Here is a 56,884-nt window from a genome sequence, read left to right as displayed (position 1 = left end):
CACGCCGTTGTCGAGGACGACGTGCACCAGGTCCGGGGCGTGCTCGGCGATCATCGGCAGCGCGCCGGGGTTCATCGCGAACGAACCGTCGCCGTCGAGGACGACCACGTGGCGGCCCGGCCGGGCCAGCGCCACGCCCAGGCCGACGGGGGCGGCCATGCCCATGGACCCGACCAGGTAGAAGTTCTCGGGCCGGTCGGCGGTGTTGTAGAGGTCGCGGGTGATGAACCCGCAGGTGGACACGTACAGGGACGTGGGGAACTTCTCGGTGACCGCGCGGATCGCGTCCTGGATGCCGAACATGCTCAGATGCCTTCCTTGACGATGAGGACGGGAGTGGTGCGTCCGTCCTCGGCGGCCGCGAGGCAGCGCTCGACGGAGCCGTGGGGGTCGCTCGGGTCGAAGACGGTGTGGCGCAGGCCGAACACGTCGAGGAGGTTGAGCAGTTCGCGGCCGATGATGTCGTGCTCGACCGCGTCGTTCCCGTCGTGGCCGCGCCAGCTGACGATCAGCGGCACGTGCAGGTCGTAGATGAGGTTGAGCGAGGTCAGCACGTTCAGGGAGTAGCCCAGGCCCGAGTTCTGCATGAGGACGACGGGCTTCGCGCCGGCCGCCGACAGGCCCGAGGCGACGCCGAGCGCGGAGTCCTCGCGGGGCGCGGGCAGGTAGGAGACGGTCCCGGCGGGGCCCTCCCCGCTCTCCAGCACCCGGAAGACGCCCTTGAGGAGCGAGCAGGGGACACCGGTGAAGTGGGTGAACCCGCGGTCCACGAAGGCCTGGACGAGCGCCTCGGCGGCGCTCTGCGCGTGCTGCGCGTTCTCGCGCCCCGTGGCGGCCGGCGGCCGTGCGGTCAGGGTCTGGGCGTCTGTCATGGGGAGGGAACTCTCTTCCGGAGTACGTACGGGTGTCACACGGCCGGCGTGTGCGGGGTGGGGCGGGGCGGGCCCGCGGGGTGCGGGCCCGCCCCACCGGTGTCCTACGGCCAGGCGGTCAGCTCGGGCAGCGCCGCGGCCGGGTCGCCGTCCGCGACCGGCAGGACCGGGTGCGGACGGCCGGAGATCCAGGCGGCCAGCGCGCGCAGCGAGCCGCGGACCACCACCGGGGTCGCGCCCTCGGCCGCGGTGGACCACTCCTGGCCGGTGTCCTCGGCGTGCAGGGCGACGCCCTGCGGCAGCCGGCCCTTCAGGAAGGAGACCACGTGCGAGGAGAGCGCGGTGCTCCACTCCGCGGAGCCGTAGCCGACGGTGAGGTCGACGGTGTGCAGCTCGGTCTCCCTCCACCACGCGAGCTGGGTCGCGAACAGCGGCGAGTTCCGGTACGAGCAGGGCAGCTCCCAGCCGTCGGGGCCGAGCGCGTCCCAGGCCTCCTCCAGGGCGGTCAGGCCCTCCTCCAGCTGCTCCCGCAGCCACGCGACCGGCTCGCCGTGCAGCTCCTCGATGCGCCGGTCGCGGGTGGGCCGCCCGCCGTCGTACACCTCGACGGACTTGCCCTCGGCGGCGTACCGGGCCTGGCGGGCGAACGCCCGCGACAGGTCGGCGAGGTGGATCAGGACGTGGCCGCGCGTCCAGCCCGGGAGGTGGACGGCCTCACGGGCGCCCTCCTCCGTGATCTCCGCGGCGGCGGCCCGGAGCCTGTCGTGCGCGGCGCGGATCTCCTTGAGCCGCTCGGGGACGTCGACGCCGCCGTACTCGGGTGCGGTGTAGTCGATGGAGGTGCTCATGACGGGTTCCTTTCGAGTTCCTTCGTCTTCCCCCCGGCCGGGGACTCCTGCGGCATGAACGCGTGGATCCAGCAGAGGATGTCCCGGATGACGTGGTGGTCCTTGTTCGGTCGGAGGGCGCCGATCTGGTGGTACATCACACCCTCGCTGGGCGGGCCCAGGAAGGTGATCCGGGACTCGACCCTGCCATCGGCGCGGACCGGGTGGAACTCGGGGGTGAGGTCCAGGCCGCCGGGGACGAAGTCGGCTTCGCCGATACCGGGGTTGGCCCACTTGCGGACGATGCCGCGGCGCAGCAGGTTCGGGTAGACCGGCATGACGTCGCGCTCGGCGTCGAAGCCGTGGACCCGCGCGTCGACGAGGGCGTCCGCGTACCGCTCGGCACCGGTGGCCGGGCCGCTGACGCGGAACAGGCCGCGCTCCTCGTCGCACTCCACCCGGGCGCCGGGACCGACCGAGATGTCGACCCGGCCGCTCTTGATCAGCGCGGTGACCTTCTCCATCGCCTCCACCGAGGCGCCCTGGCACAGCCGGTTGTGGTGCGGCGTGTACACGTTGAGGAAGGTGCGGTGCGAGGAGGCGAGCAGCCCGCCGAAGTCGACCGCCTCGATCACGACGCCCCGCATGTCGCGCCAGGCGGCGTCGGCCGCCGCCTTCGCCGGGTTGCTCAGATTGCCCTGGGCGGCCCAGCGGATGTCCCGGTCCAGGAAGTCGAGGAACGTCTCGACGTACTCCTCGGGGCTCGCGTAACCGCCCTCGGGCACCGGCACCGGGTTGATGGTCCGCTCCCAGGAGAACCGGTGGTCGGCCGCCCGCGTGGCGTGCCGCCACGGGGACTCGGCCGCCGCGACCGCGGCCGCGAAGGCGTGCGGGTCGCCGGCCTCCGCGAGCAGCGCCCCGGCCCGTTCGGCGCCGTACACGACGGTGAGGAAGGAGCGCACCGCCCGGTCGACCGGCGGCAGGACGCCGGCGGACCCGCCGTCGCCGTACACCGCGAGGGCGGTACGGCCGGCCAGGACGTCGTCGACCCGGTCCGCGAGGTCCCGCGCCAGGTCCTCGACGGGCGCGACGAGGAACGCGCCGGCCTCGTGGTGGTCGGCGAAGGCGTCCGCGTCGGCCAGGAACTTCTCGTACGCCGGCTGCGCGGCCCGGATCGCCGCCCGGCGGAACTCCGTCCCGTACAGCACCCCGTACTGGATGAGCGCCATTTCGAGGAGGATCAGCGGGAAGACGTGCCGCTCGAAGTCGAGCTGGCGCTTGGGGGCGCCGCCGATGACGTTCGGCACGCCGACGGTCGCCCGCAGCCCGGCCACGGCCGCCGTGGTGAGGAAGGGGCCCTTGTACTCCAGGGCCGCGATGTCGCGTTCCTTCTCGTTGTACGGCCGGGCGAAGGTGAACAGGCCGGAGCGGCTGAACGCGACGATGGAGTCGGGTTCGGCGCCGCACGGGCGGTAGACGAGCTCGCCGTCGGCGTCCCGCTCGAAGCTGCCGCCGCGGCCCTCGGTGAGGTAGAGCAGCACGTCGATGCCGGTGAGCCCCATGCCCAGACAGGCGACGGTGGTGCCCGGGCCGGTGTGCGCCGGGTCCAGGGACCGCTCCAGCGGGTACGCGGAGGGGATGAGGTGCGCCCCCGGGTGCGCGTCGGCGAACCGGGCCAGGTGGGCCTGGCGCGGGTCCAGTTCCGGCCGGTTGGACGAGTGGCCGGTGAGCATGAGGACGTAGTCGGCCTCGTAGGCGGGGGCGCCGTCGGCGGTGAGGACGGCGAACCGGTCGCCGCGCTCCTCCAGGTCGACGACCTCGGCCTGCCGCAGGGTCACCTCGACGCCCTCGGCGGCGCGCAGGATCTCGACGTACCCGCGGAACTGGTCGCGCAGGGCCTCGCCGTGCACGAACCGCTTGGGCCAGTCCTCGGCGACCATGTCGTAGACCGGGTCGCCGGTCTCCTCGAACTTCCTGCGGCACCAGTCGAGCAGCGTGGGCCGCTCGGACGCGGACAGCAGCGGGCCGGCGTCGACGACGCTCTCGTCCGCGGCGAAGGCCACCTGGCCGACGACGCGGTTGAGGTAGCTGGTCCTCGTCTGGTCAGGGCTGTGGACCTGGCCGGGCCCGAACTCGCCCGAGAGGTCGTAGATCACGATCTCCAGGGCGACCGCGTCCCGCCGGTCGCGCACCAGCGCGGCGAGGCGTTCCAGGACGTACGTGCAGGTCGGGCCGCCGCCCACGATCGCCAGGTGAATCGGCGCAGCGTTCACGGAATGGTCGGTTGTCACCGGCTCACCGCTCCATTTCTCTTCTCGGCCCGGGGCCCCGGCTCGGCGTTCCGGCGGTGGGCCCGGGTAGGGGGTTTCGGCTGGGGGTCAGGAAGGCGAGGGCGCGCACCGGGCCACGACCTCGTCGAAGGCGCGGAAGAAGCCCGCGATGTCGGTGGCGGTCAACTGGCCCATGTTGGCGAGGCGGAACACGCCCGCGGACTTCTCCTGGGTCGCGTAGATCACGTAGCCGTGCTCCTTGAGACCGTCGTGCAGTTCGTCGTACGTCATGCCGTTGGCCAGGTGCGCGTTGGTGATCGAGCCGGCCCTCTGGTCCGCGGGCAGGAGCAGGTCGATGCCGCGCTCCTCCAGACCGGCGCGGATCTCGGCGGCACGGGCCGCGTAGCGCGCGGTCCGCGCCGGGACGCCCTCGGCGAGGGTGAGGTCGAGGGCCGCGTCGAGGGCGCGCAGCACCTGGACGGCCGGCGTGAACTGCGGGCTGCCCTTGAGGACCTGGGCGCGGTAGTTCGCCGACAGGTCGAAGTAGAAGGTGCGGGCGGGCACGTCCGCGAGGGCGTCGAGGCGCTCCCGGGGAGCGCAGACGAAGCTGATGCCCGGCATGCCCTCCAGGCACTTGTTGGCGGTGCCGACGCACCAGTCGACGTGGTCCCGGACGACGTCCAGGTCCTCGGCGCCGAGGCTGCTGATCGCGTCGACGATCAGGGACCGCCCGTGGCGGTCGACCAGCGCGCCCAGCTCGCGCAGCGGGTTGAGCATGCCGGTGCTGGTCTCGTGGTGGACGACCGCGACGTGGGTGACGCCCGGGTCGGCGGCGAGCGCGCGGTCGACCGCGTCGAGGTCGAGCGGGACGGCCCAGCCGAACTCCAGCCGGACGCTGTCGATGCCGTGGACGTCCGCGATGCGGAGCAGCCGCTCGCCGTAGTGGCCGTTGTCCAGGACCAGCAGGCGGCCCCCGGCGGGGACGACCGAACTGACGACGGCCTCCAGGGCCGCCGTGCCGGAGCCGGTGAGCAGGACCGCGGCGTGGCTGTCCCGGTCGGCCCCGCAGACCTCGGTGATCTTGCCCGCGACGGTGCCCAGGAGCGCCTGGGTCTCGGGCTCCCGGTGGCACTCGTCGGGGCCCGCCAGGGCGGCCCGGACCCGGTCGTGCACATTGACGGGCCCCGGGTTCAGCAGGACGACGCGGTCGGGCCGTCCGGGCGTGCCGGTCATGTGGGGTCCTCCTGGGACGGTTCGGTGGGCCGGTCGGCGGCCCGGTCGGTCGGCCGGGCGGCGGGGGCGGGGGTGCGGCGCCGGATCAGGGTGCGGGGGACGTCGCCCGGCCAGGCGCCGAGGGGGGCGAAGAGGTGCCGCAGGCCCCCCGGGCCGCGGTCGCCGCGGGTGATGACGCACTCGGCGCCGCGGCGGGCGTGCGCGGCGAGCGCCTCGACCTTGCCCTCCATGGCTCCGGTGGCGTCCCACGCGTCGTCCCAGAACAGCCGCCGCGCGGCGGTCAGGTCGTCGGGGTCGAGGTACGGCAGGACCGGGCTGTCCGGGTCCCGCGCGAGGTGGATGCCGGCCACGTCGGTGAGGGCGACGACCCGGACGGGGCCGGCGGCCACGGCGGCGTCGAGCACCACCCCGGGGACGTCGTCGCTGCTGAGGATGCGCAGGGTGCCGGCCGCGGTGACCACGCAGTCGCTGGACAGCACCGGCAGCGCGCCCTCCGCGAGGAGCCGGGACACCACCCCGGTCTCGGTGACGGTGGTGCCGTCGGGCAGTTCGTTGAGCATCGAGGTGGTCTGGAGCGGCACGGCCCGCACCCCGTGGGCGCGGAGCGCGGTGGTCCACGCCCAGCGCATGCGGAAGGCCGGTTCGGTCAGGGCGACGGCCGCGTACGGGTCGTCCTTCGCGGCCTTGATCCGCAGGCCGACCGGGTGGCAGAGGGCACCGCCGCCGGTGACCAGGACGACCCGGCCGGGGCGTGCGGCGACCAGTTCGGCGACCAGGCGCGCGTACGCGTCGATGGCCGCGTGGTCGGTCTCCCCGCTGTGCCGCTTGTCGGAGAGCAGGCTGCCGCCGATCTTGAGGACGAGCAGTCCCGGCTCCTGCTCCGTGGCGCCCGGCGCTGTCGCGGAAGCCGGGGACACGGCGGTGGCGCTCACTGGAGCGGGACGTTGGAGAGGGTCCCGGCGGTGTGCCGGCGGGCGTTGAACAGGCGCTCCAGGAAGGGCTGTTCCCAGCGGGCGCTCTGGCCGTCGAGGGACCCGTACAGTTCGAGGTAGTCCGTGTCCTCGGGCCGCAGCGCGGCCAGGACGTGGGCCGGGACGGCTTCCGGGTAGAGCACGGCGGTGAAGTGCAGCGCGTAGTAGACGATGGCCTCGGCGCCGACCGACGCGACCCGCTTGAGGAACCGCTGCCAGGCGTCCTCCCCGCAGGCCCCCGCGACCAGGGCGAGGTCGAGGAACTTGCTCAGCTGGAGGTCCTGGCGGTCCTCGATGAAGTGGAGGCTGGTGGCCTCCTTGTGCAGGTGCGAGCAGAGGTCCAGGAGCCGGTCGTCGGGAGCGGGCTCCCAGGCGGGGGCGCTGCACAGCACGGCGGGCACGGCGCGGTCGAGCAGCTCGGCGGCGCCCGCGCTGATCCCGGACTTCTTCTGGAAGATGTCGTGGCAGATGTCGACGTTGAAGTCGGTGATGTCCGGGCGGCCGCCGGGCTTGCGGTACGGCAGCTGGTTGCTCAGGTTCATCTTCCAGAACGCCTGCGTCTCGCGGCTGTACGGCTCGATCCGCTCGCCGTCCTCGGCGACCTTGCCCTGGACGTAGCCGAGGCGCAGCAGGACCTCGTGGGCGGCGCGGGCGTCCTCGCGGGCCAGCAGCACGTCGAGGTCGGCGATGCGGCGCAGCGCCGGGTCGCGGTACTCGCCCTCGCCGAGGGAGAAGCCCTTGCGGACCGCGAACCGCAGCCCCGAGGCGGTCAGTTCGGCGAAGACCCGGCCGAACTCGTCGGACAGGCCCTGGTTGCGGGCCCGGTTGGCGAGGTAGGCGCCGGTGAACACCCAGGGGTAGGGGAAGCCCGGCTGTTCGCCGGACTTGCGGTCCAGCCGGTGGCGGTCGACGTGCCGGCCGATCAGCGGCAGCAGCTTGTGCCACGCGGCGGCCTCCAGGAAGGCGCCCCAGTCGAGGTCCGGGCGGCTCGCCAGCTCGCGGACGGCGGCGACGTCGTCGGCACCGAGCCGGAGCCGGGCCATCCGCAGCAGCAGCCGGGAGTGGACGGGCAGGTCCTCGGCGGTCAGGTCACGGGAAGGGTTCTGGTCTGCCATGTCACACCTCTGCGGGGGACGTGCCGTCCTGCGCGAGCCGGCGCAGCGCACGGTGGTCGGTCTTGCCGTTGGGGGTCAGGGGGAGCGCGTCCAGCTCGGTGAGCCGGCGCGGCACCATCGCCTCGGGGAGGGAGCCGGCCAGGTGGGCGCGGAGTTCCCCGGGCGTCACGGGCCCGCGGGCCGTGTAGTGGGCGGCGAGCACGGGGTTCCCGTCGACGACGGGGACGGTGACGGCGGCGCGGTCCACGGCCGGGTGGCGCAGCAGGACGGCCTCGATCTCGTCGAGTTCCATGCGGACGCCGGCGACCTTGACCTGGCGGTCGACCCGGCCGAGGTAGAGCACCACGCCCTCCTCGAAGCGGGCCAGGTCGCCGGTGCGGTAGAGCCGGCCGGTGGGCGACCCGGGGTCCAGCGGGTCGGCGAAGAACGCGCGGGCGTTGTTGTCCGGGTCGTTGACGTAGCCGAGTCCGACGACGACACCGCCGACGAAGAGCTCCCCGGCCTCGCCGGGCTCGGCGGACCGCCACACGCCCTCGTCCTCCTCGTGCACGAGCAGGTAGAGCCGGGCGTTGTCGATGGGCCGGCCGACGGGCAGCCGGGGCAGGCCGGTGTCGGCGGCGGTCACCTCGTGGTGGGTGACGTCGTCGGAGCACTCGGTGGGGCCGTAGGCGTTCAGCAGGCGCACGTGGGGGAGGGCCGCGAGCGTGCGGGCGGCGAGTTCGGGGCGGAGCTCCTCACCGGTGGAGATCAGCCAGCGCAGGTCCGGCAGCACCGGGCCGCGCCGCTCGGCCTCGCCGACGAGCCAGCCGACCACGGTGGGCACGAGCTCGACGACGGTGACGCCGGTGCGCTCCAGGACGGTGCGGACCCGGCGCGGGAAGTCGAGGTCGGGCTGCCGTACGACGACGACGGCGCCGCCGACGAGGAGGGGGGCGAGCATCTGCCAGACGGAGATGTCGAAGACCAGGGGCGCGGTGAACGCGAGCCGGTCCCCGGCGGTGAGGTCCAGGTCGGCGACCTTGGCCCACAGGTGGTTGACCATGCCGCGGTGCTCGACGGCCGCGCCCTTGGGCCGGCCGGTGGTGCCGGACGTGAAGATGCAGTACCGGGGCTCCAGCGACTGGTCGCGGCCGTCGGGGGCGTACGGGGCTCCGGTGGCGTCCGCTTCGGCGGTGGCGTCCGGGCCGGGGGCCGCGACGACGGTGACGCCGAGCCCGGCGGCCGCCGCGACCGAGGTCTCCCCGGCGGCCCCGCCGCCGCCCGGACCGCCGGAGTAGTCGAGCAGGAACCCGGCCGCGGCGCGTTCGAGGACCTCGGTGACCCGCTGGGCCGGCCAGTCGGTGGCGACGGGCAGGTAGACGGCCCCGAGCCCTTCGAGGGCGAGGAACGCGGCGATCGTGTCCGCGGAGCGTTCGCCGACGGCGGCCACGACGCTTCCCGCGCCGCAGCCGGCCGCGACGAGGGCGGCGCGGAAGCGGGCGGCGCGGGCCAGCAGTCCGGGGTAGGTGAGGGTGGTGTCGCCGTCGACGACGGCGGGCGCGTCCGGGGTGGCGGCGGCGAAGCGCGCGACGTGGTGGAGCACGCCGGGCGCGGTGTCGAACTCCGCGGACCGGCCGAGGGAGAGCGCGCCCGCGCGGGCCGCGGCGCCCTCTGCGAGCGGCAGCGGGGTGAGGACCGGCGCGGCGGGGGCCGGGGCCGGGGCGGTTCGGAGGGTCATGACGCCCCCGCGCTCTGGTGGCGGTCCAGCTCGTGGAAGAAGCCGCCGATGGGGACGGCCTCTCCGGCCGCGACGGCCGTGCGGTGGACGTGGGCGCCGACGGCCAGGTCGAGGATGCCGAGCCCGAAGGGGGAGAACACCACGGGCCGGTCGGCGGGGACGGTGACCTTGCCGGTGAGCACGTCGTACAGCGTGCCGTCCAGGAAGTCCCGCCCGCCCGTGCGCTGTTCGGCCAGGTGCACCGAGGTGTCGGCCTTCAGCACGTGCTCGACGTCGTCGACGATGTTGACGCTGTCCAGGATCACGTCGGTGCCCAGGTCGCGCAGCGAGACGTGCAGGACCAGCGGGTTGTGGGAGAACCAGTCCGGGTCGTTCACGTGCGGGGTGGCCGCGGTGGTGGCGAAGACGATCAGGTCGCAGGCGCGGACGAGGTCCTCGGCGGAGGAGTGGACGCGGACCGGCCGGCCGGTGGGCTCCAGGACCTGCCGGGCGAACGAGGCGGCGTAGTCGTCGCTCAGGTCGAAGACGTGGTACTCGTCGACGTCCCAGTCGAGTTCGGCCAGGTAGTCCTGGACGAACCGGGCGATGAGACCGGTGCCGAAGAAGCCGACGCGGCGGGGCGTGGAGCCGCGCTGGGCGGCGATCCGCCGGGCCGCGGCGGCGGCCGACGCGGCGGTGCGCACGGCGCTGATGATGGACCCCTCCAGGCAGGCGTAGGGGTAGCCGGTGGCCGGGTCGTTGAGCAGCAGGACGGCGGAGGCGCGCGGGATGCCCCGCTCCAGGTTGGTGGGGAAGCTGGAGATCCACTTGATCCCGTCCACACCGGCCGTCAGGGCCGTGCCGTCCGCGTCGCCCGTGCGGTCGGCGTCGCCCGTGCCGTCCGCGCCGCCCGTGCCGCCGACCGAGGCCGGCAGGGCGATGATCCGGGCGGTGGGCCGGTCGGGGAAGCGCAGGAAGTACGAGGGCGGGTTGACGGTCCCGCCTTCGCCGTGGCGGCGGTAGGCGGCCTCCACCAGGTCGATGATCTCCGCCCTGCGCCCTTCGAGGCCGCGGTGCACCGCCGCGCCGGGGACGACGGAGAACTGCGGGGGGCCGCCCTGCTGCTCAGCCATTGCTCTCTTCCTGTTCCTTGTCGAGGTCGCCGTAGGTGCTCCGCACCCAGGCGTCGTCGTAGACCGTTTCGATGTAGCGGTCGCCCATGTCGGCGGAGATGGCCACCGAGGTGAGGGCGGGCGAGCCGGTGGCGTGCTGCTCCAGCCAGCGGGCGGCACCGCTGACGACGGTCCCGGTGGAGCCGCCCATGAGGAATCCGTGGCGGGCGAGGCGACGGCACATCCGCACGGTGTCGCGCTCGTGCACCCGGACGATCTCGTCCGGCCGGGCCTCGGCCACCAGCGGCATCGGCTCGCTGGCGCCGAGCCCCGGCAGGTGCCGGGGGCCGGGGGCCATGCCGAAGTTGACGGACCCCACGGTGTCCACCGCGATGATCCGCACGCCGGGGCGGTTGTCCCGGAACCAGCGGGCACAGCCGGTGAGGGTGCCCCCGGTGCCGGTGCCGATGAACAGCACGTCGAGGCCGGGGAACTGCTTGGCGATCAGGGGCGCGGTGTTCTCGTAGTGGGCCAGCCAGTTGGCGGGGTTCTCGTACTGGTTGAGCCACACGTAACCGGAGTTGCGGGCGCACAGCTCGCGGACGAGCGCCTTGCGGGCGGACAGGTAACTGCCGTCCGCGTCGGGCCGGTCGGCGACCACGACCTCGCTGCCGAGGGCCCGCATGAGCTTGACGGTCGAGGGGTTGCACTTGGGATCGGTGACACAGACGAACCGCAGGGAGCGGGCGGCCGCCACCACGCTGAGCGCCACTCCGAGGTTTCCGGAGGACGACTCGACGATGGTGGCGTGCTCGTCGATCAGGCCGAGCCGTTCGGCCGACGCGATCATGGAGGTGGCGGCCCTGAGCTTGACGGAGCCGGCGAAGTTGAAGCCTTCGCACTTGAGGTGCAGCGGGAGGCGAAGGGTCTGTCCGAGGTCGACGTAGACGTCGCTGTCGAACAGTTCGTCCGCTGTGGAGATGATGGCCAAGAGTCGTTTCCGCTTCTTCTGTCCCGCCCCCTACGGTCCGTCCCGGCGATCAGACGTCGAGCTTCTGCCAGGCCTCCAGGCGCTGCAGGGCGAAGACGTCCTGGACGGAGGCGATGGAGTCCTCGACCGCCGTGGAGTCGCCGTTCTCGTAGACGGAGCGGTAGGTCTCGCGCAGCGCGCTGACGGTGGCGCGCAGCCCCTGGTTGGCGTAGATGACGACGGAGACGCCGGCCTGCTTGATCTCGTCGATGTGCCAGTCCGGATAGGTCGTCGGCACGATGACCACCGGGCAGCGGAAGTCCCAGCCCTCCAGGAACCCGACGACCTGGTCGCGGGTCTTCACCTTGGAGTGGACGAGGACGGCGTCCGCGCCGGCGTCGGCGTAGGCGCGGCAGCGTTCGAGGGCCGCGTCGACGTCGAGCCCGCTGATGAGGGCCTCGGTGCGGGCGATGACGAACATCTCCTTGGTGGCCTGGGCCGCCTTGGCGATGCGGATCTTGTCGGCGAACTCCTTGGTGCCGAGCAGGGTCTGGCCGCCCGCGACGAAGCTGTTCATCTTCGGGAACAGCTTGTCCTCGATGCAGATCGCGGTGATGCCGGCCGCCTCGAACTCGTGGACCATGTGGGCCACGTTGAGGTTGCCGCCGTAGCCGGTGTCGCAGTCGGCGACGACCGGGATCCGCAGCGCCTTCTGGATGTTGGCGGCCGCTTCGAGGTACTCGGTCATGCTCAGGATGCTCGCGTCGGGCAGGGCGCGCGACGCCGACACCTCAAGGCTGGACGACCAGACGGCCTGGAACCCGGCCTCTTCTGCGAGCAGCCCGCCGAGGGCGTGGTTGGCGCCCGCCACACGAACAATTTCGTTGTCGGCCAGCACAGAGCGAAATGAAGGATAGATGGACCGCTGCACGCCTGAGACTCCTGAATCGTTCGATGTGGTGGATCGAATCGCTCTACGCCGTTGTAGGCAATGCCGGAGCGATGTCTAGGCAACGCCTTGACTCGTCTCTGCCTGTGTTCTCTCTGGTCGCCGGGGTGTTGGCCGGGCGACACGAGTTGAAGTTAGGGCGGTGACGGCGAGGATGTCAACAATCTTGTCAATGACTTGCCTACATGGTGCAATGCTTGCCGGACCCGCCGCGGGTCATCGGGAATCCAGAGAGGAACAGCAGAGAATGAGCACCACGCTCGCGCCCACTCACCCCCGCACCCTGGAGGTTCCGGCAGAGACGTTCCACGCCTTCTCGGAGCCCGCGCAGCGCGAGGTGGCCGCGTACGTCGCCGAGCTCGACCGGCGCTTCCCCACGGGCCGGGTCGACGCCGTCGAGGTCGACCTCGCCGCCGTCCCGCTCTTCGCGGCGGAGGTCGACGCGACCCGCCACGTCATCGACGACACGGCGCACTTCATCGTGTACGACCGCGTCGCCGGCGTGGACAGCCTCCGCGGGCAGGCGCTGTACGCCTGGGTCCTCGGCACCGCCCTCGGCCGGCCCATGGTCCAGAACACCGACGGCTGGCGGTTGATCGAGGTCTACGACCGCGGCGTCCGCAAGACCATCGAGGACGGCGCCCGCTACCACCAGACCAAGCAGGGCTCGTACATGCACAACGACGCCGTCAACGACGTCGACCCCATCGACTACCTGCTGCTCTCCTGCGGCCAGTCCGCCTACATCGGCGGCGAGTCCATCCTCGTCGACGCCAAGCCCGTCCACGAGGTCCTGGAGCGCCACCCGGACGTCCTCGCCGTCCTCACGCAGGACTTCTGGTTCGAGAAGCGCGGCATGTCGCTGTCGGGCGAGACCGGCTTCTTCCGCTCGCCGATCATCCGCTACACCGCCGACGGCGAACCGCTGGTCCGCTACTTCCGCACCTATATCGAGGTCGCCCACGACAAGGTCGGCGAGCCCATCACCGACGAACAGCGCGCCGCGCTCGACTTCTTCGACGCCGTCCTCGACCAGTCCTCGGTGCAGTACCGCGTCCGGCTGGAGCGCGGGCAGACCCTGGTCTCCGCCGACGACCGCTTCCTGCACACCCGTACGGCGTTCTACGACCGCTTCCGGCCCCGCGAGATCGACATGAGCGAGGACCGGACGGACGGAGTCAACCGCTACATGTTCCGGATGTGGTCCACCAAGGCCTGACGGCCCCCCGCGCCGCACCCGAACGCCGAACGCTCCGACACGCCAAGGAGACCATCGATGCACCCGCGTGATTCCCTCAGGGCGGTGGGCCACGACCTGGCCGCCGAACTGGAGCGGAACCGCCCCCGCGGCCACCTCGCCGCGTCCGGCCAGGTACAGACCTGGCACCGCACCAGCGGCCGGCTCGCCGAGGGCCGCGTCAGCGACATCAGCGTGCAGTGGGGCCGGGCCACGGCGGCGCGGTACGTCACGCGCGACACCTTCCTGCACCGCTCCGTCCCGGGCCTCGACCCGACCGTCGCACGGCTCGCCGCCGGCGGCGGCGGCGGGGCCGGTGCGCACGGAGACGGACAGGCCGGGCACCGCCCCGCCTGGACCGAACCCGGCGCGGCGCTCACCGCCCTGCGCGAACTCGAACAGGCCGCCCGCGACTTCGACCCCGCGGTCGCCCAGGTCGTCATCGACTTCGAACTCGCCGAACAGGACCACTGCCTGGTCGACGCGCAGGGCCTCGTGCACGACGAGACCCGGCTGCTCAGCTACCTCACCGTCCGCGTCATAGCCCGCAGGGGCGGCCGGGTCGCCACCGGGTTCTACACCCCCGGCGTCAGCGGCCCGCTCTCCGGCATCGACATGCGCGCCGCCGGGGCCGAGGTCGCCCGCCGCGCCGTCACGGGCCTGGCGGCCCGGCCCGCCCCCGTCGGCCGGCTGCCCGTGGTCGTCGCGGGCGGCCGCGGCATGGTCCTGCTCCACGAGGCCTGTTGCCATCCGCTGGAGGGCGACGAGGTGCTGCGCGGCTCCGTCTACGCCGGGCAGCTCGGCCGGACGATCGCCTCCCCGCTGGTGACCCTGACGGACGATCCCACCGTCCCGGGCGCCGTCGGCTCGTACGGCTACGACGACGAGGGGGTGCGCGCCACCCCCACCACCCTGATCGAGAACGGCGTCCTCACCGGCTGGCTCACCGACCAGGAGTCCGCGGCCCGGCTCGGTCTGGAGAGCAGCGGCAACGGCCGCTGCACCACGGCCCTCCAGCCGCCCCAGCCGCGCATGACCAACACCCGCCTCGCCGCCGGCACCTCCACCGTCGACGAGATCATCGCCTCCACCGAGTACGGCATCTACGCCGAACACGTCGGCGGCGGCGAAGTCATCGAGTCCACCGGCGAGTTCACCTTCCGAGTGACCAACGGCCACCTGATCGTGGACGGGCGGGTCACCGACCCCATCGAGGAGACGACCATCACGGGAACGGGAACACAGGTGCTGAGGGACATCGACGCCGTCGCCGACGACAGCACGGTGGGCGCGGCCAAGTGCGGCAAGTTCGGCCAGTGGGTGACGGTCGGCGTCGTCGGCCCGACCCTCCGGGTCGGTTCCCTGCTCGTGGGGGGTACGGGCCGATGACCACCACCTCCCGCGCGCCCGAGGACTTCACCGGCGCCGACACCGGGTCCGGCGCGAGCGACGCCCTCCTCGCCGAGGCGGCGCGGCACGGCGCCGACGCCGAGGTCTGGACCGCCTGGCACGAGACCGAGGAACTCGTCTGCCGGGCCGGGGCGGTCGAGCGCCGCAGCGAGGTCTCCTCCGGGGCCACCGCGCTGACCGTGTGGGCCGACGGCACCGAGGGCTACGCCGTCCGCAACGCCCCGGGGGCCGCCGACCCCGAGCTCGTCACCACCGCCCTCGCCGTCGGACGCGTCCTCGCCACCGGAACCCCGCCCCCGGCCGCCCCGGCCCCCGCGCCCGACGCGGACCGCGCCCCCCACACCCCCGCCGCGGCCCCCCTGCCCCGGATCGGGGACGACGCCACCGCGCGGCTGCGCGCGCTCGCCGAGGGGACCGGGGACCTGGAGATCGAGCTGCGCGCCCGCGCCGACCGCACCCGGGTCCGGCTCCACCGCGCGGGCTCCGCCCCCGCCTCGTACGACACCGGCGTCGCGCAGCTCTTCGCCCGGATCACCGCCCGCGGCGAGGGCACCGGCTACATCGGCCACCAGCTCTTCGGCCGCACCGTGGAGGAGGTCCTCGACGGCGCCGAGCGCACCGACCTCCCCGAACTCGTCGCCCTCGCCCGGATCCTGGCCTCCCGCCCGGCCGCCGCCCCGGACCACGACGACCTGCTCGTCGACGGCCGGGTGGTCTCCCGGCTGCTCACGCTCGTCGCCCCCGCGTTCCTCCTCGACTCCGTCCTCGAAGGCCGCTCACCCCTGAAGGACCGCGTGGGCGCCCGCGTCGCCTCCCCCGGCGTCACCCTCCTCGACGACCCCACGGCCGCCGGCTCCCCGCTCCCCACCCCCTGGGACGGCGAGGGGACCCCCACCGGCCCCACCGTGCTCGTCGAGGACGGCGTCCTGCGCGGCTTCCTCTCCTCCCGCCGCACGGCCGCCGAGGCGGGCGCGCCCGCCACCGGCTCCGCGCACCGGGGCCCCCACGGGGAGATGCCGACCGTCCACCCCGGCCACCTGCTGCTGAGCCACACCGACGACCTCGGCACCGAGGTGCGCCCCGACCGCACCGTGCTCCACGTGGTGCAGGCCAACGGCGCCCACACCTCCAACCCCATCACCGGGGACTTCTCCATCGGCGCCAACGCCGTCCTCGTCGGCCCCGACGGCACCCGCCGCAACGCCGGCAACATCACCCTCGCCGGCAACGTCTTCGACCTGCTCCGCTCCGTCGACGGGCACGACGGCCGCGTCCGGGTCAACCGGAGCAACAACTCCTTCGTCGCCGCCCCCGGCCTCTGGACCCGCTGCCTCACCGTCGGCCACCAGGACGGCGCATGAGCCTCCTGAAGAACCCCGAGTTCCGGCTGTTCTGGGGCGCGCAGACGGTCAGCATGGTCGGCACCAACATGACCCGGATCGCCATCCCGCTGCTCGCCGCGAGCACCCTGTCCGCGACCCCGTTCCAGATGGGGCTGCTCCAGGCCGCGCAGACGGTGGCGTTCCTCCTCGTGGGCCTGCCCGCGGGCGTCCTCGTCGACCGGTCCCGGCGCCGCCCGATCCTCATCACCTGCGACCTGCTGCGGGCCCTGCTGATGGCGGCGATCGTCGTCGGCTTCCTCCTCGACGCGATCACCTTCCCCGTCCTGCTCGGGGTGACCCTCCTCGTCGGCCTGGCCACCGCGTTCTTCGAGATCGCCTACCAGTCGTACATCCCCGTCGTCGTCGGCCGGGACCACCTGGTCGAGGGCAACGCCCGGCTGGAGAGCACCAACGCGGTCTCCCGGCTGGCCGGGCCCACCCTCGGCGGCGGCCTCGTCCAGCTCGCCGGCGCCGTCGCCACCGTCTCCGTACAGGCCGCCACCCACGTCGTCTCCGCGCTCCTGCTCTCCCGCATCCGCACCCCGGAGGCGGTGCCGGAGCGCCCGGAGCGGCGCCGGATGGGCGCCGAGATCCGCGAGGGGCTCCGGTACGTCCTGCGCGAGCCGGTCTTCCGGGCCATCACCGGCTCCGCCGCCACCTACAACTTCTTCTACGCGGTGACCCTGCCCCTGGTGATGCTGCTGCTCGTCGACGAGATGGGGCTCTCCGGCACCACCGTCGGCGTCCTCATGGCGGTCAGCGGCGTCGGCGGGGTGCTCGGCGCCGCCTTCGCCGGCCGCCTCGCCCGCCGGTTCGGACAGGTGCGCGCGATGTGGACCTCGTACCTGCTGACCGTGCCCACCGCCCTGCTCATCCCGTTCGCCGAGAGCGGCTGGCAGAGCCTGCTGTTCGCGGTGCCCTGGTTCGCCATGAGCTTCGGCATCGTCGTCTACAACGTCGGTCAGGTCAGCATCCGGCAGCAACTGTGCCCGCCGGAACTGCTCGGCCGGATGAACGCCAGCGTCCGCTTCGTGGTCTGGGGGATCCTGCCGCTCGGCTCGCTGACCGGCGGAGCCCTCGGCGAGTGGATCGGGGTCCGCGGCGCCCTCCTCGTCGGCGGCGCCGGCATGAGCGCGGGCGTCCTGTGGCTGGTGCTCTCCCGGCTGCGGACCCTGCGCGACCTCCCCGCACCCGAGGAGTCCCCGGCGGCGGACGGCGCTCCGCTGCGCACCTGAGACGTGACCCGCCCTCCCAGAGCAACCGAAATGGAGTAACCGTGTCCCCCCGCTATGCAGTGTTCATCGACTCCCCCTGGACCGGCGCCGGCCAGGACTGCGCCCGCTTCCTGCTGGAGCAGGGCATCACGCCGATCATCCTCGCCGCCGACCCGGCGCACCTGCACCCCTCGCTGCTCCACGACTACGCCGAACTCGGCGTGGAGATCCGCGCCTGCGACGTCGACTCCGCCGACGCGATCGTGGCCTTCTGCGAGGAGCTCGCCACCCGGGGCGAACTCGTGGGCGTCACCTCCGTCTACGAGTACTACTGCGACATGGGCGCCCGGGTCGCCGCCCGGCTCGGCCTGGCGGGTCCCGACCCGGATGCCGTCGCCGTCTGCCGCTCCAAGTCCGCGATGCGCGAGGCGATGGCGGGCGTGCCCGGCCTCAACCCGCTGTTCCGGGTGGCCGCGTCGCCGGAGGACGCGGCGGCCGCCGCCGAGGAGATCGGCTACCCCGTCGTCGTCAAGCCGCTCGACCTCACCGGCAGCCTGTTCGTCCGCCGCTGCGAGAACGCGGAGGACGTCACCGCCATCACCGCGGAGGTCATGCGGCTCGGCGAGTACCTCGGCCACGCGGTCACCCCGAAGGTGATCGTCGAGGAGTGCGTCCCGGGCGCCGAGTACTCCGCGGAGATCATGCACGGCAAGGTCCTCGGCCTCACCGAGAAGATCGGCAGCGAGCCGCCCCTCTTCCTGGAGATGGGCCACGTCTTCCCGGCCGCCCTGCCCGGGGAGCAGGAGCGGCTGCTCGTCGAGAAGGCCGAACTCGCCGTCAAGGCCGTCGGCATCACCTGGGGCCCGTCCCACGTCGAGCTCAAGCTCACCGCCGACGGCAAGGACGCCCGGGTCATCGAGGTCAACGGCCGCATCGCCGGGGACCGCATCCCGGAGGCCGTCCGCATCGCCAGCGGCGTCGACATGTGCCGGCTCCACATGACCGCGCTCCTCGGCGGCACCCCGGACCTCACGCTCACCACCGACCGCACCGCCGCGATCCACTTCCTGATGCTCCGCTCCAGCGGCCACCTCGACGCCGTCGACGGAGTGGACGAGGCCCTCGCCCTCGACGGCGTCCACGAGGTGCACCTGCGCCCCGGCGTCCAGGCCGGCATCGACTACCGGGCCAACGGCTCCAACCGCGACCGGGCCGCCTGGATCATCGCCGAGGGCGCCGACCGCGAGCAGGCCCTGGCCCGCGCCCACGCGGCCGGCGACACCCTCCGCTTCACCTGGTCGCCGCTGGACGAGACGGCCCCGGAGGCATAGCCCGTGTCCCACCCCGCCCCCGGCCCGTGCCGCATCGTCCCCGTACGCTTCCAGGCCGCGGTGGACCCCGCGGCGGGCGACACGACCGGCGAGACGGCCCCCGGCACCTTCGAGGCGCCGTTGACCTGGAGCCAGCGGTACTACCTCACCGAGGTCGACGCGGCCCGGGAGCACGGGCGGGGGCTCAACGTCCCCCGGCTGTACCGGCTGCGTCCGGGGACGACCGAGGCGGGCACCGCCGACGCGCTGCGCGAACTGCTCGAACGGTACGAGGTGCTGCGCAGCCGGGTCGTACGGGACGGGGCGGGCGGGGCGCGTCAACGGGTGCACCGGCACGGCGTCCTGCGCCTCGCCGTCCACGAGGCGCCCGCGGGCACCGCGGGGGAGCGTGCGCGCGCCGTCCTCGACGCGCTCGCCGCCCCGCCCCTGGACGTGACGGAGTGCTGGCCGGTGCGCGCGGCGCTCGTCACCGAGGGGGACCGCGCGCGGTACCTCGCCCTGGCCTTCAGCCACGTCGCCGTCGACGCGTACGCGCTCGTCCCGGTCTCCGCGCACCTGGTCGAACGGATCGCCGAGGCCGACCCGGTGGCCCGCTCCGCGCCCGCCCGGGGCGGCCCCGCGCGCGGGCCCCGCGAGCAGGCGGCCGCCGAGTCGTCCCCGGCGGGCGAGCGAGCCGCCCGGCGCGCCCTGAGCCTGGCCGAACACGCCTACCGGCACATGCCCCCCGCCCCGGAACCCGTGACGGGCCCGTGGCAGGGTTCCCCGGCCGGTACGCCGACGGGGGAGCGGTACCGGTTCCTCCGGCACCGCTCCCCCGCCCTGGACCTCGCCGTCGGCGCCGTCGCCGCCGGCACCGGGGAGTCCCCGGCCGCCGTCCTCGCGGCCGCACTGGTGGCCCTCGACGCCGCCAGGACCGGTCCCGTGCCCGCCGGCGACGGCACGGGCGCCGTCCGGTACGGGGCGGTCCAGCTGATCGCGGCGAACCGGCTGCGGCCCGAGACCGCCGCGGCCGTCCTGCCGCTGTCCCAGCCGGTCCCCTGCTGCGTGGACACGGCCGGCGCCGGCTTCCGCGAACTGGTGCGCCGCACCGCCGCGGCCTCGCTGCGCGCCTTCCGGGCCGGCGGCGCCCCGCCCGACCGGCTGTCCGCGCTGCTCCGGACCGTGGCGGAGGAGCGGGGCGTGCGGATCGACGCCACCCCGACCCTCAACTACCGGCCGCGCTCCACCGCCCTGCCCGTCCGCCCGACCACCGCGGCGGAACTCGCGGCCGCCGCGGACCGGGCCGAGACGGAGTGGACCGACGCCGATCCGTGGCGAGCGAGCCACTACCTCAGTGCCGACGTGGACGCCGACGGCATCCGGCTGCTCCTGCAGGTCGACACCGCCGTCCACCCCCCGGAGTGGGCCGAGCGGTGGACGGCCGCCCTCGAACGGCTGCTGCGCGCGGCCGCCCTCGACGCGGACTGCCCGGCGCTGCCGGACCCGGGCGCCCTTCCGGCGGGCTGAACACCCCTCGTACGAGACAGATCTGGGAGCACCAACCATGGCAGACGATACGCAGCGCACGATCCTCCTCGTCGGCGCCGGTGTGATGGCCGAGGGGTACCTGCACGCGGCCCAGGACCTGGGGCTGCGGGTGGGCGTCGTGGAGACCCCCGCCCGGCACGCCAAGCTCGTGGACCGCTTCCCGTGCCTCGTGGACTTCGAACCCGTCGACGAGGCCGCCGCGGGCCGGGACGAGAGCTGGCTGGCGCCCGCGACCACCCTGGCGGCCCGGCTGGGCCCGGACGCCGTCTGGGGCTTCGCCGAGCCGCACGTGCTGGCCACGGCGATGGTCCAGCACCGGCTGGGACTGCCCGGGCCCGGCCTGGACGCGGCGACCGTCTCCCGCAACAAGGCCCTGCAGCGCGCCGAGTTCGGCCGCACCGGACTGCCCCAGCCCGCCCACCGCCACACCCGGCGGCTGTCGGAGGCCACCGACTGGGCCCTGGCGCGGCTGCCCGTCGTGGTCAAGCCGGTCTCCTCGCAGGGCAGCCAGGGCGTGGAGCGGATCGGCACCCCCGACGCCTGGGCGGACGCGGTCGCGCGCCGGGACGCCGAGGGACCGCTCCTGGTCGAGCAGTACGTCGAGGGCCAGGAGTACAGCGTGGAGGCCCTGGTCCACCGCGGCCGGGTCCTGTTCACCAATCTGACCCGTAAGGAGACCACCGGCCCGCCGCACTTCGTGGAGCTGCTCCACGAGGCGGGCCACGGAGCGGACCGGCCCGCGCTGCGGAAGGCGGCGGACGAGCTGTGCCGCGGCGTGGTCGCCGCGCTCGGCATGGTGACCGGCATCGCCCACCTGGAGTTCCGGGCGGTCTCCGACGACCAGCCGGTGATCATGGAGGTGGCCGTCCGCACCCCGGGCGACCACATCATGGAACTCGTCGGCCGGGCCCACGGGTTCGACGCCTTCGCGGCCTGCCTGCGCCTCGCCCTGGACGAGGAGCCGGCGGTGCCGGACGGCCACGGCCCGGTGCGCTCCGCGGGCAGCCTCTTCCTGTCGTCGCCCGGTACGGGGACGCTCGCCGCCCTCGACCTGTCCGCCTGGGCGGCCCGGTCGCCGGAGGTGGCCCGGCACGACGCCAGGCTGGCGCCGGGCGCGCGGGTGCGTCCCGCCGAGGACTCGGGGGACCGGCTGGCCTGGGCGGTCCTGGACTGCGCCACCCCGGACCGGATGCGGGCGCTGGCCCGGGAGCTGGCCGCCGGGGCCGTCGTGGAGCTCACCGGGGACGCGGAGCCCGCCCCCGGCGCCTGAGGCGGCGGTCCGGAGAGCCGGAGAGCCGGAGAGCCGGAGGCCCGGCGGTCCGGCGGTCCGGCATTCCAGCGGTCCGGCGACCCGGTCATTCGGGCCCGAAGGGCCCACCATCGAACGTCATGTGAAGGAGCAACATGTCCGAACAGCGCGTGCTGGTCGTCGGCGGGCGGATCGAGAACGTCCGCAAGGCCAAGGAGCAGGGCCTCGGCGTCGTCTACCTCCAGCAGCCCGGCCAGTTCACCCCCGAGCACGCCTCCCTGGTGGACGCGGCCCTCCTGGTGGACTACACCGACTGGTCGGTGACCGAGCCCCTGGTGGCCGCCGCGCACCGCGCGTACGGCTTCACGAGCGTGGTGACCACGACGGAGGCGGGCGTGGAACCGGCGGGCCGGATCAGCGACCTGCTGGGCCTGGGGGGCGTCTCCCACGAGGTGGCCCACCTGCTGCGGGACAAGCTGAGCATGCGCCGGCACCTGGCCGCCACGGCCCCGTCGGTCTCGGTCGCGGCGGAGGAGGTCGGCGACCGGGAGAGCCTGACGGCCTTCGGCTCGCGCCACGGGTACCCGTTCATCGTCAAGCCGGTCGACGGCATCGGCAGCCTGGGACTCCAGCTCGTCGAGTCGGCGGACCGGCTGGACGAGGTGTGGGAGACGATCACGCGGCTGCGTCACTCGGACCACCAGTTCGCCCGCTTCTTCCCGCTGGACCGCTTCCTCATGGAGGAGTACGTCTCCGGGCCGGAGCTCAGCGTGGAGGCGTTCACCTTCGCGGGCCGCCACGTGGTGGTGGCCGTCACGGAGAAGCTGACGTACGACAACTTCGTGGAGCTGGGGCACGTGGTGCCGGCCCGGATCGCCGCGGCGGACGAGGCGGCGGTCGTGGAGTGCGTGACGACGTTCCTGGACGCGGTCGGGGTGGTGGGCGGTCCCAGCCACACGGAGGTGCGGCTGTCGGAGCGCGGGCCGCGGGTGATCGAGTCGCACAACCGGCCGGGCGGCGACCGGATCCGGGACCTGGTGGAGGAGGCGTACGGCTTCGACATCGAGCGGTACACGGTGGCCTGGCCGGGCGGCGGGCTGCCGGCCCTGGACGAGCGGCCGGCCCCGCTGCGGTCGGCGGCGACCCGCTTCCTGGGCGCCGAGCCGGGCACGGTGACGGCGGTCGAGGGGCTGGAGGCGGCCCGGGCCCTGGACGGAGTGGTGGAGGTGGACCTGCCGGTGGAGCCGGGGAGCGTGGTCCGGCCGCTGCGGTCGAGCTGGGACCGCCTGGGCCAGGTGATCGCGGTGGCCCCGGACGCCGACGCGGCGGTGGCGCTCTGCGAGAAGGCCTGCGCGACGATCCGGGTCACCACGGAGCCCGGGACGGCCGATCCGGCCGAGTGACGGCCCGAGTGACGGCCCGGAGGACGACCGGAACACGACAGGGAGGACGGCATGGGGGACGGCATGGGGGACGGCACGGAGAAAGGCATGGAGTACGAGGAGATAAGCACCGAGGAAGAACTGCGGGAACTGGTCGGCCCGGCGAATTCCGTGGTGTTCCGAAAGGCGAGCCCGGTACTGCGCGCCCATGAAACCGAATGGATTCGGAATTCTCCTTTCTGTCTGGTCGCGACCGCCGCTGCGGACGGGAGTTGCGATGTCTCCCCGCGCGGAGATCCACCGGGTTTCGTACGCATTCTCGACGAGCGGACGCTCGCGCTGCCCGACCGGCCGGGCAATCGCCGGCTGGACACCTGGCGCAATGTTCTGCAGAACCCTCGGGTGGGAATGATCTTCGTGATTCCGGGCCGGGGCGACACGCTCCGGGTCAACGGGCGGGCCCGACTGGTGCGTTCGGCTCCCTTCTTCGACGAGATGGTGGTCCGCGGCCACCGTCCCGACCTCGCCCTCCTGGTCAGCGTCGAAGAGGCGTACTTCCACTGCGCCAAGTCGTTCATGCGGGCGAAGCTCTGGGACCCGGAATCCTGGAATCCGGAAGCGGTCTCCTCCCGGGCGCGGATCGCCCGTGCCACCGAGTGGACCGAGGCGTCCCTTGAGTCGCTGGAGCGTCGTTACGGCCCCGAGTACGAGCGGTTCCTCTATCCGGAATCCCCCTGAGGGGCGGGGTGCGGCCCCTCGGGGCGGGTGCCGGGCCAGGGTGTCATACCGATCGAAAACCGGCGATGCGCATGCGTCCGGCCCTGGAGTTGACATTCTTGTCAAGGCTTGCCAAGTGATCGCGCGGCCGATACATTGGCACGGCCCCACCGCAGGCGATCATTGAGGTTCAGCAAAGGATTCCCATGAAGAAGACCGCAGTTGCCCGAATAGCCGCTGTCGCTTTCTCCGCTCTCCTGTTCGCGGGTGCGGTTTCAGCCGGCGTGGGGGAGGGTGCTTCCGCGGGGGAGGCACGCACCGTCACCGCCCTCGCCGTTCCCCCGATCGACTGGCCGTAACTCCAGGTTTGCCTTTCGGCCATTTCGGGAGTCGTTTTTTCGGCGCTTGGTTGCCAGTACTGGTCAATCTTTGCCGCAATGTATCGAGGGGGGCTATGATGGCCCCCCTCGATGCTTGTGCGGGGCATCGGAGGAAATTCTCGAAGGCGGTGGTCGCGTGCTGGAACAACCTGGCTTTGGACGACGCCTGCGCCAGCTGAGGCTGCAGCAGGGCAAGACCCAGGCGGAGCTGACCGGGCCCGGCATGTCCGCCGCGTACCTCTCGCGGCTGGAGTCGGGCGCCCGATTCCCCACCCAGCGCGCCGTCGACTACCTCGCCGAACGCCTCGGCATTCCCCTGGAGAGTTTCGCCGAGCGCACGGAGGACGAACTCTCGGACGTCGTCGCCACCCTGGCGTCCCGGCCGGACAGCGAGCGGGACGCGGAGATGCGCGACCTCCTGGCCGAGACGCTCGACCGGGCCAAGGGCGCCGACGCCTCGACCCGCTGGCAGGCGCTGGCCCTGCTGGCCCAACTGCACGCCCTGCTGGGTGAGTTCCCCGAGGAGTTCAAGGTCCTCGGGGAACTGAGCGCGCTCAGTGACGAGTTGGATCGCCCCGCCCTCCAGGTGTACACGAAGCAGCGGGTGGCCCGGTGCGCCCGCAACCGCGGCGACATGGAGCTGGCCCGCCGTGCGGTCCGCGAGGCCCTGCGGCTGGGCGAGCACCACCGTGTCCGGCTGCCCGCCGCCGACCTGCTCCGCAGCCGGCTGCTCCTGGTCTCCGCGGAGGCCGAGGTCGGCAACGTCGCCGAGGCGATGCGGATCAGCCTCGACGTCCTGTCCGCGCTGCCGTCCGAGCGCGGGGCGCTGGCCGCCGAGGCGTACTGGACGGCGGCGACGGTGAGCACCCGCCAGGGCAACGACGAGGGTGCGCGGCAGTACCTGGACAAGGCGATCGCCTGTCTGGACAGCCGGGACGACATCACCCTCTGGATGCGCCTGCGGCTCGGCGCGGCCTCGCTCTGCCTCCAGGGCCTGTCGCCGAGGCTGGACGAGGCGCAGGGACTGCTGTCGGCCGTCGAGCCGGTCCTGGACTTCGCCGGACCGCCTCGGCACCGTCAGGAGTTCCTCTTCCTCCGGGCCCAGCTGGCCTTCCAGCTCGGTGACCCGGATCGCGCGGCCGCACTCGTGGCGGAGGCCGAGCAGGGCCTCCACCTCTTCACGTACCGCGACCGCGTCCGCTTCCGGATCCTCCAGGAGAAGCTGTCCGTCCGCCCCGGCGACATGGGCGCGGTGACCCGGCTGAAGGAACTGGCCGCCGAGGTGCAGAACACCCGGATGCCCGAGCTCGCCGCCGAGGTGTGGCGGGCGGCGGCCGAGTGCGTGGTGAGCCCGGTGGGGTCCGGCACGCCGTAGGGCGCGTCTTGTCGATCATGCCGGCCCGCGGGCGACCGGAATCCCGCCCGATCGGAAGATCGGGCGGGATTCCCGCTTTCCCGGCGAGGCGGCGCGAAGCCCCCTGCCGGGCCGGGGCAGTATGCGGGGCGTGACCCACAGCTCGAAGGACCGGTGGAACGAGCTCGCGCTGTTCCTGGTGGTGACGGGCGTCGGCGTCCTCGCCCTGTCCTCCCTGGCGGCCCTTCTGATCGGTGACCAGGACCCGACCGTCAACGGCGTCCTCGTCGTCCTCCCCAGCGTCCTCATCGGACTGGGCACCGCGCGGGCCTACCGTCGCCGCCGCGCCGCGGGCGGGGGCGGCGGCTGACGGGGCCCGGCGGATCAGACCAGTGACTTCGCGTAGCAGCGGCTGTTCTCGTACTCCCGGTAGTGGCCGAACTTGGCGCACGGGACGTAGCCGCTGGAGGTGTAGAGGGCGATGGCCTCCGGCTGGGCCGTGCCCGTCTCCAGGACCATGCGGGTGCGGCCGGCGGCGCGGGCGTCGGCCTCCAGGGCCGCGAGGATGCGGCGGGCCAGACCCAGGCCGCGGGCCTCGGGGATCACGTACATGCGCTTGAGCTCGGCGTCGCCGTCCGCGTACCCCTGGTCGTTCGCGTCCTGCGTGCGCCAGCCGCCGGTGGCGAGGGGGTGACCCTCCGGGTGGTACGCGAGCAGGTAGAGACCGCGGGGCGGGACGAACATCCCGGCGTCCAGCGGCGTGGCGTCGCCCTCGTCGCCGTAGCGGACGGCGTACTCCGCCTGGACCGCGTCCTCGAGCTTGACGGCGTCGGGGTGATCGTAAGGGGTGGGACGGATGTTCATGCGTTTCATCGTACGTGTGTGCGGGTGGCGGGTGTCGGTATTCTCCCGGGATGCTCACTGTCACGACCGCCAATGTCAATGGTCTCCGCGCCGCCGCCAAGAAGGGCTTCGTCGAGTGGCTGGCCGGGACCTCCGCCGACGTCCTCTGCCTCCAGGAGGTGCGCGCCGAGGAGGCCCAGCTGCCCCCGGAGGTGCGGGCGCCCGAGGGCTGGTCCGCCGTGCACGCCCCCGCCACCGCCAAGGGGCGGGCCGGCGTCTCCCTCTACACCCGGCGCGAGCCGGACGCGGTCCGGGTCGGCTTCGGGTGCCTGGAGTTCGCCGACAGCGGCCGGTACGTCGAGGCCGACCTGCCCGGCGTGACCGTCGCCAGCCTCTACCTGCCCTCCGGCGAGGTCGGCACCGAGCGGCAGGACGAGAAGTACCGCTTCATGGGCGAGTTCCTGCCCTACCTGAGGGACCTCCGCGTCCGGGCCGCCGCCGAGGGGCGCGAGGTCGTCGTCTGCGGCGACTGGAACATCGCCCACCGCGAGGCCGACCTCAAGAACTGGAAGGCCAACCAGAAGAAGGCCGGCTTCCTGCCCGACGAGCGGCAGTGGCTGAGCCGGGTCCTCGACGCGGAGGACGGCGGGTACGTGGACGTCGTCCGGGAGCTCCACCCCGACCAGGAGGGTCCCTACTCCTGGTGGTCCTACCGCGGGCGGGCCTTCGACAACGACAGCGGCTGGCGGATCGACTACCAGATCGCCACGCCGGGGCTCGCCGCCAGGGCCGTGAAGGCGTACGTCGAGCGGGCCGCCACCCACGACGAGCGGTGGAGCGACCACGCGCCCGTCACCGCCGTCTACGACCTGTAGGTCCCGTTCAGGGCGCGTCGCGCAGGCGGCGGTCCAGGGCCATCGACAGCTCCGCCTCCACCACGCTCTTGGCGAGCGGGCGCAGCCGCCACAGGTCCTCCTCGGCCGCGTGGGCGCGGAGCAGCTCGGTGAACAGCTCCGCGAGCGCCTCGGCGTGCTCGCGGACCCTCGCCCCCGCCTTGAGGACGTCCGCGAGCGGCACGCCCTCGCGGACGAGCGCGGCGGAGACGTCCAGGAGCCGGCGGCTGACGTGGACGATCTCCTCGCCGTCGGTGACGAGGTAGCCCAGGTCGAGGGCGGCGGCCAGGTTCTCGGGCGTCACCTCGCCCGCGAAGCGGTCCGCCAGCTCCTCGGGGGTCAGCCGGACCGGCTCCTCCTCGCTGGGGACGTCGATGGCGAGGACCTCGCGGACGTTCCGGCCGCTCTCGAAGGCCGTGGTCAGGTCGGCGATGCCATTGAGGGTGTGGCCGCGCTCCAGGAGGGCGGCGATGGTCCGCAGCCGGGCCAGGTGCTGCTCGTCGTACCAGGCGATCCGGCCCTCGCGGCGGGGCGGCGGGATCAGGCCGCGCTCGCGGTAGAAGCGCAGGGTGCGCACGGTGATGCCGGCGGCGGCGGCCAGCTCCTCCATGCGGTACTCGCGCACGCCCTCCGCCGGGGGCGCGGTGGCGTGCGCGCCCGTCGCGCCCGTACCCGCCGGGCCTCCGCCCGCGCCCGCCGCACCGACGCCGCCCGTACCCGCCGGGCCTCCGCCCGTACCCGCCGCACCGCCGCCCGCGCCTGCCGCGCGCTCGCCCGTTCCGGGTCCCGATCCTTCTGCCACGTCCGCCAGCCTATGTTGTACCGCCGGTAACTTTCCCTCGCCGTACCCCTACCGCTCGGTATGGAGCTGCTCTACAGTCCCCACCATGCCAGTGATTGCTGGCGGAATCGGGCCGGGCGCACGGGAGGCGGCATGGCGAAGCACGAGCACGTACGGGTGGCGGTGATCGGATCGGGATTCGGCGGCCTCGGGGCCGCCGTCCGGCTGCGCCGCGAGGGGATCACCGACTTCGTGGTCCTGGAGCGGGCCGACTCCGTGGGCGGCACCTGGCGCGACAACAGCTACCCCGGCTGCGCCTGCGACGTCCCCTCCCACCTCTACTCCTTCTCCTTCGCGCCCAACCCGGACTGGCCCCGCACCTTCTCCGGGCAGCGCCACATCCGCGCGTACCTGGAGCACGTCACCGACACCTTCGGGATCCGGCCGCACCTGCGCCTGAACCACGAGGTGCTGCGGATGGAGTGGGACGCCGACGCGCTGCGCTGGGAGATCGAGACCTCCTCCGGCTCCTTCAGCGCCGAGGTCGTCGTCTCCGCGACCGGCCCGCTCTCCGACCCCAAGATCCCCGACATCCCCGGGCTCTCCGACTTCCCCGGCAAGGTCTTCCACTCGGCCCGCTGGGACCACGACTACGCCCTCACCGGCAAGCGCGTCGCCATGATCGGCACCGGCGCCTCCGCCATCCAGATCGTGCCCGCGATCCAGCCGCAGGTCCGCAGGCTCACGCTCTTCCAGCGCACGCCCCCGTGGGTCATGCCCCGCATGGACCGCAACATCACCGGCGCCGAGCGCCGGCTGCACCGCGCCCTGCCCTTCACCGCGACCCTGCGCCGCGGCCTGCTCTGGGGCATCCGCGAGCTCCAGGTCGGCGCCTTCACCAAGCACCCCGGCGAGCTGGGCCTGGTCGAGAAGCTCGCCAGGGCCAACATCGCCCGGGCGGTCAAGGACCCGGCCCTGCGGGCCAGGCTGACCCCCTCGTACCGCATCGGCTGCAAGCGCATCCTGCTGTCGAACACGTACTACCCGGCGGTCGCGCAGCCCAACGTCGACGTCGTCGCCTCCGGCCTGCGCGAGGTCCGCGGCTCGATCCTGGTCGGCGCCGACGGCACCGAGACCGAGGTCGACGCGATCGTCTTCGGCACCGGCTTCCACGTCACCGACATGCCGATCGCCGAGCGCGTCTTCGGGGCCGACGGGCTCTCGCTCGCCGACGCCTGGAAGGACGGCATGGAGTCGCTGCGCGGCGCCACCGCGGCCGGCTTCCCCAACTGGATGACGATCATCGGCCCCAACACCGGCCTCGGGAACTCCTCGATGATCCTGATGATCGAGTCCCAGCTGAACTACATGGCCGACTACCTGCGCCAGCTCACCGTCCTCGGCGGGCGCGCCGCCCTCGCCGCCCGGCCCTCCGCCGTGGGCGCCTGGAACCGCAAGGTGCAGGCCCGGATGGAGCGGACCGTCTGGAAGTCCGGCGGCTGCGAGAGCTGGTACCTCGACGCCAACGGCCGCAACACCACCCTCTGGCCCGGCACCACCGGCGAGTTCCGGCGCGAGACCCGGCAGGTCGACCTCTCCGAGTACGAGGTGATCCGCGCGCCCGCCCCCGCCGCCGCGTCCCGCCCCTCCCGCACGAAGAAGGAGGCCGCCAAGTGAGCGACCGCACCGCGAACCGGCACCTGACCCCGCTCCCCGGGGCCCGCGAACTCACCGTCACCTCCACCGACGGATCCCGCATCCACGTCGAGGTGTACGGCCCCGAGGGCGCCCCCGCCGTCGTCCTGGCCCACGGCTGGACCTGCTCCGTCGCCTTCTGGGCCGAGCAGATCCGGGCCCTCTCCACCGACCACCGGGTCATCGCCTACGACCAGCGCGGCCACGGGCGTTCGCCCGACCCCGGCCCCGGCGGCTACTCGACCACCGCGCTCGCCGACGACCTGGAGGCGGTGCTCTCCGCCACCCTCGCCACCGGCGAGCGGGCCGTCCTCGCCGGGCACTCCATGGGCGGCATGACGATCATGGCCGCCGCCGAGCGCCACGGCCTGCGCGACCACGCCGCCGCCGTGCTGCTCTGCTCCACCGGCCCCTCCCGGCTGACCGCCGAGGCCACCGTCGTACCGCTGCGGCCCGGCGGGCTGCGCACCCGGCTCACCGCCGCCGTCCTCGGCTCCAAGGCGCCGCTCGGACCGGTCAACGCCGTCTCGAAGAGGGTCCTCAAGTACGCGACGATGGGCCCGGGTTCGGCCCCCGAGAAGGTCGACGCCTGCGCCCGGATCGTGCACGCCTGCCCGCGCGGCCCCCGCCACGGCTGGTCGCAGGTCCTCGCCGGGCTCGACCTCGAACGGGGCGTGCGGGCGCTGCGGCTGCCGGTCGCCGTGCTCGTCGGCACCGCCGACCGGCTCACCCCGGCCGCCCACTCCCGCGCGATGGCCGAGGCGCTGCCGCACTGCACGGGCCTGGTCGAGCTGGCCGGCATGGGGCACATGACCCCGGTGGAGGCCCCGGAGGCCGTCACCGCGCAGATCCGCGAACTGACCCTCACGTACCTGGGCGTGAAGGACACCACCACCGTGAACGCCAAGGAGGACGCATGAGCAGGGTGAGTCTCGAAGGACAGGTCGCGGTCGTCACCGGAGGGGCCCGCGGCGTCGGCGAACTCCTCGCCCGCAAGCTCTCCGCGCGCGGCGCGAAGATCGCGCTCGTCGGCCTGGAGCCCGAGCAGCTCAAGGAGGTCGCGGGCCGGCTCCACACGGAGGCCGACTGGTGGCACGCCGACGTCACCGACCACGAGGCGATGTCCCGGGTCGCGGCCGAGGTGAAGGAGCGGTTCGGGAAGGTCGACGTCGTCGTCGCCAATGCCGGTGTCGCCTCGGGCGGTCCGTTCGTGGACTCCGACCCGGTCGCCTGGCGGCGGGTCGTCGAGGTCAACCTGATCGGCGGCGCCGTGACCGGCCGGGCGTTCCTGCCCGTCCTCATGGAGTCCCGCGGGTACTTCCTCCAGATCGCCTCGCTCGCCGCGATCACCCCGGCCCCGATGATGACGGCGTACTGCGCCTCCAAGTCGGGCGTGGAGGCCTTCGCGCACAGCCTGCGCGCCGAGGTCGCGTACAAGGGCGTGAAGGTCGGCGTCGGCTACCTGTCCTGGACCGACACGGACATGGTGCGCGGCGCCGACGAGGACGACGTCATGCGGGAGCTGCGGCAGCGGCTGCCGTGGCCGTCGAACCGCACGTACCCCCTCGGCCCGGCCGTCGACCGGATCGTCGCGGGCATCGAGCGGCGCTCGCCGCACGTCTACGCCCAGTGGTGGCTGCGCGGGATGCAGTCGATCCGCGGCTACCTGCCCGGTCTGATCGCGACCGTGGGGCAGCGCGAGATGAGGCGCTTCGAGCCGCGCCTCGGCACGGTCTCCAAGGGGCTCGTGGGGGCGGGCGGCGCGGCCGACGAACAGGAGCGGACGGAGAGGGTCTGACCCCCGGGTCCCGATCCCGGCCTCCGGGGCGCGCGTCCGACCCCCGGGTCCCGATCCCGGTCTCCGGGGCGCGCGTCCGACCCCCGGGTCCCGTGCCCGACCTCCGGGTCTCACCGTCCGTAACTGATCGAAATGCGCGGAATGTTCGCTCGTGCGAGGCTGATCGAGGCCGGGGACACCGCGTCCCCGACCTCCCCCACACCTCTCACAGGAGTGAACTTCCATGGGCGTGCAGGACCAGTTCAAGGACAAGGCCGAGCAGATCAAGAACCAGGCCAAGGAGGCCATGGGCAAGGCGAAGGACGAAGCGTCCGAGCGCGCCTCCCAGGGCCGCGACCGCTCCCAGGACGCGCAGGACCGCGCCCAGCAGGAGGTCCGGGACCGCCGCAACCAGGGCCGCCAGGCCTGACGTCCGCCGGTTCGCATTGGAGGCGCACCCGGATCACCGGGTGCGCCTCCGCGCGTTCCCGGCCGCCGTCCGCGACTCCCGCGCGCCCGCCGCCGGTTCTTCGTGCGGTGGCGCCCGTGGCCGTGCTCGTGCGCACTCGACCCGGCGCACGGGGTGGGGCGGGGGAACTCAGCCCTCCGGCCTCGGCGGCAGCTTCGGGCGGGAGCGGTCCGGCAGGTCCTCGTACGCCGGGGGGCTCGCCGCCGGGGTCTCCGTCAGGAGCGCGAGGGCGACGTGGACCGCGTCGTCCAGCTGGGCGTGGCGGCCCTCCGCCCAGTCCAGGGGGGTGCGCAGGACCGCGAGGTCGGGTTCGACGCCGTGGTTCTCCAGGGACCAGCCGTACTCGGGGAACCAGGCCGCGTTCATCGGCACCGTGATCTGCGTGCCGTCCCCGAGCCGGTGGCGGCCGGTCATGCCGACGACCCCGCCCCAGGTGCGCTGCCCGACGACCGGGCCGAGGCCGAGCAGCTTGAACGCGGCGGTGATCATGTCGCCGTCGGAGGAGGTGGCCTCGTCGGCGAGGGCGACGACGGGGCCGCGCGGCGCGTTCGAGGCGTAGCTGACGGGCTGGGCGTTGCGCGTGAGGTCCCAGCCGAGGATCCGGCGGGTCAGCTTCTCGATGACGAGCTCGCTGATGTTGCCGCCCGCGTTGCCGCGCACGTCCACGATGAGGGCCGGCCGGGAGACCTCCATGCGCAGGTCCCGGTTGAACTGCGCCCAGCCGGAGCCGCCCAGGTCGGGGATGTGCAGGTAGCCGCAGCGCCCGCCGCTGAGCTCGCGGACCACGGTCCGGCGCTTGGCGACCCAGTCCTGGTAGCGCAGCGGGCGCTCGTCCACGAGCGGGACGACGGCGACGCGCCGGGCGCGCCCCTCGCCCTCGGCGGGGGTGAAGGTCAGCTCGACGGTGGTGCCGCCGGTGCCGGAGAGCAGCGGGTACGGCCCGGTGACCGGGTCCACGGGCCGCCCGTCGACGTGGGTGAGGACGGCGCCCTCGCGGATGCCCGTACCGGCCAGCGGGGAGCGGGCCTTGGAGTCGGAGGACTCGCCGGGCAGGATCCGCTTCACGGTCCAGCCGGCCTCGCGGGGCACGAGGTTGGCGCCGAGCAGGCCCATGGGCCGCTGGTAGTGCGGCGGGCCCTCGTTGCGGCGGGCGGGGGTGACGTACGCGTGCGAGGTGCCCAGCTCGCCCATCACCTCGCGCAGCAGGTCGGCGAACTCGTCGGGGGACGCGACCCGTTCGACCAGCGGCCGGTACTGGTCGAGGACCGCCGTCCAGTCGACCCCGCCCATGCCGGGCTCCCAGAAGTAGGCGCGGACGATCCGCCCGGCCTCGTCGAAGGCCTGCCGCCACTCGGCGCCCGGGTCGACCTCGTGGAGGATGCGCCGCAGGTCCAGGTAGACGGTCGAGTCGCCGTCCCCGGCCTCGGTCGCGGGCACCGCCCGCAGCTCGCCCTCGTCCGCGACGACGAGCCGGGTGCCGTCGCCGCTGACCGCGAACCAGTCCAGGTCGGAGGCGAGTTCGCTCTTGCGGGCCTTGGTGATGGAGAAGTGCTCCAGGGTGGGGCGGCCCGAGGTGTCGGCCGGGTTGGCGAAGGTCTCGCCGAGCGCGCCCGAGATGGGCCAGCGCAGCCAGACCAGGCCGCCGCCGCTGACCGGGTGCAGGGCGGAGTACTTGGAGGCGGCCACCGGGAACGGCGTGACCCGCTCGGCCAGGCCCTCGATCTCCACCGTCACCGTGCCCTCCGCCGGGGCCGTGTCCTCGTCGGCCGGGTCCAGGCCGCCGGCCGCCGGGCGCCCGTCCGGGAGCAGCGCGAACGGGGACGGGGTCGCGGAGGAGAGCGGTACGAGGTAGGGGCGGCAGCCCAGCGGGAACGACAGGTCGCCGGTGTGCACGTCGTACACCGGGTCGAAGCCGCGCCAGGAGAGGAAGGCGAGGTAGCGCCCGTCCCGGGTGAAGACCGGGTTCTCGTCCTCGAAGCGCCCGTTGGTGACGTCCACGACCGTGCGGGCGCCGGGGCCGGAGATCCGGGCCATCTTGATCGAGCGCAGGGAGCGGCCGATGCCGGGGTGGGACCAGGTCAGCCAGTCGCCGTCGGGGGAGAAGGCGAGGTCGCGGACGGGCCCGTTGACGGACCGGATCAGCTCGGTGACCTCTCCGTTGGACTCCTCGCTCGCGTCGAGGAGGAGGAGCCGGCCGTCGTGGGAGGCGAGGGCGAGCCGTTCGCCGTCCGGGTCGGCCACCAGCTCCTCGATCCGCCCGAGGTCCCCGGAGGCGAGCCGGCGCGGGGGCCGGTCGCCGCTGGCGCGCGGCAGGTACGCGACCTCGACGGCGTCCTCGCCGTCGGCGTCGGTGACGTACGCGACCTGGCCGCCGCTGCCGAGCATCTCGGGCAGCCGGACCCGGACGCCGGGGGAGTCGATGATCGTGCGGGCCGGGCCGTCGCGGTGCGTCAGCCAGTACAGGCTGCCCCGGACGGAGACGGCGCTGGCCCGGCCGGTCTCGTCCACGGAGAGCGAGTCGATGTGGTGGGCGGCGGGCACCTGGTAGCACCGCCGGCCGACCCGCTGGCCGCCGAGCCGCACTTCGAGGCGGCGGGGGCGGGAGTTGGGGGTGAGGGCGTCCACGGTCCACAGCTCGCCCGCGCACTGGTAGACGACCCGCCGCCCGTCGCTGGAGGCGTGCCGGGCGTAGAAGTCGTCGTGGTCGGTGTGGCGGCGCAGGTCGGTGCCGTCGGGCCGGCAGGAGTACAGGTTGCCGACGCCCTCGTGGTCGGAGAGGAACGCGATCCGGCCCCCCACGGCCATCGGGCAGTCCAGGTGTCCGCCGAGGTCGGCCAGCAGCCGCCTGCCGTGCAGCCAGAGCCGGCCGGTGGCGCCGCCCAGGTACCGCTTCCAGGCGGCGGGCTCGTGCGGCGGCTTGCCGGTGAGCAGGAGCGTGCACCGCTCGGCCTCGTTGTCGGGGGCGGTGATCCCGTCGGTGACGGTGATGTCGGAGACCGGGCCCCAGGGCAGCCGGCGGCCCGGGGTGCCGTCGGTGGGCACGGTGTAGGCCCAGGAGTAGTACGAGAAGGGCTGCCCGTGCGAGGAGACGGCGAGGATGTCGGAGCGGCCGTCCTTGTCGGGGGGCGTCCAGCCGCAGACCCGGGTGTCGGTGGAGCCCCAGTAGGTCAGCCGCCGGGCGGCCCCGCCGCCGACCGGGACGAGGTGGATCTCGGGGTCGAGGCTGCGCCAGTTCGTGTACGCGATGTGGCGCCCGTCCGGCGAGAAGCGCGGGTGCCCGACCCGGGTCCGGTCGACGGTGAGCCGCCAGGCCCGGCCGGGGCGCTCGCCCTCGGCCGGGAGCGGGGCGACCCAGAGGTCGTCCTCGGCGGCGAAGCACAGCAGGTCGTCGTGGAGGTGCGGAAAGCGGAGATACGCGACGTCGTCACTCACCTCCCCATGCTTTCCGCGCGGAGGAGGCGTGGCAACTCGTACGTGTTTGCGGGCGTCTTCGGGGTGCTGTCCCGGGTGTGGTTCAGAACACGTACGAAACGGTTTCGTTTCGCTGGGGGCGGGGGTTATCTTCGTACGGTACGAAACCGTTTCGTTCGCACTCTGTCGATCCACCGCGCAGGAGACACGGCATGGCACGCAGCAGGCTCACCCCCGAGCGGGAGTCCGAGCTGTACGCGGCCGTGCTCGACCTCCTCCGCGAGGTCGGCTACGACGCCCTCACCATGGACGCCGTCGCCGCCCGCACCCACTCCAGCAAGGCCACCCTCTACCGCCAGTGGGGGAGCAAGCCCGAGCTGGTCGCCCGGGCGCTGCGCGCCAACAAGCCGGCCGACCTCTCCGAGATCGACACCGGCTCGCTGCGCGGCGACTTCCGGGAAATGCTCGAACGGACCGACGACTGCCAGATGGAGAAGGACTCCGCGCTGATGCGGGGTCTGGCCCATGCCGTCCACGACAACCCCGACCTGCACCGGGCGCTGCGCGAACTGCTCATCGAACCCGAGATGAACGGCTTCGAGGAAGTGCTGCGCCGGGCGGTCCGCAGGGGCGAGGTCGACGCCGCCAACCCGGCGCTGAAGCTCGTCCCGCACATGCTGATCGGCGCGTTCGTCGCCCGCCCGCTGATCGAGGATCAGCCGGTCGACCACGCGTTCCTCGGCACCTACGTCGACGCCGTCGTGTTCCCCGCACTCGGCGTCTGAGCCCCACGGGGCCGCCCCTCCGGAGGCCCCGGCACCACCCTCTCCACCTGACGTCGCGCCGCTCACGCCGTCGGGCCGGCTCCCCATGCCCCTGTCCCTCAACACCGGGAGTACGCCCCCGTGGCCACGTTCCTGTACAAGCTCGGTCGTTCCGCCTTCCGGCGCCGACGGCTCGTCGCCCTCCTCTGGGTGGCGCTCCTCGCGCTCGCCGGCGTCGGCGCCGCGACCGCGCCCGCCGCCACCTCCAGCTCCTTCTCGATCCCCGGCACCGAGGCCCAGCGCGCCTTCGACCTGCTCGAAGAGCGCTTCCCGGGCGCCGGAGCCGACGGGGCCACCGCCCGCGTCGTCTTCAAGGCCCCCGAGGGCCAGAAGGTGACCGACCCGGCGCACAAGGCCGTCGTCGAGGAGACCGTCGCCGCGCTCAGGTCCGGCTCGGACCAGATCGTCTCGGTCGCCGACCCGTACACCGCGCAAGCCGTCTCGCAGAACGGCTCCACCGCCTACGTCTCCGTCGCGTACAAGGTCAACGCCATGGAGCTGACCGACGAGACGCGCGAGGCCCTGACGCAGGCCGGTGAGCAGGCGCAGGGCAAGGGCCTGACGGTCGAGGTCGGCGGCGACGCCCTCCAGACCATGCCCGAGACCGGCGCGGGCGAGATCGTCGGCGTGGTCATCGCCGGCATCGTGCTCGTCATCACCTTCGGCTCGCTCGTCGCCGCCGGACTCCCGCTGCTCACCGCGATCATCGGCGTCGGCATCGGCGTCTCCTCGATCACGGCGCTCGCCAACGTCCTCGACCTCGGCTCCACCACCTCCACCCTCGCGATGATGATCGGCCTCGCGGTCGGCATCGACTACGCCCTCTTCATCGTCTCCCGCTACCGCGCGGAGCTGGCCGAGGGCCGCGACAAGGAGGAGGCCGCGGGCCGTGCGACCGGCACGGCCGGCTCCGCCGTCGTCTTCGCCGGACTCACCGTCGTCATCGCCCTCGTCGGCCTGGCCGTCGTCAACATCCCGATGCTGACGAAGATGGGCTTCGCCGCCGCCGGCACGGTCGTCATCGCCGTCCTCATCGCGCTCACCCTGATACCGGCCCTGCTCGGCTTCGCCGGCGACAAGGTCGTCGGCCGCAAGCAGCGCAAGGGCGCGGAGGCCGGTGCGGGCGAGGGCGGCAAGGGGGAGAAGCCGAACGGCGGCACCCGCTGGGCCCGGTTCGTCATCCGCCGCCCCGTGCTCGTGCTCCTCGTCGGCGTCCTCGGCCTCGGCGCGATCGCCGTGCCCGCCGCCTCCCTGGAGATGGGCCTGCCGGACGACGGCGCCAAGCCGGTCTCCACCAGCGAGCGCCGGGCGTACGACATGCTGTCCGACGGCTTCGGCCCCGGCTTCAACGGCCCGCTGCTCGTCGTCGTGGACGGCGACAAGGCCACCGCCGACGGGACCGTCTCCACGATCAAGAAGCTCGACGGCTGGGCCGCCGTCACCCCGGCGACCCCGAACAAGGCCGGCGACGCCGCGATGATCACGGTGGTCCCGAAGGACCGTCCGTCCTCCGTCGCCACCGAGAACCTGGTCCACGACATCCGCGACGCCACCGGCGACGACGTCCTCGTCACCGGCGCCACCGCGATGAACGTCGACTTCTCGCAGAAGATGAACGACGCCCTGGTGCCCTACCTGGCCCTCGTCGTCGGCCTCGCCTTCCTGCTCCTGACCCTGGTCTTCCGCTCGGTCCTCGTCCCCCTGAAGGCGGCCCTCGGCTTCCTGCTCTCGGTGGTCGCGGCCCTCGGCGCGGTCGTCGCGGTCTTCCAGTGGGGCTGGCTCGGAAGCCTCTTCGGGGTCGAGCAGACCGGCCCGATCATGTCGATGATGCCGATCTTCATGGTGGGCGTCGTCTTCGGCCTCGCGATGGACTACGAGGTCTTCCTCGTCACCCGGATGCGGGAGGCGTACGTGCACGGCGAGCGCCCCGGCGAGGCGGTCGTGACCGGCTTCCGGCACAGCGCCCGGGTGGTCACCGCCGCCGCGGTGATCATGATCGCGGTCTTCTCCGGCTTCATCGGGATGACCGACCAGATGATCAAGATGATCGGCTTCGGCCTGGCCGTCGCGGTCCTCTTCGACGCCTTCGTGGTCCGCATGGCGATCGTCCCGGCCGTCCTCGCGCTGCTCGGCCACAAGGCCTGGTGGCTGCCGAAGTGGCTGGACCGGGTCCTGCCGAACGTGGACGTGGAGGGCGAGGGCCTCGCCGGGCACGTCGGCGGGACCGGCTCGGAGGAGAGGCCGGACCTCGTGAAGGTCTGACGCCTTCGGTCCTCGGCGCCTTCGGTCCTCGGCGCCTTCGGCAGTACGTCCGACGCCGTCGGCACGTCGTCTCAGCGACGCGCCGACGGCGTTCGCGTGCCCGCCGCGCGGGAGGCGGCCGGGGCTCCGGCGGGACCGGAGGAGTACGTGTGGCGCAGGAAGCGGACCAGGGCGGCCGTGTCGAACTGGACCACCTCCACCCCCTCCTCCGTGTGGAACTCGACCACCGTCTGCACCCGGCCGCAGGGCCAGACGCCGATGTCGCCGCGCCGGGTCGGGTTCCGCAGGCCCTTCTCCAGGAGGGCGCGCGGGAAGGACCACTCGACGGCGCCGGGGAAGACGAACCGGACGGTCGCGGGGGAGTGGCCGGGGTCGTAGCGGAGGGCCACCGGGACGGGCCGGGAGAGCGGGGCGTCGCTGATGATCCGACCCTTGGCACGGTCGTCGACGGCGGGGGCGGATGCGGTGGCCATCAGTGACTCCTGACGTTTTGTCCTTCTATAAGCCAATGTGGCACTTCTTCCCCGTGATCGCACGGCCCATGCGGGGGAAGGTGCGGCCATGATGTGACCCGTGCGCTCTTGCAAGCCCTTCGCAGGAGCATCCATCATGCCGACGTGCATGTACCTGACGGATTCATCAACGCCCCCGTATCGGCCGTCGCCGGTGTCGTCGCCGCGGGCGCCGTCGCCGTCAGCCTGCGCGGGGCCCGCCGCGAGCTCGGGGGCGCCTCCCGTGCCGAAGGCCACGGGGGAGAGCGCGCCGCGCCGCTCGCCGGGCTCGTCGCCGCCTTCGTCTTCGCCGTCCAGATGCTGAACTTCCCGGTCGCCGCCGGGACCAGCGGACACCTCCTCGGCGGCGCGCTCGCCGCGATACTCGTCGGCCCCTGGACCGGCGTCCTGTGCATCGCGGTCGTCCTGCTCGTACAGGGCGTCCTCTTCGCGGACGGCGGCCTCACCGCCCTCGGCGTGAACATCAACGTCATGGGCGTCGTCACCGTCGTCACGGCCTACGCGCTCTTCCGGGGCCTCGTCCTGGTCCTGCCGCGCACCCGCCGCTCGGTGACCCTCGCCTCCTTCGTCGCCGCGCTCGTCTCCGTACCGGCCGCGGCCGCCGCCTTCACCCTGGTCTACGCGGTCGGCGGCACCACCGACGTCCCCGTCGGCAAGGTCCTCACCGCGATGGTCGGCGTCCACGTCCTCATCGGCATCGGCGAGGCCGTCATCACCATGCTGACCGTCGGCGCGGTCCTCGCCGTCCGCCCGGACCTGGTGTACGGCGCGCGCGGCCTGACCGCCCCGCTCAAGCTCCGGGTGGACGGCGAGCTGGTCGACGCCGCGCCCGCGGCCCCGGCCGCCCCGGTCTCCACCGGCTCCCCGAAGAAGCTGTGGATCGGCGGCGTCGTCACCGCCCTCGTCCTCGCCGGCTTCGTCTCCTTCTACGCCTCCGCCAGCCCCGACGGCCTGGAGAAGGTCGCCGCCGACCAGGGCATCGACGCCAAGGCCGACGCGTACGAGCACGCCACCGCGGACTCCCCGCTCGCCGACTACGGCGTCCGGGGCATCGCCGCCGAGCGCCTCTCCGGCGGCCTGGCCGGCGTCATCGGCGTGGGCGCCACCCTGGCCGTCGGCACCGGCGTCTTCCTGGTCGTCCGCCGCCGGCGCGCCGCCGCGGCGGAAAGCGTCTGACATGGGTGCGGGCCACGCCCACAAGCTCTACCGGCACGGGCACTCGCCGGTCCACGGGCTGCCCCCGCACACCAAGATCGTCGCCGCCCTCGGCTTCGTCGTGGTCGTCGTCTCGACGCCCCGCGAGGCCGTCTGGGCCTTCGCCGCGTACGCCGCGCTCCTCGCGGCCGTGGCGGCGAGGGCCCGGATCCCGGCCGGCTTCCTGCTGCGACGGCTGCTCGTCGAGGTGCCGTTCGTCGCGTTCGCGCTGCTCATGCCGTTCGTCGTGCCCGGCGAGCAGACGCGGGTCCTCGGGATCTCCCTGAGCGTCCCCGGCCTGTGGGGCGCCTGGAACGTCCTCGCCAAGGGCACCCTCGGCACCGCCGCCTCCGTCCTCCTCGCCGCCACCACCGAACTGCGCGCCCTGCTCCTCGGTCTCCAGCGCCTGAAGCTGCCGCCGCTGCTCGTCCAGATCGCCTCCTTCATGATCCGGTACGGCGACGTCGTCACCGACGAGATGCGCCGCATGTCCGTCGCCCGCCGCTCGCGCGGCTTCGAGGCGCGGGGCGTGCGCCACTGGGGCGTCCTCGCCAAGTCCGCGGGCGCGCTCTTCATCCGCTCGTACGAGCGCGGGGAGCGGGTCCACCTGGCCATGGTCAGCCGCGGCTACACCGGTACGATCCCGGTCCTCGACGAGGTGACCGCCACCCGCGCCCAGTGGGCGCACGCCGCGGCGCTGCCGCTGGCCGCCCTCCTGATCTGCCTCCTGGGACGGACCCTGTGACCCCTCCTGCGACTGCTCCCGCCTCCCTCGACGTGCGCGGCCTCGCCTACGCCTACCCCGACGGCCACCAGGCCCTCTTCGGGGTGGACCTGACCGTCGGGCGCGGCGAGCGGGTCGCCCTGCTCGGCCCGAACGGCGCCGGCAAGACCACCCTCGTCCTGCACCTGAACGGCATCCTCACCGGAGGCGCGGGCACCGTCACCGTCGCCGGGCTCCCGGTCGGCCGCGCCCACATGGCCGAGATCCGCCGCAAGGTCGGCATCGTCTTCCAGGACCCCGACGACCAGCTCTTCATGCCGACCGTCCGCGAGGACGTCGCCTTCGGCCCGGCCGCCGCCGGGCTGCGCGGCGCCGAGCTGGACGCCGTGGTGCGGCGGGCCCTGGAGCGGGTCGGCATGGCGGAGTACGCGGACCGGCCGCCGCACCACCTGTCCTTCGGGCAGCGGCGCCGGGTCGCCGTGGCGACCGTCCTCGCCACGGAGCCGGAGATCCTCGTCCTCGACGAGCCGTCCTCCAACCTGGACCCGGCCTCGCGCCGCGAACTCGCGGACGTCCTGCGCTCCCTGGACGTCACCGTCCTGATGGTCACCCACGACCTGCCGTACGCCCTGGAGCTCTGCCCGCGCGCGGTGGTGCTCAGCGAGGGCGTCATCGCCGCCGACGGGCCGACCGGCGCGCTCCTCGCGGACGGGGAGCTGATGGCCCGGCACCGCCTGGAGCTGCCGTTCGGCTTCGTACCGCGGTCGGTGGTCTGAGCCCCTCCGAGGACCCGGCCTCCGGTGTTCCGAGGGCCCCGGAATCGGCCCTCCGCGTGCCGCGTTGCACCATGGGGGTCGGAGTGCGGAGCGGCAGGGAGTGGGAACGTGGACGTCCGGGGCACGGTGGCGGCGGGCTGGGAGCCCGTCAGGGACGCGTTCCTGCGCAACTTCGAACAGCGGGGCGAGCGCGGGGCGGCCGTCGCGGTCCACCGGGACGGCGTGAAGGTCGTGGACCTGTGGGCGGGCACCAAGGACGCCGACGGGGAGGCTCACCGGCCCGAGGACGCCGACGGGGAGGCGGTACGGGCGGGTGGCGCCGACACCGGCGGCGAGGCGTCCTGGGCCGAGGACACCGCCCAGGTCGTCCGCTCGGCCACCAAGGGCGTCGCCGCCGCCGTCCCCCTGCTCCTCCACCAGCGCGGCCTGCTCGACCTGGACGCCCCGGTCGCCGCGTACTGGCCCGAGTTCAAGGCGGCGGGCAAGGACCGCGCGACCGTACGGGACCTGCTCGCGCACCGGGCCGGCGTCCCCGTCCTCGACCGGCCGCTCACCCTCGCCGAGGCCGCCGACCTGCCGACCGCGACGGCCGCGATCGCCGCCCAGACCCCCGCCTGGGAGCCGGGCACCGCTCACGGCTACCACGCCCACACCTTCAGCTGGCTGCTCTCCGGCCTCGTCCACCGGGTCACCGGCCGGACCGTCGGCCGCTGGGTGGCGGAGGAGATCGCCGGCCCGCTCGGCCTCGACCTGTGGATCGGGCTGCCGGACGCGGAGGCCCGCCGGGTCGGCCGCATCGGGCCCGTCGAGGAGGTCGAACCGGCCGGGAGCGGCGCGCTCAGGCTCCGCCCCAAGCGCGCGGTCACCGAGGCCTACCGGGACCCGGACTCCCTCACCCGCCGCGCCTTCGGCGTCATCGACCCGAAGCCCGACGAGAACGACCCCGTCTACCGTGCCGCCGAACTCCCCGGCTCGGCCGGCGTCGCCACCGCCCGCGCCCTCTCCCGCTTCTACGCCGCGACCCTCGGCCCGGTCGACGGCGCCGGACGCCTCTTCGCCCCGGAGACGCTCGCCCTCGCCCGTACCGAGGAGTCCGCGGGCCCGGACCGCGTGCTGCTCGTCGGCACCCGCTTCGGCCTCGGGCACATGCTGCACGGCCCGGCCTCGCCGCTCCTCGGCCCGTCGTCCTTCGGCCACCCGGGCCGGGGCGGCTCCCTCGGCTTCGCGGACCCCGACTCCGGGATCGCCTTCGGGTACGTCACCAACGGCATGCGCAAGACGGTCACGGCGGACCCGCGCGCCCAGGCGCTCGTACGGGCGGTGGGGGCGGTGACGGGCCGAGAGCCCGGCAGGACGGGACGGCGGGCCGGGACCGCGCGGCCGGGCACCGGCGGAGGATGACCTGACATTCTCCGGGGCCGCGGCATCCCTCCGCGGCCTACCGGCCGGTACCGTGTGCGCGCCCCACCGCCCGGTGGAGCGCACGGGGGTGCACGTGATCGAGATTCCCTTACGGGGACCCGGGGCCGGGTGCGGACCGGTCCGGATCGCCGGCAGCCGGCTCTGGGAGACCCTTGCCAGCATCGGACAGCTCTCCTCGCACCGGGGGCTCGCGCCCTGGCCGTACACCCATTGGGAGCGGGCGGCCCGCCGTTCCCTGACGCGCGCCGACGTGACCGTCCCCGGCTGGCTCGTCCACCTGTACCAGGTCCGCGGCGGCGCCCTCCCCTCCTTCCTCCTCCCCGTCCCCTCCCCGGCCCCGGACGACCGGTCCCCGGGCGACCCGGTGCAGGACCTCGCCGCGCTCCGCGCCGTCCCGCCCGACAGGGTCCGGGAGGAACTGGACCAGTGGTCGCCGCGGGGCCTCCCGCCCGGGCTGCGCCCGCTGTACGCGGACCCGCGGGAACGCCTCGCCGAACTCTGCGACTTCCTGCCGCGGTACTGGCGGGCCGCCCTCGGCCCGTACGCGGCGTCGCTGCGCTCCGCGACCGAGGAGGACGTCCTGCGCCGTGCCCGCGTCCTCGCGACCCAGGGACCCGAGCAGCTCCTCGCCGGCCTGCGCGGCCGGGTGTCGCGACGCGGCGACGTCCTGCGGCCGCACGTCGGCCCGTCCGGCCGGGTCGCCGTCCCCGACGCCTCCCGGCTCGTCCTCGTCCCCCTGTTGTTCGGCCGGGGAGCCCCCTTCTTCGCCGTCGACCCGCACGGCACGGTGGCCGTCGCGTACCAGGCGGAGGGGGCCGCCGTTCTCGTCGGGGACGTCCGGCCGCCCGGCCGGCCGGGCGGCGCGCCCGCCCGTGGCGACGGTCTGGAGATCCTGCTCGGCCGCAGCCGGGCCGGGGTCGTACGCGGTCTCGTCGTGCCCACCACCACCTCGGACCTGGCCGCGGAACTCGGACTCGCCCCGAGCACCGTCTCCGAGCACCTCACCGCGCTGGTGGCCGCCGGGGTGGCGCGGCGGCGCCGCGCGGGCGTACGGGTGCTGTACGAACTGGACGGCCCGGGTGTCGCGCTGCTCCGCCACCTCGACCACCGGCGTAGGGTCAACGAGCCGGAGACGGAAACCAGTTGAGACAGCGAAAGAAGGAGGACCGCATGGCCGCGGACACCGTGGGAACCCCGGCGGCACAGGGGGCCGAGGACGGCGCGCACGACACGTACGGGAAGCTGCTCGCCCTGCTCGAGGAGCGCGGAGCCGCCCACCGGGTGATCGAGCACGCCCCCGAAGGCGCCACCGAGGCGGTCAGCGCGCTGCGGGGCCACGCGCTCGACCGGGCGGCCAAGTGCATCATCGCGATGGTCAAGATCGGCAAGAAGGAGAAGCGGTTCGCGCTCGTCGTCGTCCCCGGCGACCGGCGGATCGACCTGGCGGCGGTGAAGGCGCTGTACGGCGGCACGTACGTCTCCTTCGCCTCCCCGGAGATCGCGGAGGAGCTCGCGGGCTCCCCGAGCGGCACCATCCTGCCGTTCTCCTTCGACGAGCGCCTCGAACTGATCGTGGACCCCGACCTGCTGGTCCACCCGGAGTTCTACTTCAACGCGGCCAGGCTGGACCGCTCGATCGCGCTCTCCACCGAGGACTACCGCGCGATCGCCGGGCCGCGCGTCGAACGCGTCTCGACCGCCTGAGAGTCCGGCCCCGGGGGCCCGGTCCTTCCGGGCTCCTCGCCCTCAGGCCGCCGAAGGCGTCAGCGCCAGCACCATCCCGAGGCCGACGAGGACCGTGCCGATGACCTTGTTGAGGACCGTCTGCCGTCGCAGCAGCCGGGTGCGCAGGCTCTGGTTGGAGAAGAGCAGCGCGGCCAGCGCGAACCAGACCAGGTGGGCCAGCGACATGAACAGGCCGTAGCCGACCTGCTGGAGGACGGGGGTGTCGGCGCTGACGACCTGGGTATAGGTGCTCAGCACGAAGAGCATCGTCTTGGGGTTGAGCGCGTTCGTCAGGAAGCCGGTGCGCAGCGCCCCCGCCTTCGAGAGGCCGCCGTCGCCGGACAGGTCGATGTCCACCTGGGCCTTGGTGACGAAGGTCTTGTAGCCGATGTACACCAGGTAGGCGGCGCCGACCAGTTTCATCACCGTGAAGAGCACCGGCGTCCGGCTCACCAGGAGACCCACTCCCAGCATGGTGTAGGTGACGTGGACCAGAACGCCGAGGGAAATTCCCACAGCGGCGAGGACACCGGCGGTCCGCCCGTACAGATAACTGTTGCGGACGGTCATTGCGAAGTCCGCGCCGGGGCTGATGACAGCCAGAACGGTGATGACCGCAACGGCGATTAGCTGACCCATTTTCCCGTCTTCTCGATCAGGTGGTACGCGGGTGCGGGGGGCCGTGGTGGACGGCCCCCCGCACCCGCGCGCCGGACTTTCTCAGGGCTTGTGACGGTAGGTGATCACCAGCACGTCGCGCGAGGCCGGGGCGGAGGGGTCCACCTGCTCGATGGGCGAGACGCCGTGGTAGACCCGCTCGTCGTTGACGAGGGCCACGTCGAGGGTGTCGGTGAGGGAGAACTTCTCCACCGGCTCCTTCTCCAGGTTGTAGACGGTGCTCTCGCCGCCGATGGCGTTGGAGCGGCCGATCATCGCCATCAGGACGAAGGTGACGCCGTCGCGGTGGACGCCCTCCGGCGTGGGCAGGCCGACCTCCTCGCCGTCGATCTCGATGCGGAACTGGTGGGCCTCGATGTGCCAGGCCGAGTACGGGGCGAGGCGGCCGAAGACGTCACAGCCCAGCGTGACCAGGCTGTCCATCGTGCGGCCGCGCAGGAACCGCTCCTCGAACGGCTCGTAGTGCCGGGCCACGCCGCCGTTGAGGTTGTTGTAGTCCAGGCCCTGGTAGTGCGGCTGGTGCGGCTCGACGCGGTGGGCGGAGCTCGCCCGGGGCGCGCTCAGCGTGGCGTGCCGCCGGCGGCGGTAGCGCCCGCCGTCCGCCATGTAACCGTCGAGGGGCATCCGGGACCAGCTCTCCCGGAAGGGCTCCAGGTCGTCCAGTGCGGTCCCGGAACGCCGGAGGAGGATTTCCTTCACCTTCTCGCCGGGGATGAGGTTGTAGCTCTTCGAGGAAAGCGATTCACATATCTCCTCGATGTCGGAACTGTATGTGCGGGGCTGCGCGGACAATTTTCCCCCTGTGTGTGACCGATTGGCTACGGAACCGATCCTTGTATTCGCCCCGTATGTGTGTCAAAGGCTTTCGGATGTGGCCGAATTGTCGACGTTTCGCTTTGTCCGGTGTTAATCCGTACGTCTGTTGCGCGTAGGGGGCGGTGGAGGGCCGGGTCCGCGTTCCGGTCGTCGGCCCCGGCCTCTGGCGGAAGGCGTGGCGGCGGTGCTGTGATCACCGCATGGAACACACGGAACACACGGAACACACGGGCCGCACGGATCTCGGGAGGCGACTCGACGGGTACGGGGCACTGATCACGGGCGCGGCGCGCGGCATCGGCGCGGCGACCGCGCGGCGGCTCGCGGCGGAGGGCGCGCGGGTCCTCGTCACGGACGTGGACGAGGAGGCGGCGCGGGCGACGGCGGAGGGGCTGCCGGGGGCGGAGTCCGTACGCTGCGACGTGTCCGACCGGGGATCGGTGGACGCGGCCGTGGCGTACGCGGTGGAGGCCTTCGGCGGTCTCGACGTCCTCGTGAACAACGCGCTCGGGCCCGTGGCCCCCGACCGGGACCGCTTCGAGGACGAGCCGGACGAGGTGTGGTCCGTCCAGCACGACGTCACGTTCATGGGGGCGGTGCGCTGCTCGCGGGCGGCGCTGCCGCACCTGGCGGCGGCGGGCGGGCGCGGGGCGATCGTCATGATCGGGTCGGTCAACGCGGAGGCGGACTTCGGCAACCACGCGTACAGCGCGGCCAAGGCCGGACTCGCCTCCTTCACCCGCACCCTGGCGGGGGACGCGGCGGCGCGCGGGGTCCGGGTCAACCAGATCAACCCGGGCACGATCGCGACGCGGGCGTGGGAGGGCAGGGAGGCGGGGCTCGCGGCCCTCGCCGAGCGGGTCTACCCGCTGGGCCGGGTCGGCACCCCCGAGGACATCGCCGCCGCCGTCGCCTTCCTCGCCTCCCCGGACGCCTCCTGGGTCACCGGCACGGTCCTCCGCGTCGACGGCGGACTCCTCGCGGTGAACCGGCACTTCGCGGAGGTGCTGGGCGACTGAGGGGCGCCGAGGGGTGAACGGGCCCGTGTGAAAACGCTCCTACCGAGCAGGCGGAGGAGAGGAGAAGTGCGGGAACGGACGAAGAGAGGACGCGATGAGCACCATCCAACGACCGGTCCACGGCGACATCGCCGACGCGTCGGTGGGCGACCTCGTCTCGCGGGCGTCGCAGCAGATCTCCGAGCTGGTGCGCGACGAGATGCGGCTCGCCCGGGCGGAGATGGCCGAGAAGGGCAAGCGCTACGGCGTGGGCGGCGGCCTGTTCGGCGGCGCCGGCCTGGTCGGCGTCCTGGCCGCGCAGGCCCTCGTGGTCGCCGTGATCGCGGCCCTCGCCCTGGTCCTCCCGGTCTGGGCGTCGGCCCTGATCGTCGCGGTCCTGCTCGCGGCGGGCGCGGCGGGCATGGCCGCGGCCGGGAAGAAGCAGATCGACGAGGCGGGCGCGCCGGCCCCGGAGCAGACCATCGACAACGTCAAGGCCGACGTGGCCGAGATCAAGGAGAGGGCCCACCGATGAACCACCGGACGCAGGGCGGCAGGACCGCGAACGACCTCGGGGAACTGCGCGAGCAGGCCGAGCACACCCGTGACGAACTCGGGCGCACGGTGGAGGCGCTGGCGGCCAAGGCGGACGTCAAGGCGCAGGCGGAGGAGAAGGTCGCCGCGGCACGGGAGAAGGCGGCGGTCGCGGCCGGACGCGCCAAGGAGAAGGCGGTGGTGGCCGCCGACCTGCTCAAGGAGAGGACGGCGGTCGCCACGGAGCAGGCCAAGGAGAAGGCGGCGGTCACGACCGGGCAGGTCAAGGAGAAGACGGTGGCCGCCACGGACCTGCTCAAGGAGAAGACCCCCGACCCGGTCCTGGAGAAGGCCGAGGTGGTCGCGCACAAGGCGAAGGCCAACAGGACCCCGCTGGTCGCCGCGACCGCGGCCCTGGCCGGCTTCCTGCTCGTGCGCAGGATCATCCGGGGCCGCCGCGGGCGCCGCTGAGCGACACCGGCACTGCCGCGGGCCCCGGCCCCGGGGGATACCTCCCCGGGGCCGGGGCACACGGGTTCCATGAACGGACACCATGCGCGCCCCGGCAGCAGCACCATGTTCGGCTCAGTCCTGACCCCGTCGGCCGACCGCCCCGCGGCCAGACACTCACGACCGGGCAGGTTGGCGACCCGCCTGCGCCACCGGTTCCTGGCGTACGGGGCGGTCGAGTTCCTGTCCACGCACGTCCCGGACGACCCGGGCCCCGGCGAGGAGCGCCTGCTCCTGGTCCACGCCCGCCAGGTGGTCGGGGAGGTCCACTACCGGATGTGCGCGCGGTGCGCCCGGGGCGTCATCACCGACGTCGCCCTGGACGAGCGCTTCCGGGGCAGCGGCCTGGGCACCCGGGCCCTCTCCCACCTGCGGGCCCGCCACCCGGGAACGGCCTGGCACAGCACCCTCACCCTCCGCGCCACCCGGGACCTCCTGCGCCGCATGCGCATCCCGACGACGTCCCCGGGCCCGCTCTGCACCCACGCGGCCTGACGCGGGCCCCGCCCCGCCCGGGGCGGCGGGGCCCGTCAGGACGAGCACCGGCACCCCGTCCGCCGCGAAGACCGGGGACCTCACGGTCTCCGCGACCGCGCAACCGATCGCGTCGGCGGCCTGCCGCGCGGTGCGGGTCCCGTCCGGGAAGCGGCGGACCCCGACGTGGAGCCCCAGCTCTTCGGGCGCGGCGGCGAACAGGGGGTGGGCGGTGGTGCGGTCGGTCGTCATGGGGACGCCGGCGGTCCGTGTGCGGGCCGTGCGACCGGCTCCCGCTCCTCGGAAGTCCCGGCCCGCCGGCCGCTCAGCCCGCCTTCAGGACCTGCGCCACCACCGGGCCCGCCGCGTCGCCCCCGTGCCCGCCGGCCTGGACGACGGCCGCCGCCGCGAGGTCGCCGGAGTAGCCGGTGAACCAGCTGTTCGAGGTGGCCTGGTTCCCCACCTCCGCCGAGCCGGTCTTCGCGCCCTTGGGCGAGGGCACCCCGGCCATCGCCTTCGCCGCCGTGCCGTTCGTCGCCGCCGCGTTCATCATCGTGCGCAGGCCCTTGGCGACGCCGGTGGAGAGCGGGGCCGCGGTGGCGAACTCGCGGTCGCCGTACTTCTTCGCCACCAGGTACGGCTGGAGGAACCCGCCGTTCTTCACGGTCGCGGAGAGCGAGGCGACGTTCAGGGCGCTCATCGTGATCTTGCCCTGGCCGATGTACGAGGCGGCGGTCTCCACCGACTCCGACGCGGGGACGCTGCCGTCCCCCGCCGTGACGCCGACCTGCCAGTCGAGCCCGATCCCGAAGGAGTCGCGGGCGGTCGTGCCGAGGGCGGTGTTGTGGATCCCTTTCGCCTTGAGCGGCGTGATCGCCTTGATGAAGGCGGTGTTGCAGGAGCGGCGGAAGGAGTCGGTGAGGGTGCCGCCGTCGATCTTGAAGTTGTCGAGGTTGTTGAACGTGTAGCCGTCCCACTGCACGGTGGGCGGACACTCGACGGTGCTGCCGGGCATGGCCACGCCCTGCTGCATCATCATCGCCGCCGTCACGATCTTCATCGTCGAGCCGGGGGCCTGCGCCCCCTCCAGGGCCGCGTTGAAGCCCTCCGCCGGGCTGTTCGCCACCGCCCGTATCGCGCCCGTGGACGGTTCGACCGCCGTCACGGAGGCCCGGCCGTACGCCTTGACCGCCTTCTCGGCCGCCGCCTGGACCTTCGCGTCGATGGTGGTCCTTATCGTGCCCGGCTTCCCCTGCCGCAGCACGAGGAGGGGGGTGTCGGCGACGGCCTCGCTGCCCGAGTCGATCCAGGTCTCGACGCCGGTCGTGCCGCCCGCCTGCGCCCCGTACCGCTGCCGCAGGGTGTCGATGATCACGCCGAGCGAGGGGTACTTCTCCTTGGTCAGCTCGCCCCCGTTCCGGTCGACGGCCTTGACCGAGGCGACCTTCGCGGTGCCGGTGCGCAGGGTCGCGTCGGCGGTCAGCTTCGGGTGGAGGACGGTCGGCTTCCACTGCACCAGGGGCCGGCCGGTGGTCTGCCCCCGGACCACCGTCAGCTCGGAGGCGTACGACAGGTCCTTGGACGCGCCCTCGTACGAGACCGTCGCCCTCACCGTGAACGGCACCTTCGTGCCCACCGGCGCCCCCGGCGTGATCACCGCCTTCGAGACCTTCGCGCCCTCCTTGTAGGCGAGCAGCGCGGGACCCGCCGTGACCGGGTCGTTCGTCAGCTGGGCGGCCCTGTCGGACTCACCGGCGGCCCAGGCCGCCAGGAACTCCTTCGAGGTGGCCGTCGTCTCCTCGGCGGTGACCGGCCCCGATCTCTTCTCCGGTGCGGCCTCGTTCCGCGTGCTCACGGTCGAGTCGCCGCCCGTGACCCCGTTCCACAGGTTGTACCCCCCGTACCCGACCCCGCCCGCGACGACCGCGAAGACCCCTCCGACGATCGCGACCTTGGCTCCACTGCGCATGACTGCGTTTCCCCTCCCCCAGACGACCGTCCAGTCAAGCAGTGGATTCCCGGGCGTGTCGAGCAACATCCTTCATGTCCGTCACACCCGCCCCGGAACCGTTACACCCACGTGTCCAGCCACATCCGCCCCCGCCAGTCCTCCAGCGGGATCGGCGTGCCCGTGTAGATCGGCCAGAAGTAGATGAAGTTCCAGACGACGAGGAGGACGAGGCAGCCCGCCGCGACCGCGCCGAAGGTGCGGCGGCGTTCCGTGGAGCCCCGGGGGCCGATGAGGGCGCCCAGCATCATGGCCACCGCCAGGCACAGGAACGGCACGAAGACGACCGCGTAGAAGAGGAAGATGGTGCGCTCCTGGTAGAGGAACCAGGGGAGCCAGCCCGCCGCGATGCCGCAGGCGATCGCGCCCGCGCGCCAGTCGCGCCGGAAGGCCCAGCGCCACAGGACGTACAGGATCGCGAAGCAGGCGGCCCACCACAGGAGCGGGGTGCCGAGGGCCAGGACCTCCTGGGCGCACTTCTCCCCGGCGTCGGCCGGGCAGCCCTGCGTGCCGGGGGACGGGGACTCGTAGAAGTACGAGACGGGGCGGCCGAGGACGATCCAGGACCAGGGGTTCGACTCGTACGTGTGCGGCGAGGTCAGGCCCACGTGGAAGGAGTAGACCTCGGTCTCGTAGTGCCAGAGGCTGCGCAGCCAGTCCGGCAGCCAGCTCCACGTCCCGCCGCCGTTCAGCCTGTCCTGGTCGGCGGCCCAGGTGCGGAAGTAGCCCTTGTCGCCGGCGATCCAGCCCGTCCAGGTCACCAGGTACGTCACGATCGCCACCGGCACCACCGAGACGAACGCCGGGACCAGGTCCTTCCTGATCACCGAGGCGTACGGGCGGACCGCGCCGGCCGTGCGCCGCCCCGCCACGTCCCACAGCACCGTCATCAGGCCGAAGGCCACCATGACGTACAGGCCGTTCCACTTGGTCGCCGCCGCGAGCCCCAGCATCACGCCGGCCGCGATCCGCCACGGCCGCCACCCGAGCCGCAGGGACTCCGCGACCTCCGCGTCCGGCCGCAGCACCCCCTCCTCGTCCTCCGGGAGCGCCGCCGCCAGCCGTTTCCTGACCCGGTCGCGGTCCAGGACGAGACAGCCGAAGGAGGCGAGCACGAAGAACATCAGGACCTGGTCGAGGAGCGCGGTGCGGCTCATCACGAAGTGCAGCCCGTCGACCGCGAGCAGCAGACCCGCCAGACAGCCCAGGAGCGTCGAGCGGAACAGGCGCCGCCCGATCCGGCACAGCATGAGGACCGACAGGGTGCCGAGCAGGGCCACCATGAAGCGCCAGCCGAACGGCTCGAACCCGAACAGCTTCTCGCCGGCGCCGATCACCCATTTGCCCATCGGCGGGTGCACGACGTAGCCCGGGTCGGTCGGCACGACGACCGACCCCGGGTCCTTCAGGATCGTCTTGTCGACGTCCTTCGGCCAGGCCCCCTCGTACCCCTGGTTGATCAGCGCCCAGGAGTCCTTGGCGTAGTACGTCTCGTCGAATATCACCGCGTTCGGCTTGCCCAGGTTCCAGAACCGGAGCAGCCCCGCGACCGCCGTGACCAGGAGCGGACCGCCCCAGGCGAGGAGCCGCCACAGCCGGTCGGCCTGCCCGGGGCCGACGCCGAGGAGCGACCACACGCGCGCGGAGGGCCGGGTGTACGGGGGGTCGAGCCGCTCCCGCAGCCCGATGGGGGCGGCGCTTCCGGCGGGCGGGGCGTAGCCGAAGCGCCGGAGCCGCTGCTGCCACGAAGAGGGCTCTGCCACGGACTGCCGGCCCTCCAGGGTCTCGGGTGCGGTACTGGTCACCGCGCCATCGTAGGGAACGCGCCTGTGCGAGTCGCCTGTCCGGGCTGGGAGGATGGCACCCGTGACAGGAACGCTGGTACTCGCAGGGACCCCCATCGGCGACATCGCGGACGCCCCGCCCCGGCTCGCCACCGAGCTGGAGAACGCGGACATCGTGGCCGCCGAGGACACCCGCAGGCTGCGCGGCCTGACCCGGGCGCTCGGCATCCACACCTCCGGGCGCGTCGTCTCGTACTTCGAGGGCAACGAGTCCGCCCGGACGCCCGAACTGGTCGAGGCCCTGGTCGGCGGGGCGCGGGTGCTGCTCGTGACCGACGCGGGCATGCCGTCCGTGTCGGACCCCGGCTACCGGCTCGTCGCCGCCGCCGTCGAGGAGGGCGTCAGGGTCACGGCCGTACCCGGACCGTCCGCCGTCCTCACCGCCCTCGCCCTCTCCGGGCTCCCCGTGGACCGCTTCTGCTTCGAGGGCTTCCTGCCGAGGAAGGCCGGCGAGCGCCTGGGACGGCTGCGGGAGGTCGCGGACGAGCGCCGGACCCTCGTCTACTTCGAGGCCCCGCACCGCCTCGACGACACGCTCGCCGCGATGGCCGAGGTCTTCGGCACCGACCGCCGCGCCGCCGTCTGCCGCGAGCTGACCAAGACGTACGAGGAGGTCAAGCGCGGTCCGCTGGGCGAGCTGGCCGCCTGGGCGGCCGAGGGCGTGCGGGGCGAGATCACCGTCGTGGTCGAGGGCGCCCCCGAGACCGGGCCCGCCGAGCTCGACGCCGGGGAGCTGGTGCGCAGGGTGCGGGTGCGCGAGGAGGCGGGGGAGCGGCGGAAGGAGGCGATCGCCGCCGTCGCCGCCGAGGCGGGCCTTCCCAAGAGGGAGGTGTTCGATGCCGTCGTCGCGGCAAAGAACGCGGCCGCACAGGCTCCCGGAAAAACCGCGCAGAGCCCCGGAAACGGTAAAGGGCTAACCTGAAAGGCAAAGCCGAAACCGGCGCCGGGACTCTTCGCAGGGCGCTTGGCAAGGGAAGGGCCAAAAGCCTTCCACGGTTCGACCCGAGCCGATGCGCTCCGGCCCGAAAAGGCGTCCACTGATCAGTGGAGAGGAGCTGGCATGAGCGAGATCACCGGCACCGGCGTGTCCGTCGCGCACGAGGCGTACGCCTTCGCCTGCATGCGCTGCGGATACGGCTGGGAGCAGGCGTACGACATCGAGCACCACGTCGACGCCGCCGGCCAGGAATTCGTCGTCTACAAGGCCGGGGAAGAGCGGGTACCGTCCCCGCTGTCCCGCCCCACCTGCATGAACTGCGGCGGCCACGTCGTCCGGATCATGCGCGCGGGGCAGGTGTCCTCGGTGCTCGACCTGATCGCCGCGACGGAGAAGCACGGACACGGGTCCAAGGAGACCAGGCCGATCGGGCCCGCCGGGCCCATCGGGCAGGAGCTGACCGACGACCCGGACGCCCCGGCCGTGCCGCCCGTGCCGCACCACTGGCACCTGTCGGACCTGCTGCACCCCTTCCGCAGGCGCGGATAGGCGGGAAGAGGCGCGGAGAGGCGGAGAGAGGCGCGGAGAGGCGCGGAGAGGCGGCGGCCGGGCGGAAAAGGACGCGTCCCCGGCGCTCGCGGTCCTCGTACGATCGGGGCCATGAGTGCCAAGGACGCCCCGCCGCCGCTGCCCGACCCCCTCCTCGTGGAGGTCGCGGACTCGCACACCCATCTGGACATGCAGTCCGGGACCGTCGAGGAGGCCCTGGTGAAGGCCGCCGCCGTCGGCGTCACCACGGTCGTGCAGGTCGGCTGCGACGTGAAGGGCTCCCAATGGGCCGCCGAGACGGCCGCCGCCCACGCCGACGTGCACGCGGCCGTCGCCCTGCACCCCAACGAAGCGCCCCGGATCGTCCTGGGGGACCCCGACGGCTGGTCCCGGCAGGGGGCCAGGGAGGGCGGCGGGGACGCGGCCCTGGACGACGCGCTCGCCGAGATCGACCGGCTCGCCGCCCTGCCCCACGTGCGCGGGGTCGGCGAGACCGGCCTCGACTTCTTCCGTACGGGACCGGAGGGCGTCGCCGCGCAGGAGCGCTCCTTCCGGGCCCACATCGAGATCGCCAAGCGGCACGGCAAGGCGCTCGTCATCCACGACCGCGAGGCCCACGCCGACGTGCTGCGGGTCCTGGACGAGGAGGGCGCCCCCGAGCGGACCGTCTTCCACTGCTACTCCGGCGACGCGGAGATGGCGGAGATCTGCGCGGCCAAGGGCTATTACATGTCCTTCGCCGGCAACGTCACCTTCAAGAACGCCCAGCCGCTCCGGGACGCCCTCGCGGTCGCCCCCCTGGAGCTCGTCCTCGTCGAGACCGACGCCCCCTTCCTCACCCCGGCGCCCTTCCGGGGGCGCCCCAACGCCCCGTACCTGATCCCGGTCACCGTCCGGGCGATGGCGGAGGTGCGCGGGATCGGGGAGAACGAGCTGGCGGAGGCGATCGCGGTGAACACGGCCCGCGCGTTCGACTACTGAGCGCGAGGGCGCCGCACCGACTGTCACCGATCCATAACGGTTACGGGAAGTAGTCGGGTCGCCGTGGAGCGTGACCGGGGCCGGGGCTAGGGTCCCGGCCTCGTGAACACTTCCCAGGGCAGTCACCGGGCCGGACGCCGGAGCGGCACGACCCCCGCCGGTCTCTCCCTGCACGAACAGCCGACCCAGGCGGCACCGCTGGTGGTGCCCGGGGCCGCCCCCGGCACCGTCCCCGGCCAGGGCACCCGCGCCGGGGCCCGCCGGGCCGCCCGCCGCCGCAAGGCCTCCGGGGCCTCCGGGGCCTCCAAGCCCGCGTGGTCCGCCGGGGACGGCCTGCGACGGCTCGTCCCGCAGGCCCTCGTCGTCGCCTTCCTCGCCGGCGGCACCACCGCCTTCGTCGCCGACGACAAGACCGTCCGGCTCTCCGTCGACGGCGTCCCGCGCACCCTGCACACCTTCGCCGACGACGTCGGGGAGCTCCTGGCCGACGAGGGCGTGGCCGTCGACGGGCACGACATCGTCGCCCCCGCCCCCGGCCACGCCCTCACCGACGGCGACGAGGTCGTCGTCCGCTACGGACGCCCGGTCGCCCTCACCCTCGACGGCCGGCGCCACCGCGTGTGGACGACGGCCCGCAGCGTCGAGGAGGCGCTGCGCCAGTTCGGGGTCCGCGCGGAGGGCGCCTACCTCTCGGTCTCCCGCTCGGCCGCCATCACCCGGCACGGCCTCGCCCTCGACGTGCGCACCGAGCGGACCGTCACCTTCCTCGCCGACGGGCGCGAGCGGACCGTCCGCACCAACGCCGCCACCGTCCGCGAGGCGCTCGCCGAGTCCGGGATCACCCTCTCCGGGCAGGACGCCCTCTCCGTCGACCCCGGCTCCTTCCCCCGCGACGGCCAGACGGTCACCGTGCTGCGGATCACCGACAGCAGGCGGGTGCGCGAGGAGACCGTCCCGTACGCCGTCGAACGGGTCCGCGACCCGGAGCTGTTCGCCGGCACCGAGGTCGTCGAACGGCAGGGCGTCCACGGCCTGCGCCGCGTCACGTACGCCCTGCGCACGGTCAACGGCGTCCAGGGGCGGCCCCGCCGGATCGGCGAGGAGATCGTCCGCGAGCCCGTCAGCCGCACGGTGCGGGTCGGCACCCGCCGTCCGCCCGCCTCCGTCGCCGGCGCCGACGGCCTCGACTGGGCCGCGCTCGCCGCCTGCGAGTCCGGCGGCCGGCCGGACGCCGTCGACCCCTCGGGGACGTACGGCGGGCTGTACCAGTTCGACCCCGCCACCTGGCGCTCGCTCGGCGGCACCGGAACCGCCCAGGACGCGCCCGCCGCCGAGCAGACCTTCCGCGCGAAGAAGCTGTACGTGCAGCGGGGGGCGAGCCCCTGGCCCCACTGCGGGCGCAGGCTGGGCGGGTGAGCGGCGGGTGAGCGGCGGGCCGCGGGGCAGGGCGGCGCGGGGCGGCGCGTGCGGCAGGGCGTGCGACGGGCCGGGTGCCGGGCAAGCCCTAGTCTGTACTGGTGAGCGACACCACCGGTCCCGAAACCCCCGACGCCCTCCTCGGCCCCGCCGACATCCGTGAGCTGGCCGCCGCCCTCGGCGTGCGCCCCACGAAGCAGAAGGGCCAGAACTTCGTCATCGACGCCAACACCGTCCGGCGGATCGTCCGCACGGCCGGGGTGCGCCCGGACGACGTGGTCGTGGAGGTGGGGCCCGGCCTCGGCTCCCTCACCCTGGCCCTCCTGGAGGCCGCGGACCGGGTGACCGCCGTCGAGATCGACGACGTGCTCGCCGCCGCGCTGCCCGCCACCATCCAGGCCCGGATGCCCGCGCGCGCCGACCGCTTCGCGCTCGTGCACTCCGACGCGATGCTGGTCCAGGAGCTGCCGGGCCCGGCGCCCACCGCGCTCGTCGCGAACCTGCCGTACAACGTGGCCGTGCCCGTCCTGCTGCACATGCTGGAGCGCTTCCCGAGCATCGAGCGGACCCTCGTCATGGTCCAGGCCGAGGTCGCGGACCGGCTCGCCGCCCGGCCGGGGAACAAGGTGTACG

The 56,884-nt window shown here is 73.5% G+C and carries 52 protein-coding genes (2 of these 52 cut by a window edge); 33 read left to right on the top strand and 19 right to left on the bottom strand.

Annotation, left to right across the window (positions count from 1 at the left end; translation table 11 throughout):
- From OO47_RS12545 to OO47_RS12495, 11 genes are all read right to left on the bottom strand, one after another.
- Positions 1-303 carry the 5' portion of a thiamine pyrophosphate-dependent enzyme gene (locus OO47_RS12545; protein ID WP_030216901.1) on the bottom strand. The gene continues 246 nt to the left of window position 1, outside the view, so only the first 303 of its 549 coding nucleotides appear in the window; the start codon lies at positions 301-303; its stop codon lies off the left edge, out of view.
- Between the two features lie 2 nt (positions 304-305).
- Positions 306-872: a thiamine pyrophosphate-binding protein gene (locus OO47_RS12540; protein ID WP_078489614.1), complete on the bottom strand. Its 567-nt coding sequence runs from the start codon at positions 870-872 to the stop codon at positions 306-308.
- A gap of 104 nt (positions 873-976) precedes the next feature.
- Positions 977-1,720, bottom strand: a complete 744-nt coding sequence (locus OO47_RS12535) for a maleylpyruvate isomerase family mycothiol-dependent enzyme (RefSeq protein ID WP_033208944.1) — start codon at positions 1,718-1,720, stop codon at positions 977-979.
- Positions 1,717-3,972 carry an FAD/NAD(P)-binding protein gene (locus tag OO47_RS12530; RefSeq protein ID WP_234323148.1) on the bottom strand — a complete coding sequence of 752 codons (2,256 nt, stop codon included), beginning with the start codon at positions 3,970-3,972 and terminating at the stop codon, positions 1,717-1,719. Before OO47_RS12530 ends, OO47_RS12535 begins: the two co-directional genes overlap by 4 nt.
- Positions 3,973-4,077: 105 nt before the next feature.
- On the bottom strand, positions 4,078-5,202 hold the full coding sequence (locus OO47_RS12525; protein ID WP_030216889.1) for a pyridoxal-phosphate-dependent aminotransferase family protein: 1,125 nt from the start codon (positions 5,200-5,202) through the stop codon (positions 4,078-4,080).
- Positions 5,199-6,119, bottom strand: a complete 921-nt coding sequence (locus OO47_RS12520; RefSeq protein WP_158708656.1) for an amino acid kinase family protein — start codon at positions 6,117-6,119, stop codon at positions 5,199-5,201. Before OO47_RS12520 ends, OO47_RS12525 begins: the two co-directional genes overlap by 4 nt.
- 11 nt (positions 6,120-6,130) lie before the next feature.
- Positions 6,131-7,288, bottom strand: a complete 1,158-nt coding sequence (locus tag OO47_RS12515; protein WP_030216884.1) for a nucleotidyltransferase domain-containing protein — start codon at positions 7,286-7,288, stop codon at positions 6,131-6,133.
- Between the two features lies 1 nt (position 7,289).
- Positions 7,290-9,005, bottom strand: coding sequence for an amino acid adenylation domain-containing protein (locus OO47_RS12510; protein ID WP_051716147.1), 1,716 nt, complete (start codon positions 9,003-9,005; stop codon positions 7,290-7,292).
- Complete coding sequence (locus OO47_RS12505; RefSeq protein WP_030216879.1) at positions 9,002-10,117, bottom strand: 2,3-diaminopropionate biosynthesis protein SbnB; 1,116 nt, start codon at positions 10,115-10,117, stop codon at positions 9,002-9,004. Before OO47_RS12505 ends, OO47_RS12510 begins: the two co-directional genes overlap by 4 nt.
- Positions 10,110-11,087, bottom strand: a complete 978-nt coding sequence (gene sbnA, locus OO47_RS12500) for a 2,3-diaminopropionate biosynthesis protein SbnA (protein WP_030216878.1) — start codon at positions 11,085-11,087, stop codon at positions 10,110-10,112. Before sbnA ends, OO47_RS12505 begins: the two co-directional genes overlap by 8 nt.
- A 49-nt stretch (positions 11,088-11,136) precedes the next feature.
- The gene (locus OO47_RS12495; protein ID WP_245169189.1) at positions 11,137-11,964 is read right to left on the bottom strand and encodes an isocitrate lyase/phosphoenolpyruvate mutase family protein; all 828 of its coding nucleotides are present in this window, start codon (positions 11,962-11,964) and stop codon (positions 11,137-11,139) included.
- A gap of 298 nt (positions 11,965-12,262) precedes the next feature.
- On the opposite strand from OO47_RS12495, the gene OO47_RS12490 reads away from it, so the two are divergent.
- The 11 genes from OO47_RS12490 to OO47_RS12440 all read left to right on the top strand — a co-directional run bounded on the left by OO47_RS12490 (position 12,263) and on the right by OO47_RS12440 (position 25,568).
- Complete coding sequence (locus OO47_RS12490) at positions 12,263-13,234, top strand: TauD/TfdA family dioxygenase (RefSeq protein WP_030216876.1); 972 nt, start codon at positions 12,263-12,265, stop codon at positions 13,232-13,234.
- Between the two features lie 57 nt (positions 13,235-13,291).
- The gene (locus tag OO47_RS12485) at positions 13,292-14,641 is read left to right on the top strand and encodes a TldD/PmbA family protein (protein ID WP_078489613.1); all 1,350 of its coding nucleotides are present in this window, start codon (positions 13,292-13,294) and stop codon (positions 14,639-14,641) included.
- The gene (locus OO47_RS12480; protein WP_030216873.1) at positions 14,638-16,023 is read left to right on the top strand and encodes a metallopeptidase TldD-related protein; all 1,386 of its coding nucleotides are present in this window, start codon (positions 14,638-14,640) and stop codon (positions 16,021-16,023) included. The genes OO47_RS12485 and OO47_RS12480 overlap by 4 nt, the downstream gene beginning before the upstream one ends.
- The gene (locus tag OO47_RS12475) at positions 16,020-17,279 is read left to right on the top strand and encodes an MFS transporter (protein ID WP_030216871.1); all 1,260 of its coding nucleotides are present in this window, start codon (positions 16,020-16,022) and stop codon (positions 17,277-17,279) included. The genes OO47_RS12480 and OO47_RS12475 overlap by 4 nt, the downstream gene beginning before the upstream one ends.
- A gap of 41 nt (positions 17,280-17,320) precedes the next feature.
- Positions 17,321-18,589: an ATP-grasp domain-containing protein gene (locus tag OO47_RS12470; RefSeq protein ID WP_158708655.1), complete on the top strand. Its 1,269-nt coding sequence runs from the start codon at positions 17,321-17,323 to the stop codon at positions 18,587-18,589.
- Between the two features lie 3 nt (positions 18,590-18,592).
- Positions 18,593-20,095, top strand: a complete 1,503-nt coding sequence (locus OO47_RS12465) for a condensation domain-containing protein (RefSeq protein WP_030216867.1) — start codon at positions 18,593-18,595, stop codon at positions 20,093-20,095.
- A 37-nt stretch (positions 20,096-20,132) separates the two neighbouring features.
- Positions 20,133-21,386, top strand: a complete 1,254-nt coding sequence (locus OO47_RS12460; protein ID WP_051716144.1) for an ATP-grasp domain-containing protein — start codon at positions 20,133-20,135, stop codon at positions 21,384-21,386.
- Between the two features lie 134 nt (positions 21,387-21,520).
- A complete protein-coding gene (locus tag OO47_RS12455) occupies positions 21,521-22,768 on the top strand; it encodes an ATP-grasp domain-containing protein (RefSeq protein ID WP_030216862.1) in 1,248 nt (415 codons plus the stop codon).
- Positions 22,769-22,819: 51 nt separating this feature from the next.
- A complete protein-coding gene (locus tag OO47_RS12450; RefSeq protein WP_234323146.1) occupies positions 22,820-23,485 on the top strand; it encodes a pyridoxamine 5'-phosphate oxidase family protein in 666 nt (221 codons plus the stop codon).
- Positions 23,486-23,980: 495 nt separating this feature from the next.
- Positions 23,981-25,219: a helix-turn-helix domain-containing protein gene (locus tag OO47_RS12445; protein WP_033208942.1), complete on the top strand. Its 1,239-nt coding sequence runs from the start codon at positions 23,981-23,983 to the stop codon at positions 25,217-25,219.
- A 130-nt stretch (positions 25,220-25,349) separates the two neighbouring features.
- Positions 25,350-25,568, top strand: coding sequence for a hypothetical protein (locus OO47_RS12440; protein WP_158708654.1), 219 nt, complete (start codon positions 25,350-25,352; stop codon positions 25,566-25,568).
- A gap of 14 nt (positions 25,569-25,582) precedes the next feature.
- Here the strand turns inward: OO47_RS12440 and OO47_RS12435 are convergent, their stop codons facing one another.
- Positions 25,583-26,062 carry a GNAT family N-acetyltransferase gene (locus OO47_RS12435; RefSeq protein WP_030216839.1) on the bottom strand — a complete coding sequence of 160 codons (480 nt, stop codon included), beginning with the start codon at positions 26,060-26,062 and terminating at the stop codon, positions 25,583-25,585.
- 50 nt (positions 26,063-26,112) lie between these two features.
- Here OO47_RS12435 and OO47_RS12430 point away from each other — a divergent pair, with 50 nt between their 5' ends.
- Positions 26,113-26,916 (top strand): exodeoxyribonuclease III, encoded by an 804-nt coding sequence (locus tag OO47_RS12430; RefSeq protein ID WP_030216836.1) that lies wholly within the window; start codon positions 26,113-26,115, stop codon positions 26,914-26,916.
- 7 nt (positions 26,917-26,923) lie between these two features.
- On the opposite strand, the gene OO47_RS12425 is transcribed toward OO47_RS12430, so the two are convergent.
- Entirely contained in the window at positions 26,924-27,544 is a 621-nt protein-coding gene (locus tag OO47_RS12425; protein WP_030216833.1) for a MerR family transcriptional regulator, read from the bottom strand.
- Between the two features lie 324 nt (positions 27,545-27,868).
- On the opposite strand from OO47_RS12425, the gene OO47_RS12420 reads away from it, so the two are divergent.
- The 4 genes from OO47_RS12420 to OO47_RS12405 all read left to right on the top strand — a co-directional run bounded on the left by OO47_RS12420 (position 27,869) and on the right by OO47_RS12405 (position 31,617).
- Positions 27,869-29,392, top strand: a complete 1,524-nt coding sequence (locus OO47_RS12420; protein WP_030216831.1) for a flavin-containing monooxygenase — start codon at positions 27,869-27,871, stop codon at positions 29,390-29,392.
- A complete protein-coding gene (locus OO47_RS12415; protein ID WP_051716142.1) occupies positions 29,389-30,330 on the top strand; it encodes an alpha/beta fold hydrolase in 942 nt (313 codons plus the stop codon). The genes OO47_RS12420 and OO47_RS12415 overlap by 4 nt, the downstream gene beginning before the upstream one ends.
- Complete coding sequence (locus OO47_RS12410; RefSeq protein WP_030216826.1) at positions 30,327-31,208, top strand: SDR family oxidoreductase; 882 nt, start codon at positions 30,327-30,329, stop codon at positions 31,206-31,208. The genes OO47_RS12415 and OO47_RS12410 overlap by 4 nt, the downstream gene beginning before the upstream one ends.
- Positions 31,209-31,431: 223 nt before the next feature.
- A complete protein-coding gene (locus tag OO47_RS12405; protein ID WP_030216824.1) occupies positions 31,432-31,617 on the top strand; it encodes a hypothetical protein in 186 nt (61 codons plus the stop codon).
- A 168-nt stretch (positions 31,618-31,785) separates the two neighbouring features.
- Here the strand turns inward: OO47_RS12405 and OO47_RS12400 are convergent, their stop codons facing one another.
- The gene (locus OO47_RS12400) at positions 31,786-35,088 is read right to left on the bottom strand and encodes a S41 family peptidase (RefSeq protein WP_030216822.1); all 3,303 of its coding nucleotides are present in this window, start codon (positions 35,086-35,088) and stop codon (positions 31,786-31,788) included.
- A gap of 191 nt (positions 35,089-35,279) precedes the next feature.
- Here OO47_RS12400 and OO47_RS12395 point away from each other — a divergent pair, with 191 nt between their 5' ends.
- Together OO47_RS12395 and OO47_RS12390 are read left to right on the top strand one after the other, a co-directional pair.
- The gene (locus tag OO47_RS12395; RefSeq protein WP_030216820.1) at positions 35,280-35,852 is read left to right on the top strand and encodes a TetR/AcrR family transcriptional regulator; all 573 of its coding nucleotides are present in this window, start codon (positions 35,280-35,282) and stop codon (positions 35,850-35,852) included.
- A gap of 120 nt (positions 35,853-35,972) precedes the next feature.
- Positions 35,973-38,153, top strand: coding sequence for an MMPL family transporter (locus tag OO47_RS12390; RefSeq protein ID WP_030216817.1), 2,181 nt, complete (start codon positions 35,973-35,975; stop codon positions 38,151-38,153).
- Positions 38,154-38,224: 71 nt separating this feature from the next.
- Here the strand turns inward: OO47_RS12390 and OO47_RS12385 are convergent, their stop codons facing one another.
- Complete coding sequence (locus OO47_RS12385; protein WP_051716141.1) at positions 38,225-38,626, bottom strand: SsgA family sporulation/cell division regulator; 402 nt, start codon at positions 38,624-38,626, stop codon at positions 38,225-38,227.
- Positions 38,627-38,770: 144 nt separating this feature from the next.
- Between OO47_RS12385 and OO47_RS12380 the strand changes: the two genes are divergently transcribed.
- The 6 genes from OO47_RS12380 (at position 38,771) to OO47_RS12355 (ending at position 44,485) form a co-directional block, all read left to right on the top strand.
- Positions 38,771-39,841, top strand: a complete 1,071-nt coding sequence (locus OO47_RS12380) for an energy-coupling factor ABC transporter permease (RefSeq protein ID WP_030216811.1) — start codon at positions 38,771-38,773, stop codon at positions 39,839-39,841.
- Position 39,842: 1 nt separating this feature from the next.
- On the top strand, positions 39,843-40,604 hold the full coding sequence (gene cbiQ, locus OO47_RS12375; protein ID WP_030216807.1) for a cobalt ECF transporter T component CbiQ: 762 nt from the start codon (positions 39,843-39,845) through the stop codon (positions 40,602-40,604).
- Positions 40,601-41,359 (top strand): energy-coupling factor ABC transporter ATP-binding protein, encoded by a 759-nt coding sequence (locus OO47_RS12370; RefSeq protein WP_030216804.1) that lies wholly within the window; start codon positions 40,601-40,603, stop codon positions 41,357-41,359. The genes cbiQ and OO47_RS12370 overlap by 4 nt, the downstream gene beginning before the upstream one ends.
- A 108-nt stretch (positions 41,360-41,467) precedes the next feature.
- Complete coding sequence (locus tag OO47_RS12365; RefSeq protein WP_234323145.1) at positions 41,468-42,760, top strand: serine hydrolase domain-containing protein; 1,293 nt, start codon at positions 41,468-41,470, stop codon at positions 42,758-42,760.
- Between the two features lie 94 nt (positions 42,761-42,854).
- Positions 42,855-43,928 carry an ArsR family transcriptional regulator gene (locus OO47_RS33965; protein ID WP_158708653.1) on the top strand — a complete coding sequence of 358 codons (1,074 nt, stop codon included), beginning with the start codon at positions 42,855-42,857 and terminating at the stop codon, positions 43,926-43,928.
- Between the two features lie 23 nt (positions 43,929-43,951).
- Positions 43,952-44,485 carry a YbaK/EbsC family protein gene (locus tag OO47_RS12355; RefSeq protein WP_051716139.1) on the top strand — a complete coding sequence of 178 codons (534 nt, stop codon included), beginning with the start codon at positions 43,952-43,954 and terminating at the stop codon, positions 44,483-44,485.
- A 42-nt stretch (positions 44,486-44,527) separates the two neighbouring features.
- Here the strand turns inward: OO47_RS12355 and OO47_RS12350 are convergent, their stop codons facing one another.
- Positions 44,528-45,145: a LysE family translocator gene (locus OO47_RS12350; protein WP_030216795.1), complete on the bottom strand. Its 618-nt coding sequence runs from the start codon at positions 45,143-45,145 to the stop codon at positions 44,528-44,530.
- An 81-nt stretch (positions 45,146-45,226) separates the two neighbouring features.
- Entirely contained in the window at positions 45,227-45,976 is a 750-nt protein-coding gene (locus tag OO47_RS12345; RefSeq protein WP_051716138.1) for a 2OG-Fe dioxygenase family protein, read from the bottom strand.
- Positions 45,977-46,200: 224 nt separating this feature from the next.
- Here OO47_RS12345 and OO47_RS12340 point away from each other — a divergent pair, with 224 nt between their 5' ends.
- From OO47_RS12340 to OO47_RS36135, 4 genes are all read left to right on the top strand, one after another.
- Positions 46,201-47,019, top strand: a complete 819-nt coding sequence (locus OO47_RS12340) for an SDR family NAD(P)-dependent oxidoreductase (RefSeq protein ID WP_051716137.1) — start codon at positions 46,201-46,203, stop codon at positions 47,017-47,019.
- A gap of 94 nt (positions 47,020-47,113) precedes the next feature.
- Entirely contained in the window at positions 47,114-47,533 is a 420-nt protein-coding gene (locus OO47_RS12335) for a phage holin family protein (RefSeq protein ID WP_030216786.1), read from the top strand.
- A complete protein-coding gene (locus OO47_RS38410; protein WP_033208940.1) occupies positions 47,530-48,003 on the top strand; it encodes a DUF3618 domain-containing protein in 474 nt (157 codons plus the stop codon). The genes OO47_RS12335 and OO47_RS38410 overlap by 4 nt, the downstream gene beginning before the upstream one ends.
- A 171-nt stretch (positions 48,004-48,174) precedes the next feature.
- A complete protein-coding gene (locus OO47_RS36135) occupies positions 48,175-48,537 on the top strand; it encodes a GNAT family N-acetyltransferase (RefSeq protein ID WP_106969385.1) in 363 nt (120 codons plus the stop codon).
- Positions 48,538-48,841: 304 nt separating this feature from the next.
- On the opposite strand, the gene OO47_RS12320 is transcribed toward OO47_RS36135, so the two are convergent.
- Positions 48,842-50,485: a penicillin-binding transpeptidase domain-containing protein gene (locus OO47_RS12320; protein ID WP_030216780.1), complete on the bottom strand. Its 1,644-nt coding sequence runs from the start codon at positions 50,483-50,485 to the stop codon at positions 48,842-48,844.
- Between the two features lie 101 nt (positions 50,486-50,586).
- Complete coding sequence (locus OO47_RS12315) at positions 50,587-52,329, bottom strand: dolichyl-phosphate-mannose--protein mannosyltransferase (RefSeq protein ID WP_030216778.1); 1,743 nt, start codon at positions 52,327-52,329, stop codon at positions 50,587-50,589.
- A 52-nt stretch (positions 52,330-52,381) separates the two neighbouring features.
- Between OO47_RS12315 and rsmI the strand changes: the two genes are divergently transcribed.
- The 5 genes from rsmI to rsmA form a co-directional block, all read left to right on the top strand.
- Entirely contained in the window at positions 52,382-53,290 is a 909-nt protein-coding gene (gene rsmI, locus OO47_RS12310; RefSeq protein ID WP_030216774.1) for a 16S rRNA (cytidine(1402)-2'-O)-methyltransferase, read from the top strand.
- A gap of 138 nt (positions 53,291-53,428) precedes the next feature.
- On the top strand, positions 53,429-53,854 hold the full coding sequence (locus tag OO47_RS12305) for a hypothetical protein (protein ID WP_030216772.1): 426 nt from the start codon (positions 53,429-53,431) through the stop codon (positions 53,852-53,854).
- Positions 53,855-53,965: 111 nt separating this feature from the next.
- Positions 53,966-54,835 carry a TatD family hydrolase gene (locus OO47_RS12300; protein WP_030216770.1) on the top strand — a complete coding sequence of 290 codons (870 nt, stop codon included), beginning with the start codon at positions 53,966-53,968 and terminating at the stop codon, positions 54,833-54,835.
- Between the two features lie 102 nt (positions 54,836-54,937).
- On the top strand, positions 54,938-56,251 hold the full coding sequence (locus OO47_RS12295; protein WP_030216767.1) for a resuscitation-promoting factor: 1,314 nt from the start codon (positions 54,938-54,940) through the stop codon (positions 56,249-56,251).
- 101 nt (positions 56,252-56,352) lie between these two features.
- Positions 56,353-56,884, top strand: the 5' portion of a protein-coding gene (gene rsmA / locus OO47_RS12290; protein ID WP_030216764.1) for a 16S rRNA (adenine(1518)-N(6)/adenine(1519)-N(6))-dimethyltransferase RsmA. It continues 341 nt past the right edge of the window; 532 of the gene's 873 nt are visible here — the first part of the coding sequence; the start codon lies at positions 56,353-56,355; its stop codon lies beyond the right edge, outside the window.

The organism is Streptomyces bikiniensis (assembly GCF_000716625.1).
In the GTDB taxonomy this organism is placed as follows: domain Bacteria; phylum Actinomycetota; class Actinomycetes; order Streptomycetales; family Streptomycetaceae; genus Streptomyces; species Streptomyces bikiniensis.
Note: the sequence above shows the minus strand (reverse complement) of the source record. Positions and strands in the feature narration are given on the sequence as shown.

Bases quoted from the DNA above. Each gene is read 5' to 3' on its own strand.
- OO47_RS12300 (WP_030216770.1), top strand. From the start codon at position 53,966: ATGAGTGCCAAGGACGCCCCGCCGCCGCTGCCCGACCCCCTCCTCGTG.
- OO47_RS12490 (WP_030216876.1), top strand. From the start codon at position 12,263: ATGAGCACCACGCTCGCGCCCACTCACCCCCGCACCCTGGAGGTTCCG.
- OO47_RS12355 (WP_051716139.1), top strand. From the start codon at position 43,952: ATGGCCGCGGACACCGTGGGAACCCCGGCGGCACAGGGGGCCGAGGAC.
- OO47_RS12420 (WP_030216831.1), top strand. From the start codon at position 27,869: ATGGCGAAGCACGAGCACGTACGGGTGGCGGTGATCGGATCGGGATTC.
- cbiQ (WP_030216807.1), top strand. From the start codon at position 39,843: ATGGGTGCGGGCCACGCCCACAAGCTCTACCGGCACGGGCACTCGCCG.
- OO47_RS12305 (WP_030216772.1), top strand. From the start codon at position 53,429: ATGAGCGAGATCACCGGCACCGGCGTGTCCGTCGCGCACGAGGCGTAC.
- OO47_RS12505 (WP_030216879.1), bottom strand. From the start codon at position 10,117: ATGGCTGAGCAGCAGGGCGGCCCCCCGCAGTTCTCCGTCGTCCCCGGC.
- OO47_RS38410 (WP_033208940.1), top strand. From the start codon at position 47,530: ATGAACCACCGGACGCAGGGCGGCAGGACCGCGAACGACCTCGGGGAA.
- rsmI (WP_030216774.1), top strand. From the start codon at position 52,382: ATGGCACCCGTGACAGGAACGCTGGTACTCGCAGGGACCCCCATCGGC.
- OO47_RS12450 (WP_234323146.1), top strand. From the start codon at position 22,820: ATGGGGGACGGCATGGGGGACGGCACGGAGAAAGGCATGGAGTACGAG.
- OO47_RS12385 (WP_051716141.1), bottom strand. From the start codon at position 38,626: ATGGCCACCGCATCCGCCCCCGCCGTCGACGACCGTGCCAAGGGTCGG.
- OO47_RS12535 (WP_033208944.1), bottom strand. From the start codon at position 1,720: ATGAGCACCTCCATCGACTACACCGCACCCGAGTACGGCGGCGTCGAC.
- OO47_RS12405 (WP_030216824.1), top strand. From the start codon at position 31,432: ATGGGCGTGCAGGACCAGTTCAAGGACAAGGCCGAGCAGATCAAGAAC.
- OO47_RS12320 (WP_030216780.1), bottom strand. From the start codon at position 50,485: ATGCGCAGTGGAGCCAAGGTCGCGATCGTCGGAGGGGTCTTCGCGGTC.
- OO47_RS12435 (WP_030216839.1), bottom strand. From the start codon at position 26,062: ATGAACATCCGTCCCACCCCTTACGATCACCCCGACGCCGTCAAGCTC.
- OO47_RS12480 (WP_030216873.1), top strand. From the start codon at position 14,638: ATGACCACCACCTCCCGCGCGCCCGAGGACTTCACCGGCGCCGACACC.
- OO47_RS12350 (WP_030216795.1), bottom strand. From the start codon at position 45,145: ATGGGTCAGCTAATCGCCGTTGCGGTCATCACCGTTCTGGCTGTCATC.
- OO47_RS12410 (WP_030216826.1), top strand. From the start codon at position 30,327: ATGAGCAGGGTGAGTCTCGAAGGACAGGTCGCGGTCGTCACCGGAGGG.
- OO47_RS12540 (WP_078489614.1), bottom strand. From the start codon at position 872: ATGACAGACGCCCAGACCCTGACCGCACGGCCGCCGGCCGCCACGGGG.
- OO47_RS12455 (WP_030216862.1), top strand. From the start codon at position 21,521: ATGTCCGAACAGCGCGTGCTGGTCGTCGGCGGGCGGATCGAGAACGTC.
- OO47_RS12475 (WP_030216871.1), top strand. From the start codon at position 16,020: ATGAGCCTCCTGAAGAACCCCGAGTTCCGGCTGTTCTGGGGCGCGCAG.
- OO47_RS12460 (WP_051716144.1), top strand. From the start codon at position 20,133: ATGGCAGACGATACGCAGCGCACGATCCTCCTCGTCGGCGCCGGTGTG.
- OO47_RS12525 (WP_030216889.1), bottom strand. From the start codon at position 5,202: ATGACCGGCACGCCCGGACGGCCCGACCGCGTCGTCCTGCTGAACCCG.
- OO47_RS12485 (WP_078489613.1), top strand. From the start codon at position 13,292: ATGCACCCGCGTGATTCCCTCAGGGCGGTGGGCCACGACCTGGCCGCC.
- OO47_RS12340 (WP_051716137.1), top strand. From the start codon at position 46,201: ATGGAACACACGGAACACACGGAACACACGGGCCGCACGGATCTCGGG.
- OO47_RS12425 (WP_030216833.1), bottom strand. From the start codon at position 27,544: ATGGAGGAGCTGGCCGCCGCCGCCGGCATCACCGTGCGCACCCTGCGC.
- OO47_RS12515 (WP_030216884.1), bottom strand. From the start codon at position 7,288: ATGGCAGACCAGAACCCTTCCCGTGACCTGACCGCCGAGGACCTGCCC.
- OO47_RS12510 (WP_051716147.1), bottom strand. From the start codon at position 9,005: ATGACCCTCCGAACCGCCCCGGCCCCGGCCCCCGCCGCGCCGGTCCTC.
- OO47_RS12430 (WP_030216836.1), top strand. From the start codon at position 26,113: ATGCTCACTGTCACGACCGCCAATGTCAATGGTCTCCGCGCCGCCGCC.
- OO47_RS12395 (WP_030216820.1), top strand. From the start codon at position 35,280: ATGGCACGCAGCAGGCTCACCCCCGAGCGGGAGTCCGAGCTGTACGCG.
- OO47_RS12335 (WP_030216786.1), top strand. From the start codon at position 47,114: ATGAGCACCATCCAACGACCGGTCCACGGCGACATCGCCGACGCGTCG.